Below are 55532 nucleotides of genomic sequence, written 5' to 3' on the forward strand. Positions count from 1 at the left end.
TTTCATAGATGCTGTGCATCCTGAACATCAGTCCCAAGCCGTATGTGGATGGATCAAAAAAGGCGTTCAAAAGACTTTGCAGACATCCGGGAAACAATTGCGATTGCATTTTGCTGGAGCTCTTTGCCTGACAGGAATGAAGATTTTTACAGAGGAATATAAGACAGTTGATGCCGATGCAATGCTCGATTTTTTCAAGAAGCTAGAAAAACAGACAGAGGCTCGAATTATTCATGTAATTTTGGATAATGCAAGATCAAACAAAAATAAGAAACTAGAAGAGTTTCTGATGTCTTCTAGGATTAAAGTGCACTATCTCCCTCCTTATTCGCCGAATTTGAATCCTATTGAACGCTTGTGGAAGATCTTAAAGGAAAAGAAGGTATACAATCGATATTACGAAACGTCGGTGACTTTTTTTCAGGCAATTAGAGGATTCTTCTTAGAAGAGATACCGAAAATAACAGATATTTTGAAATGTAGGATAAACGACAAGTTTCAAGTCGTTGACTTAAATCCCATTAAGCTAGCCGTTTGAATCGGCACTAGTATATACTCGTTTACATTCAAATTAAGAGGTTGAATATATAAATGTTTTTATAAAAAGAATAACCTCTTCTTGCAAGATAGAGCAGCTTTTTCAAAAAAAACCAGTTATGTAATTCTTAATTTGAAATCAAACTAGTATAGTTCATTTTCTCTACTTTTTTAGGAATAACTGGGAAAATAGCAAAGTCCCATTATTTGGCCTTAAAAAACTTTATCTCTAAAGTAGAAGTTTTTATAAACCCTGGATAGGATTTAATAAACTAAATAAAGAAGCCTAAAGCATACGATGCAAAAATGATCAAATTTCTACGACTAAAATCTTAAGTCGAGCAATTTAGTGTTGAACTTCTCTACAGCTCTAGCTTCCTCTACAAAAAAACTATGTTTTTTATTTTCTGCTTCTATTCTTGGAAAGATATTTTTTTGAACTGTCCTTGAAAAACACATAAAAGTACTATTTAGATGAAAAGAACTAAATTTTCCACATAAATATATGCGTAACTTTGCACTTGCTAAACAGATCGTACAAACTCTTGTAAAAGCGGGATTTACCACCTATTTTGCAGGGGGATGGGTACGAGATTACTTGATGAACCACCCCTCTGATGATATAGATATCGCAACTCAGGCTCCAGTAGACGTCATTCAAAGACTTTTTCCTAAAACGATCCCAGTTGGACTAACTTTTGGCATTGTGATTGTAGTTGTTGAAGGACATCAATTTGAAGTAGCTACTTTTCGCAAAGAAAAAGATTATGTAGATGGAAGACGTCCTACTCATATCGAATCTGCCACCCCAGAACAAGACGCACTCCGTCGGGATTTTACTATTAACGGCTTGTTTTGGGACCCTCTTACAAAAACGTTATACGATTACGTAGAAGGCCAAAAAGATCTCAGATCAGGAATCATTCGCGCTATTGGAGATCCGCATGCTCGTTTTTTAGAAGATCGATTGCGTATGATACGAGCTGTGCGCTACTCTACTCGCTTTAATTTCTCTATTGAGGTAGAAACTTATCAAGCCATTCTCACTCATGCAAAGAGCTTATTTCCTTCTGTTGCTATTGAACGTGTATGGCAAGAGTTTCATAAAATGGCGCAATTTGGCAAATTAGATACCAGTTTTTTAGAACTATATAGACTGGGTTTATTAACGACCATTTTTCCGGAATTTCAGGGTCTCAACATACAAGAGCTAGAAAAAAAAGTAGAACCCTTTAAAAGATTTTCTAAAAAAACCCCTGTCATTGCTTATGTATTAGAGCTATTTCCCGATCGATCTTTAGAAGAGCTCCTATCTATTTGCGAATATCTCAAATTATCTCGCATAGAAAAAAATTTCACTCTGTTTTTTCACCATGCAAAAAAACTGTTATCTATGCCTAAAGACTGGCTTGATAAATTAGAGCTTGTTGAATGGGCGCATTTTTACGCAGATCCTCAATCCTACGTTTGTCTGCAGATTTTTGGAAATGGTTTACCCAGTAAAGACAGAAACGAGTTTTTCGACTTTCATCAGAAGAAACAACACCTATTGAAAAAAGCTATTGAAAGAATCCAAAAAAAACAACCCCTTGTTACCTCCAGCTCTCTTAAAGCAGCAGGGATAGTCCCGGGTAAGCAGATGGGTCTTTTACTACAAGAGGCTGAAAATATTTCTATTAACCAAGAAATTGAAGATCCTCAAGAGATTATTTCGCAGCTGAAAAAAATGCCCATTTGGAATCATTCATGAATCTTTTTTATCTTCTTATCGCCTTTTTGCTCTTTGTTAATCAAGAATTAACATCTACTCCATTCTTTGCACTCAAAAATCTTATACTTTCTTTAGAGCCTGTTTAAAATCTTTTCAAAAGTAGAGCAATAAAAGCAAGAACCAGCATATTCAGGCTTGTATGTAGTTTTCTTTCGCAATTTTTCCATAGCCTGCGACATTATTTCTATCCACGCAAAAGAACGCTCTACAACCCATCTTTTGGGAATAACTGTAAAAGTATGAAGTGTATTTCTTTTGGCTATTTCTAATATACATCCTAATATCTCCTGCACACTCTTTGCAAATTTTTCTCCAGAATATTCTCCAATGGTTTTTATGTAGTGAAAATGCTTCTATACACCCATTTCTGTCAGTAGTCTTTTCAAGTTTGAAGTGCACAGAAGAATTAAAAAAAGAATAGGCAGGCGATGAAAGAATCTCTATTGTGATTTTTAACAATCAAACACAAGGAGAGACCTTGCCTAAAGGCTACCATCACCTAACCTATGACCAAAGATGTCAGATTTATATTTTAAAAGCTAGAGGAGATACATCTAGCTCAATAGCAAACATTCTAAAAGTTCATCATAGCACTATTAGTAGGGAACTTAAGAGAAATAAAGGGCAACGAGGATACCGTCATCAGCAAGCTCAAGAAAAAGCATTTCTTAGAAAAAATTCTCAGCCCAATAAAAAAATGACTCCTCAAATAGTTACCCGTATTGAAGAAAAAATCAAGTTGCAATGGAGCCCTATACAAATATCCGGATGGCTTAAAAGACATGGTAAAGAACATGTTAGTCATGAGACCATCTATAATCATATCTGGAAAGATAAACGACAGGGAGGACAGCTTTATAGAGAGCTCCGTCATCGAGGGAAAAAATATAACAAGCAGAGAAAGGGAGCTTCTGGAAGAGGGAACATGCCTGGTCGTATAGATATTAAGCAACGGCCTTGTATTGTAGAAAAAAAGACTCGTTTAGGAGACTGGGAACTAGATACAGTCATAGGGGCAGGACATAAAGGCGTAATTGTATCAATGGTAGAAAGAACTTCCAAGCTAACTAAGCTCGCCAAAGTTTCTCATAAAACTGCAGAGGAAGTAAGTCAAGCGTTAATTGAACAACTTAAACCTATCAAAGATTTTGTACACACATTAACAGCAGACAACGGAAAAGAATTTGCCTATCACCAAATGGTTAGTTTCGAGCTAGAGACAGACTTCTACTTTGCAACGCCCTACCATTCTTGGGAAAGAGGCTTAAATGAGCATACAAACGGACTAGTTAGGCAATATTTTCCTAAAACACAAAGCTTTTTAGATACGACTTCCAAGGATATAGAAAGGGTGGAAACTTTACTAAATAACAGACCTAGAAAGGCTCTCAACTTCGAAACTCCACTAGAAGTGTTTACGAGATTATCTACAAACATGCTATGCTCGGGTGCACAATAGATGTTTTTTCAAGTATTTATATGTTCTTTTTTGTGCACTTCAAGGTTGAAAGGGCCGTTTTAATATATAAACATTTTTATACAAAAGATAACATCTCCTTGCAAGATAGAGCGGTTTTTTCAAAAAAACCTAGTTATGCAATTCTTAATTTGAAATCAAACTAGTATATAGTGGTTCCGATTCAATCGTATAGAAAAATATTTTGTTTTGTGTTAAGCTATTGAGTATGAAAAAACTGATCCCTAGCCAGAGAGCTGACTTAGAACACAAGTTAAAGCATCCAAAAGACTATTCTGAACGGAATAGGCTTTGTGTAATTTTGGGCTATGATGAGGGTATCTCAACAAAAAATCTTGCTAAAACACTCCGGATAAGCCCTATCACTGTTCAGAAATACCTCAGAGAATATGATTCCGAAAATAAAACTGGAAGTAGCCCTCGAGGCGGTAGCAAATCAAAACTTTCACAAGACCAAAAAGAGTCTCTACTAAAACACCTACAGGAAAAGACCTATCTTAAAGTCAAAGGGATCATAGCTTATGTGCATGAGCAATATGGGATAAAATATTCCCGAAGTGGCATGACAGATTGGCTCATACAGCACGGATTTGTTTATAAACGTCCTAAAAAGATTCCTGGGAAATTAGATCCTGAAAAACAACGAATTTTCATAGAACAATATAGGGCTTTAAAGGAGACCTTAAACCCTGATGAAGAGATCTATTTCATAGATGCTGTGCATCCTGAACATCAGTCCCAAGCCGTATGTGGATGGATCAAAAAAGGCGTTCAAAAGACTTTGCAGACATCCGGGAAACAATTGCGATTGCATTTTGCTGGAGCTCTTTGCCTGACAGGAATGAAGATTTTTACAGAGGAATATAAGACAGTTGATGCCGATGCAATGCTCGATTTTTTCAAGAAGCTAGAAAAACAGACAGAGGCTCGAATTATTCATGTAATTTTGGATACGGAATAGGCTTTGTGTAATTTTGGGCTATGATGAGGGTATCTCAACAAAAAATCTTGCTAAAACACTCCGGATAAGCCCTATCACTGTTCAGAAATACCTCAGAGAATATGATTCCGAAAATAAAACTGGAAGTAGCCCTCGAGGCGGTAGCAAATCAAAACTTTCACAAGACCAAAAAGAGTCTCTACTAAAACACCTACAGGAAAAGACCTATCTTAAAGTCAAAGGGATCATAGCTTATGTGCATGAGCAATATGGGATAAAATATTCCCGAAGTGGCATGACAGATTGGCTCATACAGCACGGATTTGTTTATAAACGTCCTAAAAAGATTCCTGGGAAATTAGCTCCTGAAAAACAACGAATTTTCATAGAACAATATAGGGCTTTAAAGGAGACATTAAACCCTGATGAAGAGATCTATTTCATAGATGCTGTGCATCCTGAACATCAGTCCCAAGCCGTATGTGGATGGATCAAAAAAGGCGTTCAAAAGACTTTGCAGACATCCGGGAAACAATTGCGATTGCATTTTGCTGGAGCTCTTTGCCTGACAGGAATGAAGATTGTTACAGAGGAATATAAGACAGTTGATGCCGATGCAATGCTCGATTTTTTCAAGAAGCTAGAAAAACAGACAGAGGCTCGAATTATTCATGTAATTTTGGATAATGCAAGATCAAACAAAAATAAGAAACTAGAAGAGTTTCTGATGTCTTCTAGGATTAAAGTGCACTATCTCCCTCCTTATTCGCCGAATTTGAATCCTATTGAACGCTTGTGGAAGATCTTAAAGGAAAAGAAGGTATACAATCGATATTACGAAACGTCGGTGACTTTTTTTCAGGCAATTAGAGGATTCTTCTTAGAAGAGATACCGAAAATAACAGATATTTTGAAATGTAGGATAAACGACAAGTTTCAAGTCGTTGACTTAAATCCCATTAAGCTAGCCGTTTGAATCGGCACTAGTATATATAGTAGAAATAGCAAAAAGAAATGCACTTCATACTTTTACAGTCATTTCTAGAAGATGGATTGTAAAGCGTTCTTTTGCGTGGATAGAAAAATGTCGCAAGCTATGGAAAAATTGAGAAAGAAAACTACATACAAGCCTGAATATGGTGGTTCTCGCTTTTATTGATCTACTTTTGAAAAGATTTTAAACAGGCTCTTATAGATGCATTAGAAACACCTAATAGAGCGTCCCAAAAAAAAGTCAAAGATAAAAAGAGGATAAAAAATCGCAATAATAGAAAGAAGCATTTTTAATCCGGAAAAAAGAAAAAGCATACGATCAAAATAGTCGTAGATAAGAAAACGAAAAAAGTTGTCAGAATAAACTTTTGTAATGGCAAAAAACATGATGTTAGACTGTTTAAAGAGAGTAGGGTGCGGAGGACAAATCAACGTTGTGGTATGACCGACAGTGGTTATACAGGCATAAAAAAGATTCAAAAAAACTCAAGACTTCCAAAAAAATCCATTAATAAGAAGCCGTTAACAAAAGAAGAGAAAAAGCAGAATCAAGAGATTTCCTCTGAGCGAGTTGTTAATGAAAACGTGATTGGCAGTCTAAAAAGATGTAAAATTTTCAGTGGCAAATATAGGAACAGAAGAAAAAGGTTTGGTTTACGGTTCAATCTTATTGCTGGAATCTACAATTATGAAATTTTTATTTAACTAAGCAAGAGGTCTATTCCCCTTGTGTGCAATTAGAGAACTACCCAAAAAAGTATCATATTATTCAGGCTCTGCACATCTTTCATAACGTTCACTCAATAAAATGACAGGAATATCGGGCTGAAAATAGGTAGACCATAAGCTGAGATTTGAACTTGTACGAATGAGCAGATCACATTTTGAAAGTAGTAGGGAATCAACCAGAGCTTGTTTTCCCAATTTATAAGGAGGATGCCCAGAAAAGTGAACGCCTTCCGATCCAGTAGACCGATACACATTCCTTGCAATCACTTGAGAAGGAAACTCTCTTTCCATTGCTTCCACAAACTGTTTTTCATCACTTGCAACAAAAATTTGATAGGGTCTTTGAGAAGGAATTTGATCCTTTACCGCAGCAATCACAACACTATAGTCAATACGTGGCGCCTCAGAATGTTTATCAGTTCCTCGATAATGCACACCAATTGTATAGATTCCATGAAAATACGTTTCAACAAATTCGCAAACTTTTTTTTGAATATGGGGTTGAAGGTGAATATATTTTTTGACTAATGCTAGAGCTTCTTTGCGAGGTAAAGCACTTTTTGCACGAAATGCATCGCATCCCTCTTCCCAAGAGATGTGAAAGGGAGAAGCAGATTGCACACCAATAGAAATCGGTTCAAAAAAGTAGGCCCACCAATTCAGACCACGAGTCGGTTCGTAATAAAGACCATGTGGGCCAAAATCTACGACTAAACCTTGGTAATCAGGTAAATCACCCCTTTCGTAGAGATGGATCTGTCCTATAATTAAATTCGCAGCAGCAAACATCCCAATTGTTGGAAAATGCTCTGTATCAATTACACAAGACTTTGCTTGGATCTCTGAGATGTTGCAAAGGAAAAAGCATCTGCAAAAGAAAGACCAAAGATAAAGAGGAAAACGTACTTGAAAGGGAATGATCGCTTTACTTTTCTCTACCAAGCGTTTAAAAAAGAAAAACATTAGACCTCTTGCATAACCTGAATTTTAAAGATTCGAATTATAGATTCCTACTATAAGATATAAGTCTTAGAGCCTGTTTAAAATCTTCTCATTAAGGGGCCCTTTCAACCTTGAAGTGCACAAAAAAGAACATATAAATACTTGAAAAAACATCTATTGTGCACCCGAGCATAGCATGTTTGTAGATAATCTCGTAAACACTTCTAGTGGAGTTTCGAAGTTGAGAGCCTTTCTAGGTCTGTTATTTAGTAAAGTTTCCACCCTTTCTATATCCTTGGAAGTCGTATCTAAAAAGCTTTGTGTTTTAGGAAAATATTGCCTAACTAGTCCGTTTGTATGCTCATTTAAGCCTCTTTCCCAAGAATGGTAGGGCGTTGCAAAGTAGAAGTCTGTCTCTAGCTCGAAACTAACCATTTGGTGATAGGCAAATTCTTTTCCGTTGTCTGCTGTTAATGTGTGTACAAAATCTTTGATAGGTTTAAGTTGTTCAATTAACGCTTGACTTACTTCCTCTGCAGTTTTATGAGAAACTTTGGCGAGCTTAGTTAGCTTGGAAGTTCTTTCTACCATTGATACAATTACGCCTTTATGTCCTGCCCCTATGACTGTATCTAGTTCCCAGTCTCCTAAACGAGTCTTTTTTTCTACAATACAAGGCCGTTGCTTAATATCTATACGACCAGGCATGTTCCCTCTTCCAGAAGCTCCCTTTCTCTGCTTGTTATATTTTTTCCCTCGATGACGGAGCTCTCTATAAAGCTGTCCTCCCTGTCGTTTATCTTTCCAGATATGATTATAGATGGTCTCATGACTAACATGTTCTTTACCATGTCTTTTAAGCCATCCGGATATTTGTATAGGGCTCCATTGCAACTTGATTTTTTCTTCAATACGGGTAACTATTTGAGGAGTCATTTTTTTATTGGGCTGAGAATTTTTTCTAAGAAATGCTTTTTCTTGAGCTTGCTGATGACGGTATCCTCGTTGCCCTTTATTTCTCTTAAGTTCCCTACTAATAGTGCTATGATGAACTTTTAGAATGTTTGCTATTGAGCTAGATGTATCTCCTCTAGCTTTTAAAATATAAATCTGACATCTTTGGTCATAGGTTAGGTGATGGTAGCCTTTAGGCAAGGTCTCTCCTTGTGTTTGATTGTTAAAAATCACAATAGAGATTCTTTCATCGCCTGCCTATTCTTTTTTTAATTCTTCTGTGCACTTCAAACTTGAAAAGACTTGAATTTTTGTTTTAGATTCTTTAAATAATCGAAAGTCATGACGCTTACCATTAGTAAATGCAGTGCAAAATAACCTTCTGACTCTTTTTGTCTACTATCACTTGACTTTTTAACGTATGCCTTTCAATTATAGATAATCTTATGGGATCTTCCTCCAAACCTTTTTTTAAAAGATTCTGCTTCTTTTAAGATATCTACCATCTTTTCAAATGTGGCTCTTTTTACTCCTGTTAATCGACGAAACTCTTCGTTCTTAAAATCCTTTAAACAATCGTATTTCATGACAAATACTTTTTAAAAGTTTAATCATTTTATAGATTATCTACAAGTTATGCAAGAGATCTATTAATTCGACCAGAGGAGGAGCTATTTCATTTTTGCTATTTTCAATAGCGGTTTTCCCAGATATTTGAAATAGTTGTTTATAAAGATTTATACTTGTATTTATGTTATATTTTTTGTGATATTCCATCAAATAGGGTGAATAATCAGTTTTTTTATAACGCATAATTGTATGAGCAAGTTCTATAGGATTACCTATTGTAAACATTTGTAAGCAATTAGGAGCATATTTTGCTAATTCAAAAAAAGCTAAGTTTTGAGAAAAAATTGTATTGGAATTAGTTTCTAGAGATAGTGAAGCAATAGCTGAGCCCCCTTGATTCACTTCTAAATAGGGGAGTACATTAAAGTCACAGGCTAATAATGCTTTTAAAAAAGATTCGTCATTTAACATTCCGCAAAATTTTACTCTATCCTGAAAATCGTAATGCCTGATTAGGCTTATCAAGGAATGTACATATTCATTGATAGACTCACTATTTTTTATTGTATGGGGGTGCTGTCCTCCAAAAATAAGCACTTCATAATTAGAAGGTAAATAAGATAGAGCTTTTATAACTGTTTTATGTCCTTTGTATTTATTGAGAAACCCAAAGATACCTATATAGATCTTATCCTCATCAAGATTATGGGCTTGGCAAAAGCTCTTCTTTGTTACTGTTTTAGCTAAAGATTCAATATATTCTTGTGTATAAAAACATAAGGGATGATCAAAAATAGCATGATAATTATACTTAATAGCAATTAAGTTTCTATCTCTTTGAGTGTGAACAATAATGGGAATATTATTTTCTTTACATAGCTTAATGATCCGGTGATAAAGCGATGCATGATAGTTATTGGCTAGAACTTTTAAGTAATTAGAAAATAGTAATTTAATATTTCCTGAAAGAATGCATTTTCCTATAAAGGCAAGATTAGGTAATGTTTGGATTGCATCATAACGGTGCATGGTTATAACGATTCTTTTACAAGCTTTAGTAATTGCAATAAATCGCTTCCAGATCAATGCAGTACTGGAACCAAACAACCCCGCTTCAAATTGAATATTTACGTAGTCATAATTTTTGAGCTTTTCACACAGGATTTTTATATAAGCACTTGCGCCTTTAGGGTCTGCCTTTCTAAGAAGGTCTACGTTTAAAGAAATTACTGAAACATTAAAATGGTCGGAAAATGCTGCCACTAAAGCTTTTGTATAACTAGCATTTCCACATGTTTCATTATAGCTACTTATAATGCAAAGTTTTGATTTAGTATCTTCCATTTTAATAGCCTCTAATTGCATTTTTTTCATGCATTGATGTAAACCAGTCCAGGGTTTCTAATAGACCCTTTTCCATAGAATAAATAGGCTCATAGCCTAGAGTTTTTAAATAAGTTAGATCTATTTCGTAAAACTTTCTTCCATTAGGCATCGCAGCATCCCATATAACCTTATCTTGCATTTCAAAGTGGTTTGCTAATAAATCTACTACTTCTTTTATGGAAGCGCTTCTTCCAGAGGCTACGTTAATAGGCCCTGTATACCTATTCATGATTAAAATTAAAGCCCGTGCCATGTCTTTAGAATATAAGAAATCTCTCTCTGCTGAACCATCTCCCCAAATGGTTACTTGCTCATGGCTTTTTTTAGCTTCGTAAAACTTTCGTACTAATGAAGGAACTACATGGCCAAATTTGCTATCAAATTTATCATTTGGTCCAAAAAGATTTGTAGAGATAACATATGCAAAATCAAGCCCATAATTTTCTTGATAAGCTAACAAGTGCGCAAGCATTGTGCGTTTTGCATGACCATAGCTATTCTCGGATTGGTGAGGAGGTCCGTTCCAAATGTTGTTTTCTTTCAATGGAATCTCTGTTGGCTCTGGATAGGCAGCAATTGTTCCCATTGCAACAATTTTTCTCACACCAGAAAGTCTACTAGCTTCAATTACATGAGTGTTGAGCAAAACATTATCAAGAAAAATAGAGCCTTTTTTTTTCGCGTTCCCTCCAATACCGTAGACAGCCGCTGCTGTGTGAAAAACCACTTCAGGCTTAGTATTTTGGAAAAACAATTTTACTTCTTGGTAGTTTGTGAGATCGCATTGCTCTCTTGTTAAAGAGATAAGATTTGTATAACCCTGCTGATATAATTCTTCTATTAATGAGGTTCCTACAAGACCTTGCGCACCTGTTATTAATATTCTGCTATTTAACATGATTTACCTCTTCAAATGATATAATAGATCCTTTTTCGAGTCGGATGACCTTATTGCAAAATTCTTTAATCATTTGATGATCATGTGTAGAAAGCACTACGATATCTGTTTGGTGGATTAGGCTTGTAATGCGAGCTTTAGCTTTTTCTATGAATCGGGAATCTCCAACACTCACTACTTCGTCTATTAATAGAATGTCAGAACGAATGCTTGTGATAATACCAAAAGCTAAACGCACTAGCATTCCAGAAGAGTAGCTTTTAAGAGGTATATTTAAAAATTCTCCCAACTCTGAAAATTCTTCAATACTTGGTATGATATGTTCTATTTCTTGTTTAGAAAGACCTAGGAGAAGTCCGCGGATTATAATATTTTCATAGCCAGTAAGTCCTTGATCTATTCCTGTCATGATGTCAAAAAGACAGTTAGCCCTGCCCAAAATCCTTAGATGACCTTCTGTAGGTTCATAAATTTGTGCTAAAACTTTTAAGAGGGTTGTTTTCCCTGCTCCATTATGTCCGACTAAACCCAGACGATCTCCTGCTTTTAACTTTAAATCTATATTCTTTAATGCTTCGATTTTTACAATCCTTTCATTTTTATTAAGCCGTCCTCCTGTTGCTAAATTAATTATACTATTTTTTAAAGAACGAGAATTTGTTCCATAAACAGGATAGGTCAATGCTACTTTTTCTAATTCGATAGTAGTCATATTTAATCAACCCAAAATGATATACGAGATTTTACGCGTCCAAAAAGGTTTAGGCTAAATAATATACCAATGAGAGCTATGCTCACATTGATTAGCCAAACATGAACAGTGGAATTTATGCCTAAAAGAGGTTGGCGTATAAGCTCAATGAAATAAACAAACGGATTAAACTTTACTATGGAAGAATCTTGCCCTAGTAATTTAGGCATCCATGTAATAGGAGTAATAAAAAAAAGAATCTGTATACAACTATTAATGATTTGCGTCATATCTCGATAACGCGTACTGATTAAAGCTACGAGCAAGCATATCCAATACAGATTGATAGTTAGTAGGAGCATCCCAGGAATCACCCATAAAATATTCCATCCAGGGTTGATTTTAAAAAACCACATAACCAGACAATAAACGATTAAATTATGAGCTAAAATAATCAGATTTCTGCTTAAAAATTTCAAAACATATAAACTATATGGCAATTGCATTTGTTTAATGTATCCGCTATTGGATCTAAACAGGTCTGTTGATTCATTAATACTACTAGAAATAAAAGACCACAGTAAAAAACCTGTCGTGAAGAAAGGAATATAATCGGCTAAGCTTTGATTCAGCAATTGACTAAAAATTTTTCCCATAGCAACGATGAAGATTAACATGCTGATGCTAATCCACCAGGGCCCGAGAACAGAGCGTCGATAGCGCTGTTTGACTTCTAATAATCCCAAGTGAAGCCAGATGCTATATTGAAGACTAGCTTTTTTCAAGTCCAACATGGCTATATCTAAATACTTCATTTGCACCGCTCTTAAAACTTACAAATGTTTTTAAAAAAAAATTTACCAATTAGGTTGAATAATGGCGTTATAAGCTCTTTTATCTATATAAATTAAGTTATAATTTAGTAAAAGTCAATAGAGAAAGAGAAAATGTGTAGAATATAGTGGTTCCGATTCAATCGCATAGAAAAATATAGGATTAACGACAAGTTTCAAGTCGTTGACTTGAATCTCATTAAGCTAGCCGTTTGAATTGGCACGACTATATACGATTGAATCGGAACCACTATATATTTATTGCTAGTCTGTGGATCAACAGGAGTCATGACGATTAGTTACTTGAGAAGCGGTTCTTTTTGTATAAAATTTTGTGCACAACCATGGTTTTTTTGAATATCCCGCCATTTTTTAATCATTTCTGCAGCAATGGGAGCAGCTTCTTTACCACCGGATTTGCTAAATGGTAAGTACACTATAACGACAAGTTCTGCTCTATCTCTCATCTTTTGATGTTTTGGAAGAAAAGAGATACCTGCGAACCAACTATGGTCTACTTTAAAAGCAGAGGTTTCTGCATCAATGGTAGATTTATAAAGAATCTCTGCTGTGCCTGTTTTCCCAATAAGTTGCCCTCCTTGCAGCTCTAAGTAGGTTTTTTTCCATTCAGGATGGCGATTAAGGCAGCGAATGATAGAGGGCCTAGCGCTGCCTTTTTCTCCATTAACCACTTTATACATTCCTTCAAGAAGCATGTTCCGTACTGGGTCTGGTAAAGGGATTTGTTGTTTGGCACATGTACTATTCATCCAAATATGCGGCTTTTGTTCTTCTTTTAAACAAGAGGTGAATAAAGGAAAATGAATACCAATCAGTTTTAAATGTTCTTGTAAGGGAAATTGTTGGATAGAAAAAGGATCGCTATATTCACGTAAACGTTCTTGTCCCGCTATTAATTGCACGATTTTTGGTTTAATAACATAGCCTTTATTGGCGATTGTAGAAAGCATAACGGCTGTTTGCAGAGGAGTTACTGTTAAAGAGTGTTGCCCAATTGCAAAGGCATACAATCCTGTGCGATTGAATGAAAGATCATTGGGTAGCTGCCCAGCAAATTCTCCTGTTAGCTCAATCCCTGTCTTCTCTCCAAATAGAAAATTTTTTGAGGTCTGAATCAGAGTTTCTGGGTCTTGAATATGTTCGCTTGCTAGTAGAGAAAAATAAATGTTACTTGAGCTTTCAATCGCTCTTAATAAATCTGTTTTTCCTATATTGGGGTTACTACTGCGTGCAAGCCTACCTTGTTTATATAGGCGATTAATAGGCAAACCTTCTTGTGTGTAACCTAAGATTTGTTCATTACTATTGGGATTGGCGTGCCACTGAATTTGATCGGTTAAAGTAAGCGGATTTAGATCCTTGTCTTGTTCTAAACGCTCCATTAAAGTTTGATAGGCAACGAGTAGTTTGAACACCGAGCCAAGTGGAGTTGCTTGACGGTATGCATAAGATTTCCCATACCCATATCCATTAGCAGGATAAAAAGCTGCGGCTAAGTGTTTTTCTAGCTGTTGTTTATTACTTGTCCTAAGGCCTCTATAGCGCCCTAGTAGAGGGCGATTGAGCTCATTAAAACTACGCATTGTTTTTAAAAATTCAGATTGCAGAGTAAGCGGTAAAGAAGAAAGGGTTTTTTTGAACTCCTCTCTACATTTCTGAATAAGGAGGTTCTTTTCTCCCTCTTTGGTTGCGCGCTCTAAGTAGGGAATTAAATGAGCTTCTGTTGTTTCTATAGATTCAAGAAGAATACTTTGGAAAATGAAAAAACGGTTTTTTTTCCAAAAGGTAGTAAAGAGATTTTTTTCTGCTAGGTCTAAGTATTCGGTATAAGGTTTTGCCCACTTTTTTTGACTCCTTTCCTCTTGTCTTTTTTGTTTCAGAAAACTAGCAAAGTGTTGTTCACGCCAAACAGAAAAATCTAATTCGTGAAACCATTGTTTAGCTTGCGGTAACAAAAAACGTTGAATTTGAGAAGAGAGCTGGTTCAGCGTGTAATAATCGGATACTTTCAGATGGCCAATTGCTTGTAATAATTCAGGAGAAAAAGCTTCTTCATTGACCAATAGGCGACATAAATCTAAAAGGAGAAGTTTATCATCATTATGTTTTATCTCTACTAAAAAAGAGTCTAATGTTGTTTTTAGTTGTTGTAGAAGAAGGGTTTTTTGGATTTTTATTTTCGCATCAAGTGGAAACCTAGAAGCTCTATGAGGAATTGTGTTATATAATGTTGCAAGTAGATGGGGATAACTTGTTTGTTGCGATAATTCTAGTAGCTGTTTAGTTGTTTTTTGAAGGGTACATGCTGCATGTAAACTATCAACTTGATTAAAACAATTTTTAATTTCGCTTTTGGAATCTAGAATTGCATTTAAATAGTGATCAAGGCACAGGTGTAACTTCTCTTGATAAAACCGACTGGTGAGAGGGTCTATTCTTTCTCTTTCAAGATCTTGACAACCGTCCCATATATCGGCGATTAAACTTTCATTTTCCAACCATTTTAAAACAGCAGATGATCCGCTAACAAAGTCATTGGGATCAAACCTAGGATAAGAAGCAAAAGCCAAAAGCTCTCCTGTGTTTGGTTCGATAGCTACGATTGCTCCCCCTTTAATCCACGGTTGTTGCAGTGTGATTTCCTCTACTGAATCGCGCTCTTTTTCATAAATTGTTAATAAGCTTTCTGCAAATTGTTGTAGTTCTTGAGAAATTGTTAGTATAATTCTTTGTCCTGGGGTAGCTTCTCTACCATTAGGAAGAGAGCGTAATAGATTTCCTTTAGTGTCAACTTCATAGGTTTTTTCTCCAATATAACCCCTTAGTTCGGCGTCATACACAGCTTCTATTCCTGTTTTCCCTATCAAATCGTTAATCGTATACGCTTTTTCTTGAAGGATTTGCAATCGTTCTCGAACCTGCAAAGGATTAGTAAATCCTTTAGGAAGAATGCAAATTTCATCCGATTCTCTTAAAAAGAGATACTCTTTTAAATATTTTAATTCTTCCGCTATGTTATAATATTCTTTTTGGTTAATTGCGCTCATATAACCAATGACATCGCAGGCGGTTTTCCCGTGGGGGTAAAACCTTTTTGATCTTTTTTCTGCATAGATCCCAGCCCAGTCTTTTTCTAAAAGTTTAAGTCGGTAGTACGCTTGCTCTGAAATGTTTTTTTTAATAACGAATGGCGTATGTGGAAAAAGAGAAGCTTTGCCATGGATAATATCTTCAATTTGCAAGGCATCCATTTGCAGCTCTTTTGCCAAAAGTAAAGAAAGTTCTTTAATAAATAACAGACGTTTATATACACGAACTAGTTTACCTTCTTTGTTTTTCTCCCATTTAAGACGGGGAACTTGGCGAATATCGGCATAGCGAATAGAAGCGTCGTATTGGATTTTATTAGTTGCTAGGGGAATATTAAACCGATCTCGAATGGTAGCGCGTTCAACTCTTTCAATGACAAGTTTTTGTTTTGGTTTAAGCGCTTCTAGCTTTTTTTCCTCATGCTGAATAATAGCTAAGTACCAGACTCTAACGAAGATCAGAAATAAAGCTAAAATAATTATATTTAAAACGCGGTTTACTTTTTCCGGTATTGTATACATAAAATACTCTAGCTCTTGCTAGCTTGAATCATACTCAATCTTAAGACTTGTCGCAAAGAAAAGGATGCGTTTTTTTATGGTCTTCAACTTTTAGTTGAAAAAAAAAAGACTTCTGGGGAGAATTACAGTCGTAAACTTTAAGCGCCTGTAGTTCAATGGTAGAACAGTAGCCTTCCAAGCTACTTGTGTCAGTTCGATTCTGATCAGGCGCTTTCTTATTTTCAATTTAAATTTTAACCAAGACTGAAATTCTTTTAAAAGAATGCCGTCGTCACACAAGGGACAAAGCTTGGAACAGCAAGAACAATATAAAGAAGTTACTATTAAAACACTTCTAGAAAGTGGCGCTCATTTTGGGCACCAAAGACATCGTTGGAATCCGAAGATGAAGAGGTTTATCTTCGAAGAGAGAAATGGGATCTATATCATAGATCTTTCTAAAACACTGCAACAGATCCGCAATGCAATTCAAGTTGTCATGAATACGGTAAGCAAGCGCAAATCTATTTTGTTTGTAGGTACAAAAAAGCAAGCTAAAAACCTTATTCGTGAATGTGCAAAGCAGTGTGGAGAATTTTATGTTTGTGAGCGTTGGCTAGGCGGAACACTAACCAATTTAACAACTATCCGTCAATCTATTAAGAAACTAGAGCGCATTGAGAAGAAAATCGCGCTTAGTGCAGATGATCTGACCAAGAAAGAGCTTTCCTTATTAACAAAGGACCAGATTAAGCTGGATCGAAACTTCTCAGGAGTTCGCTCTATGAGAAAGCCTCCTGGATTATTAATCGTAGTAGATCCAAGTCGTGAGCATATTGCAGTAGCAGAGGCTAAAAAATTAGGCGTTCCGGTTATGGCCTTAGTGGATACAAACTGTAACCCAGATCCAATTGATTATATCATTGCTTGTAACGATGATGCTTTAAAGAGCATTAAACTCATTTTAGAAGCATTAACACAAGCTATTTTGCAACGCAAACAAGAATTAAAACTCACTACAGCTAAAGAAGATGTAGAAGAAGAAATTCCTTCTAAAGAAGAACAAGAAGGAGCTAAGTAATAACTATGAGTAAAATAGCTGCTGAATTAGTAAAACAATTGCGCGATCGTACAGGCGTAAGCATGAGCAAATGCAAGGAGGCGCTTGAGAGTGCCAATAGCGATATGGATAAAGCGATTGAATTCTTGCGTAAAGCAGGTATAGCTTCTGCTGTCAAGAAAGAAGGTCGCGATGCAAACGAGGGCTTAATTGAAGTTGATGAAGAAGAAAATGCGTTGGTTTTGGTTGAAGTAAATGCCGAAACGGATTTTGTTGCACAAAATGCCAAGTTTAAGCAATTCGTTCAAGAGTTAATACATCAAGCGATTCTAACAAAACCAGTTTCTGTAGCGGAGCTGATGCAGTTATCTTATGTGAAAGATCCTTCGCTTACTTTAGATCAATATAGATCTTTAATAGTGCAAAGCTTGGGGGAAAATATCCAAGTAAGGCGCCTATTAATTATACCCAAATCCTCAGATGTTTCTGTAGGATTCTATAGCCATATGAGAGGAAAGATTGTCTCCGTAGTTGTGCTTACAGGAGGAAAAGGGCACGAAATTTTAGCTCGTGATATTGCTATGCACGTAGCGGCGGAAGCTCCTGAATATTTATCTCCCGAAGAAGTTCCGGATAAAGTTAAAGCAAAAGAAAAAGAGATAGCGCGTAGTCAAGTGCAAAATAAACCTCCTCACATTATTGATAAAATTGTCGAAGGAAAATTGGAAGCATATTATATGGAAATGTGCTTAACTCGTCAAAAGTATGTTAAGGACAGCTCTATGACAATTGCTATGTTGCTCGATAAAGAGAGCAAAGAATTGAAGCACCCTATAGGGGTTCAATCATTTTATCGCTGGAAAGTAGGAAACTAAATGCATAGGCCCGCTTACAAAAGAGTTCTACTTAAATTATCAGGAGAAGCTCTGATGGGTGGGCAAACATTTGGTGTTGAACCGGCGGCATCTTCCCTGATTGCACAAATGATTAAACAAGCTTATGATCTCAAATTGCAATTGGGGATTGTAATTGGTGGAGGCAACATATTTCGAGGAGCCCAGGCTAAAGCTTTTAATTTTGAAAGAACTCCAGCTGACCACATTGGAATGTTATCCACTACAATCAATGGACTGGTTTTACAACAATCTTTAAAGAGCATTGGAATTGATACTCATGTTATGAGTGCTCTTAATACAGATGTTATCGTTGAAAAATATAACTGGAAACAAGCTTTGGCTTATTTAGAGAACAACATACCGGTAATTTTTGTTGGCGGAACAGGCAATCCTTATTTTACTACAGATTCTGCAGCTGCTTTGCGCGCTATTGAGATGAAGTCAGAGATTTTGCTTAAAGCAACAAAAGTTGATGGAATTTATGACTGCGATCCAAAAAAGAGCGCTAAAGCCAAAAAATTTAATCGATTAACCTATGCAGAAGTTTTGGTAAAAAACTTAAAAGTAATGGACTCTACAGCAATTGCGTTATGTGCTGAAAATAAAATTCCTATTTGCGTATTTGATTTATTTGACCCAACCGCCCTACTAAATATTGTGTGTGGCGAATCTTTAGGTACATTAGTAACAGGAGACAAGTCATGAGTATAGTTAAGCAGACTGAATCAAAAATGAAAACCTCATTAGAGCACTTCAAAGATGACTTAAAAAGTCTGCGTTCTAATCGTGCAAATCCTGCTATGCTAGATAGTGTTTTTGTGGAAGCCTATGGCTCAAAAATGCGCATCAAAGAGTTAGCTTCTATCACAACTTCAGAAAGCAGACAAATCTTGATTTCTCCTTTTGATCCACAGATTCTGCAATCGATTGCAAAAGCGATTGAAAAAGATCATTCCTTGAATTTAAGACCTGTCATAGAAGGAGAGCAGATTCGAATAAACATTCCTCCTATGGATGGATCAATGCGTGAAAAACTTGCTAAGCAGGTTGATACAAAAACCGAGGAACAGAAAATTACTATTCGTGGTTTTAGACAAAGCGGTAATGAATCTATTCGTAAGCAAAAAGTAGAAGGATTAATTACCGAAGATCAAATGAAAAAAGATGAGAAAGAAATACAAAAACTGACCGATACTTTCTGCAAAGATATCGAAAGCATTGCTAAAGCTAAAAAGCAAGAATTGATGACAGTTTAGTGTTGCAAGAAATAAATGCGGTTAGTAAAATGACTGCTTTTCTAGGGCCCCATCGTCTAGCCCGGTCTAGGACATCAGGTTTTCATCCTGGTAACAGGGGTTCGAATCCCCTTGGGGTCAACACGTTATTTGAGACTTTAGCTCAGTTGGTAGAGCATCTCACTTTTAATGAGAGGGTCGATGGTTCGAGTCCATCAAGTCTCAATTCCTTAACTAGTTATCCTGTTCAACCAAGAACTCCAAAACGCAAGATTGGGAACATGTTTACTATCTGCAAATGCAAGAATAAAAACGGTACAGTGTATGCTGTGTTATTATTGGCATCAAAAGCTATCATACAGTCTGCAATCACTTCGAGCGTGAGCAAGAAGCTGACGGCTGGGCAAAAGAAACAGAACACCGCATCAAGCTTAGTCAATGCTGATCTCCTCCAGCGCATGGAGATCGACGACGCTCTTTCTATGCTGCTGCGCTATTCTAATCTCGATGCCAAGAACAGTAAAAAATATAGTAGTGCCAATTCAAACGGCTAGCTTAATAGGGTTCAAGTCAACGACTTGAAACTTGTCGTTAATCCTATATTTTTCTATACGATTGAATCGGAACCAATATATACCGATCTTATTGCTGAGAGAATTGCAAAATGAAAGACAGTGAAGAAAGGGCATGTTTACTAATAGAAGAATTTTATAAAAATATCGATGAAGTTTTTCTCGGATATTTTGTCTCTTTAATAGCCCCAGAAACATGGCGCTCAAAGTTAGACCAAGAAGCTAAGGAATATAAGCACCTATGGATAGCTGAGATAGGTTTGAATGACGAAGAAGCAGAAGAAGCGGCCCATATATTGAGCGATGGTGAGTTTCACATATATAGTGATTCCGATTCAATCGTATATAGTAGTGCCAGTTCAAAAGGCTAGCTTAATAAGTTTAAAATCAATGACTTGAAACTTATTATTAATCCTATATTTTTCTATGTGATTGAATCGAAACCACTATATACAACGACCTCAAAGATGCAGAAAATACTTAGTCCAGGCATTTCAAGCAAAGAACGCAATTAAGATCATATATGACAGTTGGGAGAATACATATCGCCCCCAACTGAATGAGCTACTTGGCAAAAAAATCAAAGGGAATATTTGGGGCGATCTGCGTTATTTGCGCAATTCAATAGTTCATCGAGATTCGCGAGCGATCAAGGATATAAAAAAGGCGGAGCTCATTACAAATTTTGCGCCTGACCAAAAAATCACTTTGACACACGAGATCATGGCTAAAATTTGGCATGAGATTGAAAATTGGTATACAGAATTTCAGCTAAAATATCGAACAGATCTCAAGAGAGGGAGTATAATATGCAGAATCGACATCCCCGGTGGGAGAGTCAGAACCTTCGGTTTATCTGATCTAAAACATGCTATCCGAGTGTTCGGTATCAGGTGCTCAAAAAAGAATTAGGTTTAGCCATCTCAGAGAAATGATCTTGTCACCTTTTTTTAGACAGCAAGAACACGAATACTTTGCTGATTCATCCATCTTGTTTCAAATTCTTGAGGAGGCATATACCCTAAAGTAGAATGAGACCTCTTTTTGTTGTAAAACACTTCTATATTCAAATAAGCTATCCATAGCTTCTTCTTTTGTTTTAAATTTACAAAAGTTAGCATGCTCTGTTTTTAAGCTGTGAAAAAAGCTTTCTACAACAGTATTATCGTAACAGTTTCCTTTACCACTCATACTTAAAATAATTTCATGTTAATCGGTTTTTCTCTTGAAATCTTCACTTATATATTGAGAACCACGATCAGAATGGTGAATCAAGCCAAAATAAAGGTGGCAGTAGATACTAGCTATCAAGGCTTGCAAAAGGTGCATACTCAAACGATGTTACCCAAAAAGAAAGGTAAAAAACAGCCTCTGACAAAGGAAGATAAAAATGGGAATACGGCTCTGGCTAAAGAACGTGTTCTTGTAGAGAACGTGATAGGAATGTTAAAGCGGTTCAAAATAATTTCAGACAGCTATCGGAATAGGAAAAAAAGATTTAGATTACGCTTCAGTCTTTTGGCAGGATTGTACAACTATGAATTTAAAATTTAGGTTTCAGAAGAACTCTAATGACATCATACTCTGGGGCAGTGGCATATTTTGGTACATTAGCGATACACTGATTTTCAATTTTTTCCGTTTTTAACACGCAAAAACCGGTAGTATTCTTCATCGAATTTTCCTATATTAATACCCATAAAGGTTGACTGTAGCCAGTTAAAGGGAATATCGTCCTCATTTTTAATAAGAGGGTCATTGGTTCAAATCCAACAAATCTCAACGGTTCTTTTTAAGGCAACTTCTAGCATATTTATTCAAAACATAATAAACTTAAGCTTTGATTTCTTAAGGAAAATAGATATGTATATTTCCGCTTTTCCACCTGAGAACTTTCTTCCCAGTGTTCAAGTAGTTGCTTGTTTTTGCTGTTGGCAAGAACGCTTTCTTTTTCTTTTGCGTCAGCCAGATAAGTTACAAGGGAGTACTTGGTGTTTACCTGGAGGTAAGGTAGAACAAGAAGAAACCCTGCAAAAAGCCATTTATCGAGAAGTATATGAAGAAGTAGGAATTACGCTTATCCAAGAACATAGTTTTTTTTGGAAAAGCTTATTTGTGTGTGTGCCTCATATGGAATATACACTGCATCTTTTTCACGCAGATCTTAATCAAAAAAATTTTTGTATTAACTTAAACCTAACCGAGCATAGTAAATATCGTTGGTTATCTTTAGAGCAAGCTAAGAAGCTTCCTTTAATTGAAACGGGTCAAGAACTTATAGCAATCTTTGAAAAAGATTTTAAAAGAAGCTGCTAATTTCCGTAGAAAATAGTGTTTTTTATGTTTAAATTCTTTTGTATTTTTCTAATTAATGGATCTATTGTTTTTTCTTGCTTACAAGAAGAATCTCCAGATGCTTCGCTGATTACAGAATATGTCGAAGACATTATGATATCTATTGATAAAACCGTAGAAGAAATCATAGCTATCCCTTCTTATCAACAGACGTTTGAAAACACCATAAAACCGTGTGTTGTTTTAACCGAAGATCTATTTCATGCCTTTATGTTGCTTTATACGTTAAGAGAGGAAAGGACTCTACAAACAGTAGTCGATTGGGAATTAAAAAAATTAAATAGTTTTCTTAAGACAGAAGTTTTTGATAATCCTAAATTTCAGCAGTCTTTACTTATCTATCTAGCAACTATGTTAGATGAGAATGGGACTCTAAATGCTTATAAAAGATGCTTAATCTAACTTAGCAACAAGATTAAAAAATTATATGTTTAAACTAAATTTTTTTATATATCTATTGTTAGAGACTGAAAAATAAAATATTTTTTAAGGAAGTTGTTTTGATGGTAAAACGAATTTTGACTATTTTAATTTTTTTTTCAATAAGTTGTTATGCAGATTTCTCTTATGATTTAGCAATTCTAACTATACCAAAATCTGGTACCCATCTTTTAGAAAAATCACTTGGTTTAATCACTAGACAAGAATTTAAGCTTGGTCAAACTGTATTAATAAATGGAAAACTCGTGCTTTTTAATCATTTGTGGCCAGAAATGAATTCAGTAATATACAACCAGAACAAATTTAAAGTTATTTTATTTCGAGATCCAAGAGATGCACTCATCTCACAGATGTTTTGGATGGAAAAACAAAAAACATGGCCAGGCGCAACTAAAAATCAAATAGATGCATTTCTTTCTATGCCAGAGTATGAGAAGATCAATTTTCTCATAGATATACCAGTAGGGATGTTTTATTATTTTAATCTTTGCTCTGAATTGCTTGATGATTCTCAAGTTATAGCTTTTCGTTTTGAGGATTTAGTTGGTCCAGAGGGTGGTGGTTGTCGATTACGGCAAGAAGAAACTTTGAAAAAGCTGGCTTTAATCCTTGGACAGGCAATAACCACAAACGAAATTACAGAAATTGCATTACAGCTATTTGGTAATACAAAAACCTTTCGAAAAGGGCAAATTGACATTTGGAAACAGTATTTTAGCGATGAACATAAAAGTCTATTTAAAAAAAAGATGGGAGAGTATCTCATTAAGCTAGGATATGAAAAAGATAATCAATGGTAGATTCTATTTAGATCTCTGTAAAGTAGGGAATTTATCGAATATCTTCCATTTTTCATTCCACTCTTGCCATTTAGTAAAAATAGGTTGAATGCAACCTTTCCATAGCCCTCCTGCGACACAACACTTGATTGCCTTGTTTGTTAGTCGATTTACCAATGCATTTAAAACAAACCGAGCAGCGGGGTGAGACTTATCAATAAGAATTCTGGCGTATTTAGCTGTGTTATTTGCTCTTTCTATACAGGCTTCTACAGAAATGCGTTCTGGTTCGGGAGTATCGGAAACCAAAAGCCTTTTTAATGCATAAGAACAAAGCTTTACTGAATAATGCTTTTCTGAGCACCCTGTGCATTTATGGGCATCTAAGAACTCCTCTATAGAATTTACAACTGCATTAAAATTTTCTAATTGATCGATATTTGCATAAACAATAGCTAATCCAAAAAGAGAGCGAAAGTGTAGATTGATATTATCTTCTGCATTTTGTGAAAGTTGATAACCTACTTCTAAATCATTTAATGCAAGATCATAATTTTGGCATAGTAGATAACTTTCTGCACGATTAATGTAGCAATCTGCTGAGCCAAGATCGGCAATTTGTGCTGTTTCAAAATCAAGGACCTCTTGGACCGAATTAAAATCAGCGAGAGTTTGAGCATAGATCAGCTGCCATAAAACTGACAAAAGAAAGATCAAGATAAATTTTGGTGTTTTCATAAAACGAGCTTCTTTTTATTAGAAGAGTGAATTTTTCCTTGTAGGGTAACGCTATAAAATTTTTTAGATCAATAGATTTCTTGCATAACCCCTTATTTTAAAGCTTTCATTTATAGATTCCTATCTTAACAAAAGCATTTCCAGCTATATCGCTTAAACAATCATATCTCATGGATTAAAATACTTTAAAATTTTAGATTGCTTATTGGTTATGCAAGAGATCTAATATCTAAAGAGTCAAAAGGCGTTTAAAATCAGTGCTTATATATTATTCATTTTATTTTTAAAAAATAAAATGAATAATATAACTCGAGAATACACAGGAGTTGTTTATGTCCAAAAAGAAAATATATTGGATTTGGAAGATTTTAAGTTTTGCTTTTTTTTGTTATTTACTTTCTGTTCATGGGCAGGTAGATGATAAAATGCTCGAAATAGCAACCTTTGCTGGAGGTTGTTTTTGGTGCGTGCAACATGATTTTAGTCAAATTGATGGGGTAATATCTACAACGGTGGGCTATACAGGTGGGCATAAATTAGATCCTACCTATAAAGAAGTCTCTTCTGGGACCACAGGTCATCTAGAAGCTGTACAAGTGGTTTATAATCCACAAAGAATCAGCTATGAGAAACTTTTAGATGACTATTGGAAAATGATTGATCCTACAAGAAATAATGGACAGTTTTGTGATTCTGGACCTCAATATAGACCTGTTATTTTTTATCATAATTTAAGCCAAAAACAGGCTGCTGAAAGATCAAAGCAAGCGCTTGTTCAGTCAAAAAGATTTCCTCAGGTTTTGGTACAAATTTTGCCAGAAACCACTTTTTATGCAGCAGAGGAGTATCATCAAAATTATTTTAAAACACATTTTATACGCTATAAATTTTACTATTATAGATGCGGAAGAGATAAACGACTTAAAGATCTTTGGAATTCGGCTTGAATTTCACTTCGATAAGGCTACCTGTAATACAGGATTTAAGGCAGTTAAGAATGGCTTCTGCTACTTCTTCTGTAGAAAGTAGGATAGAAGGATCTTCTCTGGGGAATTCTCGATGGCGCATAGCTGTAGCGGTTCTTTGTGGGGCAATCGCATTGATATAAAGATGAGAGTATTCTTCTGCTAGTCCTTGTGTAAAGTTCACAATGGCAGCTTTGCAACTGGCATAAATGGTATAGTTTTTTCTGCCACGAGAATAGCTGGAAGAGGCCATATTGAGAATATGACCTTGCGGTTTTATTTGAGCATATTTGCAACAGAAGAGTACACTGGTTAAATTAGCTGCGACGATCTCTTGAATTTCTTGTTCTGAAAGTCGTATAAAAGGTTTTTTTATAAAAAATCCAATACTATTAATTAATCCATCTACTGAACCAAAATCATTAAAAATATCTGTAAATACTTTTTCTACATCACTAGGGCAACATAAATTAGCAGGATAGCTTTTAGAAGATCGAGATACATCGATTGCTTTCGCACCCTCTTTTTCTAAGCTTTTAATAATTGCCTGTCCGATCCCTCCAGATCCTCCCGTAATAATATAACGTTTATTTTTTAGTGTTTTTAGGCTAGACTTTGTATCAGAATATTGTAGACGAAAAATTTGCTCTGCTAAAAATAAGTCTAACTCTGTTGTGATTTTAATATTGTACTCACTTCCTTCTGTAATGAATACTTGATGATCTTTAGCAAGCACAAGAGAGCAATCATCAGAACTGTTTTTTTGGATAGCATTTAAGTGAGCTTCTAAAATAAGAGCATAGGAAAAACTCTGTGGGGTTTGTCCTCGTAGGTATTGACTACGAGGAGGGATTGCATGAATTTGCTTTAAATCCATTGTATGAACAAGAGTGTCACTACAGGTAATGCAAGTATCAACAGCTTTATGCAGGCTAGCAAGAGAAATATTTTTTTGTAAAATTTCTTTGCTGACAAAAGGCCTGACTGCATCGTGAATCACAACAATTTCCGTATGAGAAGGACAAGCTAATAATCCTTTCAAAGAAGATGCCTGGCGGTTTGATCCTCCTGCAATCACATAAACCTGATCATTAAAAGAAGTCTCTTTTTGGATTTGTTTGATATATTCAGGTGCACAAACCAGAATAATACGGGAAAAAAGTTGCGTATTTAAGAATTTATCTAAGGTGTGGTGATAGATCTTTTTTCCAGATAAGCGATGAAATTGTTTCGGGATTTGGCTGCCAAATCTAGTTCCAGATCCAGCCATGAGAAGAATTGCTACAATCATGGTTTTAAATGCTTAAAGCTATTCCTTGCAGCTGTTTATGTAAGAACTCTGCGCGTTTTCTAGCGCTTTCTTGAGGATCTGAAAGGGCTGTATTACAAATATAAGTCAGATGAGCGCGTCTACATGTAAATAATAGATTATTAATGGTTTTTTCAGAAACTCCTTTAACCCAGTTGAGTTCTAAACCAAGCTTAATTAAGCTTAAAGCATTTAGCGCTTCTTTTTCTTGTATTTGGTAAGAGTGTAAAAGAAGGCCATAAGCACGACTTATCTGATCTTTAATTTCTGAGTTGCCTTTTTCTTTTAAATGGGTGCGTAATGTCTTTTCTAAAGCCATAAAATTCATAATTGTCGTATGTAAGGAATAGAGAATTGTTTCCTCATTTATACCTAATGTATAGACATTGCTTAAAATAATAAGATCGCCGATTAACTCTTCTAATGTACCTGACATGCCTATAGCATATATATTTTCTTGTTGGCTTTTAGTTAGTAGTTCTTGTAGCTGTCCACAGTGAATAATAGCGGGTAGATGTAAATAAGCATGTACTCTAAGAGCTGTTCCTGAATGTTGAGGATAAGAAGTTAAAAAACCAAATTTATGGGAGAAAGAGAAATCAAGAGTTTTATTTAAATCCGTTTCTATTTGATTGAGCCGATTCCAGGTTGTTTCCCATTCTCCTTGATAATCAACACAACAGATATGTAAATGATCCTCTTTATTAATTTGCACAAAGAATAACCCATTCTCATCAAGAACAAATCCTTGATGAGAATGGGTATTAGCCAGATTTTCTAAAAATAAAAAATGTTCAAATAAAAATTCCTTGTCAAGAGCAGAAAGTTGGGTATTTTTTAATGCAATGGATTTAGGCAAACAAGAAGATAGACCATTACATAAGATGCTATAAACCCTTTCAAATTCATCATCGAGCATTTTTGCAGGGAAATGATAGCTAGCTAGATTACGACTTAAGGAAAAACAAGTAGCAGGCCAGATGGCATTTGTTTGATTTTCCCAAGGGGTATGAGAAAAAAGAGTATTTGGTAAGTTAGATTTTTCCATCAGAGTTGTTTTTTCCAATTAGGGTATTAATTTGATCGCGAAGCCAGGCTGCTTGTTCATAATTTTCTTTTTTCAAAGCATCGTTTAATGCTTCGTTTAAAGCAACAAGGCGGTTAGAAGAGGGGATTTTAGCTGATTTGTTAGGAGACTTCCCTAAGTGCAAAGTTTGATTTTTACAGTTTTTGGTTACTTTTAGCATTTGTAAAGGGATTTTTCCCATAGAAGTTAATTCTGTAACTAAGATATCTGCAAAAATTGCATAACATTCGCTACATCCTAGAGGGTTTCCCATTTTAATAGACTCTAAAGTGGTGCGGCAGCTCCCACAACACATTCCAGTTTCTGCATGGCTTTCATGAAAGGCTGCCTTGTTGGAATAACCATGTAATTTTTGTTCTAAAATAGGACAAGTAGCACACATCTCATTACACGTAACCGAAGTATCAAGTATTTCTTTATAGGTTACAGCAATAGGTTTTTTACAGTGAATACATTCAATAGGTCTTTCAGCCATCTAAGTTAAATTCCTTTTTTTTAGATTCTAGGTAAGATAGGTAAAGCTAGTCAACTATTGTTTTTACTGTAGATCCTTGCGGTGTTATAAGTACTAAAAAGAAAGCAACAACCATTAAAGAACTCATAATATATAGGGTAGAAATAATGGGTTGCATGGAAACCGTTTTAGAAATCAACCCAGCCCAAGTAGGACCTAAATTTGCAATACACCAGGCAGAGCCCATTAATAGAGCAGAAATAGTGCTTGGATGTTCAGATAAACATTGATTTGCCCATGATACAACTAAAGGATTCATTGTTCCAATCATTCCACCTAAGCAAGTGAGAAATATCACTGTTTTCCAAGAGGGAATAGAAGACTGCAGCAAGAAACTGTAAAACAAAAATAGCGCACTTATGATTACGGTTAGTAGTACGTATTTGCAATTATACCTATCGCATAGATAACCCGTAATAATCATACAAACAGCTCCCCCTAATATAAAACAAAAATGAGCCCCTCCTTGGCATAGCCAAATATGACATTCTTTTGTTTGCATAAGATCAGGAAGCAAAAAGATAAAAGCTGCTGATAGTGTTACATTAGCAATTTGGATTAAATATAAAGGCAGTAATAGCCTCTTGTGTTGTAAGAAGAGCTGGAGGGCTTGTTTAATAGAAAAAGGAGTTGTTTCTATTTTTGCATCTAAGGGATAGAAAAGTAAGAGAATCAATAAGATCAGAACAGGGATGTAAAAAATCAGAGCATGACCATTAAAAAATGCAATCGTTTTTATAAAGGTAAGTTGAGAAATAGCAAGACCAATTGCTCCTGAAGAAGAGAATAAAAGAATATAACGTCCTTTATGATTCTCTGATAATTTGCTTGCAAAACCAACTGCAGCAGGATGAAAGGAAGAAGAACCAAGCATCATCAAAAGAAGTAGACAAAAAGAAAAAAATAGATGGTCGGTAAATGTCATCCATAGAATAGATGAAGCAAGTCCAAGCCCTAACATCATGATTACCTTGCGATGTCCTCGATCGGATGTATAGCCAAAACCCAGTTGTAGAGATTCTCCCATAAATCCACTTATGCCTGCAAGAATACCTGCTTTAGTCAAATCAATATGGAATAGCGTTTTATAGATAGGCCAAATGCCCGTAAAGAAATCAAGAATTAAATGGCTACACCATAAGAGGCATAAGCTTCTGCACAAAGTAGGTTTGAAACAGTAATTCATAAGCTCAAAAAAGCCTTGTTTTTTGCAGCATAAAACAGGATTGTAATATTTCTCTATAGCTAATTCATAATAGACAAAAAATAACTGAATCTATAGGTTTTATTTAAAGATAAGAATTAATAAATCAAAAAATGAGGATTGTCATGAAAAAGCAGAAAGTTTTTATTTTAATAGCTAGTTTAGTGATATCTTATTCTTCGCTTGAAGCTGCTTTTCAGCAAGAGACGCTTATTGCGAAACTAGGTGCTAAAGGCCAAAGTATCCACATACAAGAACTAGCAAACAAACAAGAAGCAGAAAGACAAAAACAATCCAACGCTGAAAGAGCAGAAAAACAAAGAATCGCTAAGCAAGAAGAGCATAAGACAGATCGATTAAAAAAGCAGGAAATAGAAGAGCAAAGAAAGTTGATCCAAAAGCTAGAAGTGGATGAGGATCATTTTATGACTGATTCCATTCCTGTTTCCGAGGAAAGATAATGATTCATAAAAAAACCTAAGGACGATTATGAAAAAACAAATGTTATTTCTTTTATCAATTAGCGTAATGGCCGTTTATTCTCCTTTATATGCTGAGTCATCTCTTGTGGAAAAAGCAATTGAAGTGCCTGATTTATCTATTGATGAAAAAGTATTTGTTGCAAAATTAAGCGATGAAAATCGTAGGATATTTATTCATCTAGAAAAAAAGCAGAGAGAATCTATCATTACTGCAGTAAAGAATGGATTGGATCCTGACAAAGCTGTTCAGCATTTGATAGAACCAATGAGTATCGAAAATTGTGCGGTAGATATGAAATTGAGTAAATAAATCCCAAAATAGCCTGGTTTAAAATCCAGGCTGTATTGCAAAAGGATAGCTGAAGAATAGAAAATGAAATATACTAAAGCCAAAATGACAGAAAATACTCGCTTCAATTGCTTGAGTCCAACGATAAATTACTCCGTAGAAAAGACTTGCACAGAAAGTAAGCACTATTGCAACGAAGTTGGGAGACCACCCAATGTGTAGAAGAGCAAATAAAATAGAGGTAATGATAATGCTACAGCCTGTGCCTAATGGTTTTGATCCAAATGCTTGATCTAATTCTTGTTGAAAAAACCCACGAAAAAATGCCTCTTCTGGAATAGAGACAAAAGTCAAGTTCTGAATAACCCAAATCAAAAAAACAGATGGTATTTTAGGATCAAAGGTAATAGCTTTTAAATAATAAGAAATAGCAGTTAAAATTAAGATCATTAGTGTTAATAACGGTGCAGCTTTTTTTATCAATCCCCAAAGATTTTTTTTAGATTCGATTAAAGGCAATAGGTAAACGAGCACAAAAAGACCAATAAAGGGCTTATCAAAATTTAGCCATAAGGTTAATGGATAAGAGCTGTTGCTAATCGTCAAATCAGAAACAATTTTCCAATTAGCAAAACCTGGTAAGAAATGCATAAATAAAGAGATAGAAATAAAAACAGCAGTACCAAACAGTAAAAAGCGAATGGAAGGATTCGTGGTTTTTTTCAAAGCGTATTGGCAAATACCTAATAAAATAATAGGAATTAAAGATGCAGTTGTTGCTATATGTGTATATAAAGCTAAAAAATAAGCAATGAATAAAAAAATAGCCCAAAGCCACTTCTTACAAACCCATAAACTCATTAAGCTTACACCTAGAGTAAAAAAACATAAGGTGAAAAGTGGGTTCTCTTTAAATATCTCGTAACTAAAAGAACTTATTTGCATAACTCTCCTTGATCTTCCTCGGCCCTTTCAACCTTGAAGTGCACAAAAAAGAACATATAAATACTTGAAAAAACATCTATTGTGCACCCGAGCATAGCATGTTTGTAGATAATCTCGTAAACACTTCTAGTGGAGTTTCGAAGTTGAGAGCCTTTCTAGGTCTGTTATTTAGTAAAGTTTCCACCCTTTCTATATCCTTGGAAGTCGTATCTAAAAAGCTTTGTGTTTTAGGAAAATATTGCCTAACTAGTCCGTTTGTATGCTCATTTAAGCCTCTTTCCCAAGAATGGTAGGGCGTTGCAAAGTAGAAGTCTGTCTCTAGCTCGAAACTAACCATTTGGTGATAGGCAAATTCTTTTCCGTTGTCTGCTGTTAATGTGTGTACAAAATCTTTGATAGGTTTAAGTTGTTCAATTAACGCTTGACTTACTTCCTCTGCAGTTTTATGAGAAACTTTGGCGAGCTTAGTTAGCTTGGAAGTTCTTTCTACCATTGATACAATTACGCCTTTATGTCCTGCCCCTATGACTGTATCTAGTTCCCAGTCTCCTAAACGAGTCTTTTTTTCTACAATACAAGGCCGTTGCTTAATATCTATACGACCAGGCATGTTCCCTCTTCCAGAAGCTCCCTTTCTCTGCTTGTTATATTTTTTCCCTCGATGACGGAGCTCTCTATAAAGCTGTCCTCCCTGTCGTTTATCTTTCCAGATATGATTATAGATGGTCTCATGACTAACATGTTCTTTACCATGTCTTTTAAGCCATCCGGATATTTGTATAGGGCTCCATTGCAACTTGATTTTTTCTTCAATACGGGTAACTATTTGAGGAGTCATTTTTTTATTGGGCTGAGAATTTTTTCTAAGAAATGCTTTTTCTTGAGCTTGCTGATGACGGTATCCTCGTTGCCCTTTATTTCTCTTAAGTTCCCTACTAATAGTGCTATGATGAACTTTTAGAATGTTTGCTATTGAGCTAGATGTATCTCCTCTAGCTTTTAAAATATAAATCTGACATCTTTGGTCATAGGTTAGGTGATGGTAGCCTTTAGGCAAGGTCTCTCCTTGTGTTTGATTGTTAAAAATCACAATAGAGATTCTTTCATCGCCTGCCTATTCTTTTTTTAATTCTTCTGTGCACTTCAAACTTGAAAAGACTCTCTTTTCAAAACCCATCAGTTCCAGATTATAAATTCCAGTGATTAGATTAAACCGAAACCTTTTTCACTTGGGTTTCGAGTAGCTAAAATTTTCATTGGTTACGCGTTCTCTTGCAAGCTATTTAGTTATGCTTTTCTAGGATATGCATCATCTATTAGGTTTTGAGATTACATGGAAAGTTGTAAACTTGAAAAAGTGATATACATGCCATAATTGCACACAAAAAAGGGATTGCTCCTTAAACGGAGTAGATTAAACTCTCCAATGAAAAGAACTTTTATCTGTGTGTTGAATGAACAAGGGAAAATGATCCATGAAGGTTCAGAAAAAACAGATCCTGATTTACTAGCAGATTATATTTTCCAAAAGAGATTTTCAAGAAATCGTTTTAAGAGGTTTAATATAACATCTTCTTGCAAGATAGAGCAGGTTTTTCAGAAAAACCTAGTAACGTATTTTCACACAGGTTGTAGTTACGGTCTGAGTGAAAGCGCATGTTATCGAGCCTGCAGATAGCTAGAAGACACATGGATTAAAAGCAAGAAGTTTTCACAGCCTGGGAAAAAAGCTCTTCTTAAGAGAGACATGGAATACGAAGTAATTCTTACAGTATCCTCGTTGTCCTTTATTTCTCTTAAGTTCCCTACTAATAGTGCTATGATGAACTTTTAGAATGGTTGCTATTGAGCTAGATGTATCTTCTCTAGCTTGTAAAATATAAATCTGACATCTTTGGTCATAGGTTAGGTGATGGTAGCCTTTAGGCAAGGTCTCTTTTTGTGTTTGATTAGATCTCTTGCATAACCAATAAGCAATCTAAAATTTTAAAGTATTTTAATCCAGGAGATATGATTGTTTGAGCGATATAGCTGGAAATGCTTTTGTTAAGATTAGGAATCTATAAATGAAAGCTTTAAAATAAGGGGTTATGCAAGAAATCTATTGTTAAAAATCACAATAGAGATTCTTTCATCTCCTGCCTATTCTTTTTTTTAATTCTTCTGTGCATTTCAAACTTGAAAAGACTTGGCAAAAAACATGATGTTAGACTGTTTAAAGAGAGTAGGGTACGGAGGACAGATCAACGTTGTGGTATGACCGACAGTGGTTATACAGGCATAAAAAAGATTCAAAAAAACTCAAGACTTCCAAAAAAATCCAGTAAGAAGAAGCCGTTAACAAAAGAAGAGAAAAAGCAGAATCAAGAGATTTCCTCTGAGCGAGTTGTTAATGAAAACGTGATTGGCAGTCTAAAAAGATGTAAAATTTTAAGTGGCAAATATAGGAACAGAAGAAAAAGGTTTGGTTTACGGTTTAATCTTATTGCTGGAATCTACAATTATGAAATTTTTATTTAACTACGCAAAAGGTCTTTTTTAAAAAGTGAAACTATTATTAAAAACAAAATCTAGTAAAATCAGCTGGTTTTAGAGGATTTATATGTTGCGTAAAAAATCAGGTGAGATCGAATGGCTAGAATTTGAACTTTTACAAGAGGTTCCCCATCTTAAATCGGGAGTTTTTTTAAGACATGGAGGAATCAGCCAAGGTCCTTTTACATCGCTTAATTTGGGAGCAAATACGGGCGAACATGTAACTTATCATCGCAAGCAAGTGCAGCAGCTATTTAATTTTAAAGAAATAGTGACGGGGAACCAAGTGCATGGAGTTCATGCTGAATGGATACAATCATTTAAGCAGGATGTAGGAAATTGTGATATTTTACTAACCGATTTGTCTGAGATCGGCTTATTAATTACTCACGCAGATTGTCAGGCTGCAATTTTTTATGATCCCTTACGAAAGGCAATAGCCAATACACATGCAGGTTGGAGAGGAAATGTGGCTAATGTATATCGTGAAACAGTAAGAGCTATGCATAAAGCCTTTGGTTCTAATCCCGCTGATTTACTGGTTTGCATTTCGCCAAGCCTTGGCCCAAAACACGCAGAGTTTAAAAACTATAAGAAGGAATTTACCCCTGATTTCTGGAAATACCAAGTAACACCGTTTCATTTTGATTTATGGGCTATTGCTAAAGATCAATTAGAGGAAGCAGGGGTGTTACTTTCTCATATTGAGATTGCAAGCATGTGTACATATTGCAACGCAGAGGATTTTTATTCCTATCGCCGAGATCAAATAACAGGAAGAAATGGGACAATCATTGGCTTTACTGAGAAGGCATTTGATTAAAAAATAGAACGGCTTCTTTAGCAAGGCTTTCTTGGATTTTTTTGCGATCTACTCCTTGAGGGTCTTCATAGAATTTAGGATGTAAAAACCGCTTACCAACACTTGTGGCTCTATTGAGAAAAGTATAGTGATTAGCATTTCCTTTAAGAATTTTGAGCGACACGCGGTTCATGATTTTAGCAAACCACTTTGCATTCTGTTCTAGAGGTGCAATTTCATCTTGTTTTGATGCTACGATATAAAATGGAGGTTGAATCTTTTTTAAACTTTGCTCTGTAAACATCCATCCTAAAGCAGGGGCCATTACAAAAAAAGCAGAGATGCGTTGATCATGGAAAGATTGGAATACTTGCTTAAAATCCGTTTCCTTTAGCTTATCTAGGTAAACAGTTTTACCTAATTGTTGGTTACAGATTTGTTGAAATGTGCTTTGCTCAATTTCCTTTACACAAGCTCCAGCTATCCATAAACCTGTGGTTGCACCTAATGAATACCCACTAAATCCAATCCGATTTTGGTTAACACGATCTTGAAATAAACTATTATGTAAAATTTGATCGATAACAAAAGAGACATCTTTAGGCCTTTCCCAAGTTTTAATATAGAACTCTGGAATTTTATTATTCCAAGTATTGCCATAGTGATCCATAGAAGCTACGATATACCCATTAGCAGCTAATACTTCAGCAAGCCATGCAATATTAAAACGATCTCCACCATGGCCATGCGAGAGAACAACCAGAGGATAGGTTTGTTTTTGATTACTTAACACAGCATCTCTTGCTTCTCCACAACGCACCCACATACCTAAAGGATTGATAGATGGTGTTTCTGGATCAATAGGATACCATATTTCTGTAACAACAGGGCGTTTGCGCTCTACATCGTAAAAATGCAGGGTAGTAATCCCTGTTTTTTGAGGATGAAGGATAACCTTAGTAAAATATTGACTTAAGTATATTTTTTGACTTAAAGGCCATAGCACAAGCAGAAAAGCTGCTAGATAAAGAATCCAGTTAGTTTTCTTTTTACGCATTTTCAAGTTAAAACCTGTTTTTTTAGGTAGTATCTATTTTTTTTGATAAGAAATTTTTTACTAAAAAGGAAGCTCTTTTTTTATTCTTACGAAAGCATACCGCATAGGAAATAATCGTGGCATAAAATTCTTTGCTGAGCTGATTTCTTTTATTTTTAAAACATCAAGGATGTTATTTGGAAATATTTCTTTCAGCTTCTGTTAATATTCCTATTGCTTTGAGATTTTTAGCTTCATTAGCGTTCAAAGAGAAGTTTTACCTTTGCGATAATTAACTTTTGCTTATACTCCGACCTTAACTCCAGCATCGAGTAAAGCATTTAAGATGTTTAGAGCCTGTTTAAAATCTTCTCATTAAGGTATAATGATAGTTTTCATAAAACCTTTGGAGGTAGTTATGACCCGCTCTTATCCAAGCGATCTTTCTCGTAAACAATTTAGCAAAATCCATGGCCCTTTCAACCTTGAAGTGCACAAAAAAGAACATATAAATACTTGAAAAAACATCTATTGTGCACCCGAGCATAGCATGTTTGTAGATAATCTCGTAAACACTTCTAGTGGAGTTTCGAAGTTGAGAGCCTTTCTAGGTCTGTTATTTAGTAAAGTTTCCACCCTTTCTATATCCTTGGAAGTCGTATCTAAAAAGCTTTGTGTTTTAGGAAAATATTGCCTAACTAGTCCGTTTGTATGCTCATTTAAGCCTCTTTCCCAAGAATGGTAGGGCGTTGCAAAGTAGAAGTCTGTCTCTAGCTCGAAACTAACCATTTGGTGATAGGCAAATTCTTTTCCGTTGTCTGCTGTTAATGTGTGTACAAAATCTTTGATAGGTTTAAGTTGTTCAATTAACGCTTGACTTACTTCCTCTGCAGTTTTATGAGAAACTTTGGCGAGCTTAGTTAGCTTGGAAGTTCTTTCTACCATTGATACAATTACGCCTTTATGTCCTGCCCCTATGACTGTATCTAGTTCCCAGTCTCCTAAACGAGTCTTTTTTTCTACAATACAAGGCCGTTGCTTAATATCTATACTAGTGCCGATTCAAACGGCTAGCTTAATGGGATTTAAGTCAACGACTTGAAACTTGTCGTTTATCCTACATTTCAAAATATCTGTTATTTTCGGTATCTCTTCTAAGAAGAATCCTCTAATTGCCTGAAAAAAAGTCACCGACGTTTCGTAATATCGATTGTATACCGTCTTTTCCTTTAAGATCTTCCACAAGCGTTCAATAGGATTCAAATTCGGCGAATAAGGAGGGAGATAGTGCACTTTAATCCTAGAAGACATCAGAAAACTCTTCTAGTTTCTTCTTATTTTTGTTTGATCTTGCATTATCCAAATTACATGAATAATTCGAGCCTCTGTCTGTTTTTCTAGCTTCTTGAAAAAATCGAGCATTGCATCGGCATCAACTGTCTTATATTCCTCTGTAAAATCTTCATTCGTCAGGCAAAGAGCTCCAGCAAAATGCAATCGCAATTGTTTCCCGGATGTCTGCAAAGTCTTTTGAACGCCTTTTTTGATCCATCCACATACGGCTTGGGACTGATGTTCAGGATGCACAGCATCTATGAAATAGATCTCTTCATCAGGGTTTAAGGTCTCCTTTAAAGCCCTATATTGTTCTATGAAAATTCGTTGTTTTTCAGGAGCTAATTTCCCAGGAATCTTTTTAGGACGTTTATAAACAAATCCGTGCTGTATGAGCCAATCTGTCATGCCACTTCGGGAATATTTTATCCCATATTGCTCATGCACATAAGCTATGATCCCTTTGACTTTAAGATAGGTCTTTTCATGTAGGTGTTTTAGTAGAGACTCTTTTTGGTCTTGTGAAAGTTTTGATTTGCTACCGCCTCGAGGGCTACTTCCAGTTTTATTTTCGGAATCATATTCTCTGAGGTATTTCTGAACAGTGATAGGGCTTATCCGGAGTGTTTTAGCAAGATTTTTTGTTGAGATACCCTCATCATAGCCCAAAATTACACAAAGCCTATTCCGTTCAGAATAGTCTTTTGGATGCTTTAACTTGTGTTCTAAGTCAGCTCTCTGGCTAGGGATCAGTTTTTTCATACTCAATAGCTTAACACAAAACAAAATATTTTTCTATACGATTGAATCGGAACCACTATATACTAGTGCCGATTCAAACGGCTAGCTTAATGGGATTTAAGTCAACGACTTGAAACTTGTCGTTTATCCTACATTTCAAAATATCTGTTATTTTCGGTATCTCTTCTAAGAAGAATCCTCTAATTGCCTGAAAAAAAGTCACCGACGTTTCGTAATATCGATTGTATACCTTCTTTTCCTTTAAGATCTTCCACAAGCGTTCAATAGGATTCAAATTCGGCGAATAAGGAGGGAGATAGTGCACTTTAATCCTAGAAGACATCAGAAACTCTTCTAGTTTCTTATTTTTGTTTGATCTTGCATTATCCAAAATTACATGAATAATTCGAGCCTCTGTCTGTTTTTCTAGCTTCTTGAAAAAATCGAGCATTGCATCGGCATCAACTGTCTTATATTCCTCTGTAAAAATCTTCATTCCTGTCAGGCAAAGAGCTCCAGCAAAATGCAATCGCAATTGTTTCCCGGATGTCTGCAAAGTCTTTTGAACGCCTTTTTTGATCCATCCACATACGGCTTGGGACTGATGTTCAGGATGCACAGCATCTATGAAATAGATCTCTTCATCAGGGTTTAAGGTCTCCTTTAAAGCCCTATATTGTTCTATGAAAATTCGTTGTTTTTCAGGATCTAATTTCCCAGGAATCTTTTTAGGACGTTTATAAACAAATCCGTGCTGTATGAGCCAATCTGTCATGCCACTTCGGGAATATTTTATCCCATATTGCTCATGCACATAAGCTATGATCCCTTTGACTTTAAGATAGGTCTTTTCCTGTAGGTGTTTTAGTAGAGACTCTTTTTGGTCTTGTGAAAGTTTTGATTTGCTACCGCCTCGAGGGCTACTTCCAGTTTTATTTTCGGAATCATATTCTCTGAGGTATTTCTGAACAGTGATAGGGCTTATCCGGAGTGTTTTAGCAAGATTTTTTGTTGAGATACCCTCATCATAGCCCAAAATTACACAAAGCCTATTCCGTTCAGAATAGTCTTTTGGATGCTTTAACTTGTGTTCTAAGTCAGCTCTCTGGCTAGGGATCAGTTTTTTCATACTCAATAGCTTAACACAAAACAAAATATTTTTCTATACGATTGAATCGGAACCACTATATACGACCAGGCATGTTCCCTCTTCCAGAAGCTCCCTTTCTCTGCTTGTTATATTTTTTCCCTCGATGACGGAGCTCTCTATAAAGCTGTCCTCCCTGTCGTTTATCTTTCCAGATATGATTATAGATGGTCTCATGACTAACATGTTCTTTACCATGTCTTTTAAGCCATCCGGATATTTGTATAGGGCTCCATTGCAACTTGATTTTTTCTTCAATACGGGTAACTATTTGAGGAGTCATTTTTTTATTGGGCTGAGAATTTTTTCTAAGAAATGCTTTTTCTTGAGCTTGCTGATGACGGTATCCTCGTTGCCCTTTATTTCTCTTAAGTTCCCTACTAATAGTGCTATGATGAACTTTTAGAATGTTTGCTATTGAGCTAGATGTATCTCCTCTAGCTTTTAAAATATAAATCTGACATCTTTGGTCATAGGTTAGGTGATGGTAGCCTTTAGGCAAGGTCTCTCCTTGTGTTTGATTGTTAAAAATCACAATAGAGATTCTTTCATCGCCTGCCTATTCTTTTTTTAATTCTTCTGTGCACTTCAAACTTGAAAAGACTAGATTTAAAAGAAGCTAAAGACTCTGTCTTAAAAAAACAACAAAACGAAAACGAGTGTTTGGAGTTTCTTATTAATCATCCTAAGTGGAATGAAGCTCTTTCTGCTAATTACCGAGAAGAATATCAAGCTATCTTGGATGGAAGAGAAGAAGCTGCTGAACAAGAAGTTCCAGATAGTGTATGAAAGCGATTCATCGTAAAAATAGACCACACCTATTCCTTCCATGACTTGGAAAATCCATCTTAAAGTAGGGTTTGTCTCTTCCTTTAAGCTAGCCGTTTGAATTGGCACTACTATATACACCCATTTCTGTCAGTGATATTAGCTGTGGTAATGTGAATCGCATGAGGAAGCCCTTGGGTATCGACTGCTATATGTCTTTTTATTCCTGATATTTTTTTCCCTGCATCATATCCTTTCTTTTCCGCTGTATCAGTATTTTTAACACTTTGAGCATCAATAATTACAAAGCTTGTTTTCTCTTTCCGACCACTGCTTTTTCTGACCTCGCCAACCAATTTTTTTTAAAACTATTTCAAGAATACTCTTAGAATTTTTATCATCATTGTTTACGAGAAATATCGCTTGGATAAGAGCGGGTCATAACTACCTCCAAAGGTTTTATGAAAACTATCATTATACCTTAATGAGAAGATTTTAAACAGGCTCTAAGATCTTAAAAAACGCCTTTTATTTTGCAAGCAAAATATCGGCTCGGAGAGCTTATGAAGAATTAAGAGAATTTATATTCCCCTTGTGTGCAATTAGAGAACCATAGGATAAGAAATAAACTTCTTCTTAAGGGGTTTTTCACTTTTTGTTTCAGGCAGACGACTTATCCCGTGCCTTTGTAAGCATCGATGAAGGGTAGATCTTGTAAGGTTAAGGAATAGTGGACTGTAGAGTATACAAACAATCATCCAAGGAAAGAAGGGTATGCTTGCTAAAAGCAATAATTATAGCCTCTTCTTCATTGCTTAGGATAGTGGAATGAATCTTTTTAGGCCCCATAGGAGCATCGTGCTGAAACCCTCTCTTCCTCACTTAAGAACAGTTTTAGGGTTGAAACTCAACTCATCGCTGTGCTAGATGCTTTGCATCCTGAAAGGTTTGCCATGGTGTCTTCCCATAACAATATTTCCCAGAATGGACTCGCTCTTCATTGTACTCTTTTACCCATTTATCCATATCCATTTGCAGTTCTTCTAGAACAAGATAGCCAGGGTGTTGTGTTTCTATCTCTCCATGCGCTTCTTTTTCTTCTTTAGCTTTTTCAAGCGCTCTTAATTGATCTTCTGTAAAGATCAAGTGATCTTGAGCTGCTTTTGCTTCTAACGCCTTTAGTCTCTTCTTACATGTTTCTAGATCATGCCTTAGCCATATCGATCTCACTCCTCCTGGAGAAATGAGAACCCCTTTCTTTTTCATCTCATTGGAAACTCAGAGCTGTCCATATGCAGGTTTTTCTATAGCAAATGCAACTACGCTAGTTTCTATTTTTTCTTCCACTCTATTTTTAGGGCAGGGTTTCCTTCTAGAGATTTCTTGTAATGCGGCTTCTCCGCCTTTTTCATAAAGCTCTTTGTATGTATAAAAGCTTTCTCTTGAATATCCCATGTGCTTACATGCTTGAGATACATTTCCTAGCGTTTTTGCTAATTTTAAAAGGCCTAGTTTATTTTTTATCACTTTTCTCTCTATTGCTATATTCATAAATTACCACTTTGCTATTTGCTCATGCAACTACGGCATCACGCCGCAGTTGCATAAGCTGTTTTTCTTTGCTATTTACCAATAAGTGTCAATTTAAGTCTTGTCTATTACATTTGCGATTTAATCTTATCGCAGGGATTCACAATTTAGAGTTGCTTTGAGGAATTTCGAAAGAAGTCTAATACATAGGGTTTTATGCCAACTAAATAGCTTGATTTTTTTTAAAAATCTTTATTTTTATTCTTAAAAAAATTACATATAAATTAAAGGAAGGTATAAATGAAAAAAATATTGGTTCAAATTATAATTTTACTAAATACTTTTATTTATGCTACTGAAACAAGAGATGTACCGGTTTTGATTTTAGGAGGAGGACCGGCTGGTTTAACAGCTGCTATTTATTGTGGACGCTCTGGGATTAAACCGGTTGTCATTACAGGAGATAGCATAGGGGGTATGATTACGCAATCCCCTAGAGTAGAAAACTGGCCAGGCAGGGATGTGATTTCAGGAATTGAACTAGGTAAAGACCTTGAAAATCAGGCGCGTCTAAATGGAGCCGAGCTGCTTAGAGAGGAAGTAATTGATGTAGTACTTTCGCACGATCTTTTTCAAAAAGCCCATCAAATAACAACTCGTTCTTTAATTACTCAGGAGGAAGTGATATACTATACGTCTATTTTGGTAGTCGCTTTAGGAGCAACCCCTAATAAATTGCACGTTCCTGGAGAACAGAGCTATTGGTCTAAGGGAGTATATAGTTGTGCAGTATGTGATGGGGGATTTTACAAGGACAAAACCGTAGCAGTGGTAGGAGGGGGGGATGGAGCTTTAACAGAAGCACAGTATCTTGCTAACCTTGCTAAAAAAGTTTATATCATAGTACGCGGAAGAGTTTTTCGTACTGTAGAAAAACAAAGAGAGAAACAAGTTGTGTCTCTGCCAAATATAGAAGTTCTCTATCAAACTATAGTAAAAGAGATAAAAGGGGAAAAAGATCGGGTAAGCTATCTTATTTTATCCAATCAAAAACACAAAAAAAGTTATCATCTGCCAGTAGATGCTTTATTTTTAGCTATTGGATCTGTGCCAAACACAGAGTTATTTGCCAGTCAATTAGAGCTAGATTCAGGATATATTCGGTTGAAGGAACACCAAAAAACCTCTATTAAGGGAGTATATGCTGCAGGAGAGGTAGCAGATCCTGAATTTAAACAGGCAGTTTGCGCAGCAGCAGATGGCGCTAAAGCAGCTATGCAATTACAAAAAGAGATCAATAAACCATGTAAGCCTTGCGAGCTTCTGCAAAATAGATTAAAAAAGGAAATATAAATGAAAAATATTCTCATTCTTTTAAGTGGTTTATTTATGGTTTGCTCTTTGCCGGTTTATTCTGCAAATAAGCAATCGCTTAAAACAGGAAATACTCCTTTAGAAGTCTCTTCTTTAAAGGAAATCTATGAGCTTTTAGAAAATCGAAAAATAGTTTTCATCGACTTTTATAAAGATTCTTGCCCTCCTTGCGAGCAGTTCAAACCCTTATATGAAAGTTGGGCTCGTCTATTTAATAAGCAAATTATCTTTATAAAAATCAACGCAAGTAATCCAAAGACAGATAACTTATGTAAAAAGTTTGAAATAACTAGCTTGCCTACTTTGATTGTTTTAGATGATCAAGGAGAGGAAATTGCTAAGCATATAGGGATGGAGGAAATAAAGAAGATGAATATAAAAAATTTTTTAGCTTATGTAGAAGATTAAGGATTCAAATAAGTCAATAGGCGGTTCTTCCAGCCAGGTAGCCAGCGCGATTCATCCCTAGGTGCATTTGCTACCCGGTTTTCAAGCAATAAATTAGCAGCTTTCACAAAATCTTGGACGGGGTTAGTTGGTTGATTTGACATATTTTGTATCACTTGTTTTAACCCCCATCCTTGATTTGCATATTGCTCTTTGAGAGTAGTTCCCTCTCCTTTGAAATTAATATAATCTATAATGGCGTATTTTCCATTAGAGGTTTGGGCAAGCAGACGTATTTTTTTGATAAAAGATGTTTTTTCTTTAAGAGGAAGAGAAAAAAGAATATTTGCAATGGCCTTTTGAGACCGCTGTGCAATAAAGAGCATTTGCAATTCAATGGTCTGAGTGAGTAGTTTTTTTAAGCTTTGCTTACGTGAATCTTTGGTTTGGTCAAATTCTTGTTTAGAGTACCAGGGACAATCTTTTTCTTTCTTGAGCCAAGAGGGGATGGAAACACGATGTTTTTGTAAGAATAGAAGAAAGTCAGGAAATGTATCTGCAAATTGCTTTTGCCTGTCTTTTGGATACCAAATAAAATGACCGATCCCTAAGGAGAGAAAATCTTCACCGGTATTCCAGCTTAGCAATTTGTGAGTAGTTGCGCCACATTCATTCTGCCAAATTTTTTTACCAATAAAATGTGCTTCCTTTTTGGAAAGACTAAAATAGCAAGCGTGGGAAATGTTTATTTTGCCCTGACAATTAGTTATCAACAATAGAAGAAGCAGTAATCTTAAAAGCATAAAATTTATTTGTAAATGTTAAGAGAAATAATACCACTTGCAAATGCAGGTGTATTGCGGCCTGCTATAGTAAACCAACAACCAGCGATCATTCCTACGTTATGATTGAAATTATACTCAATTGCAGGCGCAATGCTTATTTGCTCTTTTGAAGTAGCATCTATTAAATGAGGGATACCATTCAAATGACCTCTATCTTCTTTAAAACGTGTTTTATTAATATGTGTATATTCTAAATCACAAGCTAAAACAAAGCGTTGAGTAAAAGACCATTCTAGCCCCAATAGAGAAATAAAAAATTGTCCGGGAAATACTTTGCCTTTTGTATGAGGTCCTCCTCCATAGGAATTTAATCCTTTTACATGAACTGGATTAGGAAGATGATAGCTTAAATTAAGACGAGTTGCTAGAAAGTGAGAGCAGCCCATTTGAAATGTTCGTCCAATAACTAAACCAATTCCTGGAAAGTAACCTCCCAATCCTCCTGCGTCTAAGCCTTGTTTATCCAAGCTCAGGTGTTGATATTTTCCTGTAGGCAAGGCGGCAAGCAATCTTAGTTTAACCGCAGGCCCAGTGGGATTCGCTTTGTATAATTGAAAGCCAAGGGATATGGGAATATCTCCAAATGCCCGTGCATGAATATCTTTCTTATGCTTATACAATACTAAGGGATTGAACTGAAAATCACAAATCTTTGACAACCCGAATTGGGCATCTAATACGAAGGAACCAATAAATAAGTGGGGCATAGAGTGGTTTTTCCAATAAGCATTGTAATATCCATAGGTATTTGTGAGGAACAAATAGGATTGTATGTTGTAGTTACCTTTAGGAACAACATTTGCAGTTGGTGTAAGCAAAGGCCCTGTGAACCAGGGCTTAGCGATATGATGCATATGAGGAGAGTTTGCAAATCCCGTTAGAGAAGAACATAAAATAACAACTGGAATTAGAGTTTTTTTTAAAAAGACCATGTTTTAGCTGTTTAATTCCTTATTATTTAGAATGGGTTTGATCAATAGGTATAAGTAGATTTTTTTATATCTCATCCGTATATTTTTATATAAGTACTTGAAAAAGTCAGGTTAATTAAGGTAAAAAATGATAGCATTGCTTTGTACATACACTAATCCAATATGAAAATAGAAACTTTAACTCTACCGGGTATCAGCTTAATTAAGCCACAGAGATTTTTTGATCAAAGGGGTTTTTTTTCGGAAATGTTCCATAAGCAACGCTATATAGAAAAAGGAATTCATTGTGAATTTGTCCAGGATAATCATTCTTTTTCTCAACGTGGAACTTTAAGAGGAATGCACTTTCAGAGAGCGCCAGGTCAAGCAAAACTGATTTGGGTAATGCAAGGGGTTATTTTTGATGTAGTGGTGGACATTTGTCCGACGCGTTCTACTTTTGGTAAATGGCTAGGAATTTATTTGGATGCGGAAAAAGGAGAACAGTTATTTATTCCTACAGGATATGCGCATGGATTTTGTGTAATGAGTGAAACTGCTCATGTTTGCTATAAGGTGAGTAGTTGTTTCGATCCATTAGAGGAAAAGGGATTTCGTTACGATGATCCTGATATAGGAATTAACTGGCCTCTTTCTTCAGTAATCCTTTCTGAAAAAGATCGCAATCAACCATTTTTACGGCAAATAACATGAAGATTTGGATTTTAGGTGGCAAAGGGATGTTGGCTAGTGTATGCGCAAAAATATGTGCACAGAGAAATTTGCAGTTTATTGTTGATGATAGATCTTTAGCCGATATCACAGATTATAATCGTTTACTACAAAGAGCTAGATGGATACAACCAACACATGTGATTAATTGCGCCGCGTATACCCATGTAGATCGAGCAGAAAAAAATCCTGAGTTAGCTTTTTTGGTAAATGCAACAGGGGCTTCTTTTGTAGCAAAAGTAGCAAAGCTAGTGGGTGCGCACTTAATGCATATTTCCACCGATTATGTATTTTCAGGAGATCAGCAAACTCCTTATTGCGAAGAGGATACACCTTGTCCTATAAATGTGTATGGCGCAAGCAAACTAGAAGGAGAAAATCTAGTATTAGATATTCATCCTAATGCGTGTATTCTTCGCACTTCTTGGGTTTTTGGTGCAGGAGGAAAAAGTTTCATCAGTTCTTTATTATCCCTATTGCAAAACCAAGAAGAGATTCATGTAGTCCAAGACCAATGGGGGTGTCTTACTTATTGTTATGATTTAGCTTCTGTTATTTTGAATCTTATACAAGAAAAAGGAATTTATCATTTTGTGAATCGAGGTGTTTGTTCTCGTTTTGATGTTGCAAAAAAGCTTTTTGAGGAGTTGCAAGATCGCATCTTTTGTAAGAAAATTATTCCTACTTCAGCTATTAAATATGTAAATATGGCGAAACGCCCCAGGTTTAATGTATTAGGGACACAGAAAATTTCTAAAAAGCTAAACAACTCTCCCAGACATTGGAAAAAGGCATTAGGAGAATTTTTCATAGATGCGATCACGGTTTAGATCTTTGTTAGTTACGGGTGGTGCCGGCTTTATTGGTTCTTGCTTTATTCGTTATGGATTAAACAAGGTTTATGGAGTTGAGAAAATAGTAAATCTCGATACCTTAACCTATGCTGGCAATATGCATAATTTAGAACCTGTTCAAAATGATATGCGTCATATATTTGTGCAAGCAAATATTTGTAATCAAAAAAGAGTAGCACAGCTCTTAAAAGAACATCAGATTGAAGCAATTGTGCATTTTGCTGCAGAAAGCCACGTCGATAGAAGTATTTTAGGGCCAAAGAAGTTTTTAGAGACTAATGTAGGAGGAACTCTTGCACTACTAGATCTTGTACGCTTATCTCCTCAAATTCACTTTCATCATGTGTCTACCGATGAAGTATATGGGTCTTTGACTCATCAAGACACTCCTTTTAAGGAGACATCCCTTTATAAACCTAATTCTCCTTATGCAGCTTCCAAAGCAGCAGCAGATCACTTTGTGCGTGCATATGCCCATACGTATAAACTTTCAACTACTATTTCCCATTGCTCCAATAATTATGGACCTTGTCAACATCCAGAGAAGTTTATTCCAAAAATGATTGCAGGCTGTTTGCATAAATCCTTTCTGCCTATATATGGAGAAGGAATGAACATTCGCGATTGGTTATTTGTTGAAGATCACGTTAAGGCTATTTGGACAATTTTAGAGCAAGGAGTTGTAGGAGAGTCTTATGCTATAGGAGGAGGATGCGAGAAAACAAATATCGATGTACTTCATTCTATCATTGATACTTTTTCTGCCTTAAAAAATGAAGATTCGACCCAGTTAAAGCTTCTCATCAAAAAAGTAGCTGATAGACCAGGACATGATTTGCGTTATTCTATTGATGCTACTAAGCTTAAAAAAAATCTTGGCTGGGTACCTGTATATGGTTTTGAATCCTCTTTGAAAAGGACCATCTGCTGGTATTTAGAATACCCAAAGAGGTTAGAATGTTAAAGATTATTTGCGTAATACCTGCTAGGTTATATTCCACGCGGTTTCCTAAGAAAATCCTCGCCTTATTACATGATAAACCTTTAATCCAATGGGTATGGGAAAAAGCATGTTCTATCTCTTGTTTTGATCAAGTGGTGATTGCTGTAGATGCAGAAGAGACAAGAGAGGTTGTCCAATGCTTCGGCGCTAATTATATCATGACATCTCAAGAATGCCCAACAGGAACAGATCGGTTGATCGAAGTTATGCAAAAATGTTCTATGCGAGCAGATATATGGGTTAATTGGCAAGCAGATGAGCCATTTATCAGTGAGCAAATGATCAAAGATCTTTTGCAGGCAACTTCCGATAGCGATATATGGACTTTGAAAAAAAGAATTATTAATCCTTCCGATATTTTATCCCCTCATATTACAAAAGTTATCTGTAATCATGAAGGACATGCACTTTATTTTTCTCGTAGTGCTATCCCTCATTATCGCGATCAAAATCCATTACAATTGTATTATCAGCATATTGGGCTTTATGCTTTTTCTCAAACAGCTCTAGAGAAGATCTCTCAATTAGATTCTTGTGACATTGAAGAAGCAGAAAAATTAGAACAGTTGCGCTTTTTGTTTCATAATCTACGCATTCGTGTAAATGAAACTTTAGAGAGCTCTTTAGGGATCGATCTTCCCGAACATCTTGCTAAAGCGGAAAAGTATTTAGGATTGCTATCTTCTTGACATGTTTTTTAGCATCGAGTAACTTCCGATATATCTAAAAGATACAAGGTATTAAAGATGAAGGTCTTTTTATTGCTTCTTTTTTTGATAACCGATTTAAGAGCAACAACCCCTCCATGGGGGGCTAATAGACATTCCTTGCTTGTTGAACACGCTCGAAAACTAGCAAAAGATCTCAAGAAATATCCTTCTTTTTCCTTTCCTACACCAGTAGAAGAAGTATTTCAGCTATTTCCTAATCAGCGTATTCCTATATTTGCCTATGGAAGTTTATTATATCCTAAGTCTGCTCTCAAAACAATTTCCCAAACAACAATTGACACACATCGCCTGGTAATAGCTTACGGGTTTCAACGTGCATTTAACTATAAAGCATCCCTTTCAAAAAAATTATCGCGCCAAACTGATGTAGCGATGTTAAATCTATTCACAACTAATCCTTTTGATACGGTAAATGGAGTTTTAATGTGGGTGACTCATGATGAATTCAAAAAACTTGTTCAAAGAGAAGAGGGTTATCATTTAAGACCTGTTATTGTGAGTGATTGGGAGCAGGGTTTAAAACCTGAGATTTCTCAACCCAATTTTTGGCTCGCTTATGTGTTTATGGTGCCTTCTGATTCTTCTTATTCTCATCATAAAATCAATCCTTATCCTCCTTATGCAAATGAAGCTTTATTAGGAGCGGAAAGATATGGGGGCATCTTTTTCACCTTCTGGCTAAAAACTACTTTTTTAGCTGATCTAACCACACCTTTTTCTGCTTGGATAGAGAACCCACAGATCGATTGCAATCAAGAAACGCTTTGCAACTAATTCAATAGTTTTAACTGTTCGTTTTGCATAGTTATAATTAGATGGATTAGATTTAGATGGATTAGTAATATAGTTATTTAAATCGACATTGATAAAACAGCTTGATCTAAGGCTTCGGATAAATTAGCTACAGTAGGTAAAAGTTCTCGGATTTTCGTTTTCATATTGGCCCAATATTTTTCGATAGGATTTAAGTCCGGTGAATAAGGCGGGAGAAAGAGCATTTCGTATCCACTTTCCTCTATCAATGTTCTAGTTGTCTTTGATTTATGAAAGCTCGCGTTATCGAGAATCAAAACTTGGCCATGAGTCAAATTTGGAATCAATTCCTGTTTTAGCCATACATTAAATAGATCCGTATTGCAAGTTCCTTCAAAACACATCGGTGCCAGCAATTTCTTCCCTTGTAGTGCCGAAATTACACTCTGTCTACCAAATCGTTTTCCTGAAATTCCTCCAAATATTTGTTTTCCCCTCGCGCTCCTCGCATATTGCCTATGCACATATTGACTGATTCCGCTCTGATCCAAATAGACCCTTTTTTCAGGAGAAATTGCTTCTATCTTTTTTAGATATTCCGCTCTTGCTTCCGCATTCCTTTCCTTATAAAACGCAATCTTTTTTTTCTTGTGATCTTGAGTCTTTTCAAAGCGTAAAAGATTGCTTGCAAAGTCAAACCAAAATGCTTTGCAATCTCTGATAAAAAATGATCGGGGTTTTTTTCTACATAAGCGATTAATCTCTGATCATCAATTTTCTTATAAGTGCTTTTCTTTTTTAGAGGTTCTACGTTTCCTCTTTGTTTCTTACGCTTTACCCATCGGTAGACAGTTGCAATCCCAACTTGAAATAGCTGGCTGGCCTTCATTTTGTCGTTATTTTCTTCTAGGTATTGAAGCACTCGTTTTCTTAGATCCATTGAATAAGGTTTAGGCATTTCTCTACCTCCATATATTTTGTTGGAGAAAAATATACAACTTTATCAATAATATTTTAAATAACTATAACTGATCTAATAGATGTGGAAAATTTTTTTAAATGGGTTGCAGATTCTGCTTTGTATACGAAAGACAAGTTATTGAAAAATAATGACTACATATGGGTTACATGCGTCCGCGAAACAATTACTGAAGCAAGAAGACTAATAGAAAAAACAGAGGAAGAAATCGTTTGGGAGAACCGAGAAAAAGGATACAAAACCTCAGGCTTTAAGTCTTTGTATGGAGGAATTGAGCAAAGATGGCTGTTGGTGTTTTCAGAACAAGCATATTTGTGAGAGAAGAAAACTTTAGAGAAGAAGCTAAAGCAAGTTCTGTGGCATTTTGAAAATCAGGAATTTCATTGTGAGGAAGGAGCTGTTAAAGCTTTTGAAGTGGTTAGGAAGAGGCACAAATTGCATGTGATTGAGGCATAAATAGTGTCTATTAGTAAGTAGCTAGGTCGAGGCAAAGTATTGTAGAAAAAAGGACTCGTTTAGGAGACTGGGAACTAGATACAGTCATAGGGGCAGGACATAAAGGCGTAATTGTATCAATGGTAGAAAGAACTTCCAAGCTAAATTAAGCTCGCCAAAGTTTCTCATAAAACTGCAGAGGAAGTAAGTCAAGCGTTAATTGAACAACTTAAACCTATCGAAGATTTTGTATACACATTAACAGCAGATAACGGAAAAGAATTTGCCTATCACCAAATGGTTAGTTTCGAGCTAGAGACAGACTTCTACTTTGCAACGCCCTACCATTCTTGGGAAAGAGGCTTAAATGAGCATACAAACGGACTAGTTAGGCAATATTTTCCTAAAACACAAAGCTTTTTAGATACGACTTCCAAGGATATGGAAAGGGTGGAAACTTATACTAAATAACAGACCTAGAAAGGCTCTCAACTTCGAAACTCCACTAGAAGTGTTTAGGAGATTATCTACAAACATGCTATGCTCGGGTGCACAATAGATGTTTTTTCAAGTATTTATATGTTCTTTTTTGTGTACTTCGAGGTTGAAAGGGCCAATCTTAAAAAGGTCGAAGACTTTTCACTCTAATTTCGTTTGAAAATAGAATGAAATTATTTAAGTTTTCAATCTGACTTTATAAGCGTATGTTATTGCATATTAAATAGGTGTGTTTCTTTTTTTAATTAAAGTGTCTATTTGCGAATAGAAATTTTGAGGCTTTTGATTGAGAAAATCTATAGCATTCAGATAGTATAGAAGGAATTTTATAGGAAATATATGTCGACCCAGCAACTTATGGAAGAGCGCTCAGAATATAAATTTGGTTTTACAACCTCAATTGAAACAGAAAGTTTTTCAAAAGGACTATCAGAGGATACGGTTCGCGCTATTTCAGCAAAAAAAGAAGAACCCGCTTTTTTACTAGAATTTCGTTTACAAGCGTTTGCCAAATGGAAGCAAATGAAAGAACCAAAGTGGGGAAATTTACGTTATACACCGATTGATTATCAAGATATTTCTTATTATTCTGCGCCTAAAAAAAAGCAATCTTTAAATGGTTTAGATGAAGTAGATCCTGAAATTTTAAAAACATTTGCAAAGTTAGGTATTCCTTTAGATGAGCAGAAAAGACTAGCTAATGTGGCTGTAGATGTTGTCTTTGATTCTGTTTCTTTGGGGACTACTTTTCATAAAGCTTTAGTAGAATCAGGTGTGATCTTATGTTCGATTTCAGAAGCGATAAAACTTTATCCAGAATTGGTAGAAAGGTATCTGGGAAGTGTTGTTCCGATTGGAGATAACTTTTTTGCAGCGCTTAATTCAGCTGTGTTCTCAGACGGCTCTTTTGTGTACGTTCCTAAAGGTGTGCGCTCTCCTATTGAATTATCTACCTATTTTCGCATAAATGACCGAGAAAGCGGACAGTTTGAAAGAACGTTAATTCTTGCTGAAGAAAGTTCTTACGTAAGTTACTTAGAGGGATGTACAGCCCCTGCTTTTAATAAAAATCAATTACATGCAGCAGTCGTTGAATTGGTTGCCATGGATTATGCGGAAATTAAATATTCTACAGTGCAGAATTGGTACTCAGGAGATCCTAAGACAGGGCTTGGAGGGATCTATAACTTTGTTACTAAAAGAGGGCGGTGTCAAGGGGTCAACTCAAAAATTTGTTGGACACAGGTAGAAGCTGGCGCTGCAATTACATGGAAATATCCAAGCTGTATTCTACAAGGAGATAACTCAGTTGGAGAATTTTATTCGGTAGCTCTGACCAATGGCATGATGCAAGCAGATACCGGTACGAAAATGATTCATCTAGGTAAAAACACACGATCTACAATCATATCTAAAGGAATTTCAGCGGATAAATCCCATAATACATACCGCGGTCTTGTTAAAATTGCTCCTCGTGCGGAAGGAGCTCGTAATTATACGCAATGTGATTCAATGTTAATTGGCAATCAATGTTCTGCTAATACCTTTCCTTATATCGAAATAGCTAATGAAACAGCCCAATTAGAACACGAGGCTTCTACTTCAAAAATGAATGAGGAGCAACTATTTTATTTAGAAACCAGGGGGATTTCTCGAGAAGATGCGATTAATTTAATCGTTAATGGATTTTGCAAAAAAGTCATTCAGGAATTACCTCTAGAGTTTGCTGTTGAAGCACAAAAATTATTAACTTTAAAATTAGAGAATTCTGTTGGATAGCATGTTAGAAATTAAACAATTACAAGCAGCCGTTGCAGGAAAAACTATCTTAAAAGGACTGAATTTACAGATAAACCCTGGAGAAATTCATGCAGTTATGGGGCCAAATGGCGCTGGCAAGTCTACTTTAGCAAAAATTTTAGCAGGAGACCCCTCTTATGATATCACTGCAGGAGATCTCATTTTCGAAGGGAAGAGTTTATTGGAATTAAGCGCGCATGAAAGAGCTCATTTAGGAATATTTCTAGGATTTCAATATCCTGTAGAGATTACAGGAGTTTCTAATTTTCAATTCCTACATGCAGCTTATAATGCAAAGCGCAAGGCACAGCTGCTAGAATCTCTATCTGAAGAGGCATTTAATGAAATTATGCAAGAAAAAATGCAGCTTGTGGAAGTGAAAAGCGAATTTAAATCGCGGAGCATTAACGAGGGATTTTCAGGTGGAGAAAAAAAGAAAAATGAGATCCTGCAGATGGCTGTTTTAGAACCAAAACTTGCTATTCTTGATGAAACCGATTCTGGGTTGGATATTGATGCTATGAAAGTGGTTGCCAAAGGCATTCAAAGCGCTTTAAAACCAGATTCAAGTTTACTGTTAATAACCCATTATCAACGCTTACTCGATTATATTAAACCTCATTTTGTTCATGTTGTTTTAGATGGGGTAATTGTAAAATCAGGCTCAGCTGTCCTTGCATTAGAACTGGAGAAAAAAGGATATGACTGGCTTAACTAAACAAGAGCAGCCTCTGCTTTTACAACATTTAGAAGCACAGTTTGAAAAACTTAAAACAGCAGATGCTCTCAGCTTTTACCGTCAGCTAGCATGGAAAAAATTTCAAGAACTAGGAATACCAAATCGTACTCAGGATGCGTTTAGATATGTTTCTTTATATGATTTATCTGCTGTAGCAATCGATCAGGCAAGCGATAGCCCTAAAGTAGATAAAGAGCAGTTTGAATCAGAGATTCTTCCGGAAAGCAAACACAGCTATCTTGTCTTTATTAACGGTTGTTTTGATTCTGAATTAAGCAATTTTTCAGCGCTGCCTCCTCAAATCAAGATTTTGTCTTTATCGGAAGCAATGCTTTCCCATAAAGCCTTTTTACAACATCATCTTCAACAGCAAATTCAAAGAGAACAAGATTCTTTTGCCGCTTTAAATTTAGCGCTGCACTCTAGTGGTTTATTTGTTTACATTCCTCCAAAAATTGTAGTAAACACACCTATTCAATGTTTACAAATTGTAACAGAAAAGTCTCTTTTTATAACGCCTCGTATGCAAATTGTAGCAGGAGCCCATACGCAGACAAAGTGGGTCTTTTCTTGTTTGGATCACAAAAGCAATACCTACTTAAGTTTGCCTCTATTAGATTTTGCATTGGAAGAGAAAGCAGAGGTTTTTGCGCATTCTGTAGAATATCATAGAGAGTATAGGTGGCAGTTTTCTTCTTTAAGAGCTATTTTAAAAAAAAATGCCTCTTTTCATGCAATGCATTTGAGCGCAGGCGGCAAAGTGTCTAGAATAAATGCGCATATTTACTTAAAAGAAAAAGAGAGTAAAACCCAGCTAAAGGGCCTTCTTAATCTCTGTGGAAAAGCTACTTCACATTGTCATTTAACCATTGAGCATAAAGCACCAGATACGAGTTCTTTGCAACACTTTAAGGGGATCTTAAATGATTTTAGCCGGTCGAGTTTTGAAGGGAAAATTAAAGTGGACTCTGAAGCACAAGGAACGCGGGCTTATCAATTAAATAACAACTTGCTTTTAAGTTGCGGAGCAATTGCTAATAGTAAACCTAATCTAGAGATTTTTGCAGATGATGTGAAAGCCTCTCATGGTGCTACAGTTTCTCAATTGAATAGAGATCAGCTCTTTTATTTAGAGACAAGAGGTTTGAGTCCTACAGAAGCTAAAGAGATGCTTCTTAGCGCTTATGTCCAAGAAATTATCCAAGAAATCCCTTACCGCTCTTTAATAGAGCAAATTTTGAGAGAAATGTTTTGAACCAGGAATTTAATGTTTGGAAAATACGTCAAGATTTTCCTATGCTAAGTCAGTTAATGTATGGCCGTCCTTTTATTTACTTAGACTCAGCAGCTACAACTCAGAAGCCGCAGATTGTAATTAATGCAATATCCGATTTTTATACAAACAGTTATGCAACGGTGAATCGTTCTGTTTATGATTTTGCAAGTAAAGCAAGTGCTTATTACAATATTGTTCGCCGAAAAATTAAACGTTTTTTTAATGCTGCTTTTGTTGAGGAGATTATATTTACAAAAAGCACAACGGAATCCATTAATCTTGTTGCCCACTGCTTGAGTAAACTCTGTTTACAACCAGGTGATGAAGTGCTTATTTCTGAAATGGAACATCATTCCAATATTATTCCTTGGTATATGTGCTGCAAAGAAAGAGGAGCTCAGCTTAAAGTAGTCCCTGTAAGTGAATCTGGAGAGTTAATTTTTGAAGAATTCCAAAAACTGCTTTCCAATAAGACCAAAATTGTAAGCATTGTACATATGTCAAATGTTTTAGGTACCGTTAATCCTATTGAAGAAATTGTTAGAGAAGCTCATGCAAAAGGTGCTAAAGTAGTTGTCGATGGAGCTCAAAGCGCACCTCACATGCTAATCGATGTGCAAAAGTTAGGGGTAGATTTCTATGCTTTTTCAGCACATAAAATGTATGGTCCAACAGGATTAGGGGTATTATACGGCAAGCGTTCTTTATTAGAAATGATGCCTCCCTATCAAGGGGGAGGAGATATGATTGATGAAGTAGCATTTGATAGAGTCACTTATCAAGAACCTCCTTTAAAATTTGAAGCGGGAACCCCCATGATTGCAGAAGTTGTAGGTTTAGGCGCAGCTATAGATTATATAGAATCGATAGATCAAAAACTAATTACTATATGGGAAAAAGATCTACTGGAATATGCAACACAGCAGCTCAATCGAATTAAAGGATTGAAAATTATTGGTATAGCTCAGCAAAAAGGGCCTATTGTAAGCTTTTCTATTGATGGATTTCATCCTCTTGATTTAGCCACATTGCTTGATTTAAGAGGGATTGCAATAAGAACAGGGCATTTGTGTGCCCAGCCTATCTTAAAGCGTTATCATTTAAGCTCTTTATTAAGA

The 55532-nt window shown here is 35.8% G+C and carries 60 protein-coding genes, 3 tRNA genes and 9 pseudogenes (2 of these 72 running past the window's edge); 40 read left to right on the forward strand and 32 right to left on the reverse strand.

The genetic code is table 11. The annotated features are described in order from the left end of the window. A protein-coding gene (locus RHABOEDO_RS01470; protein ID WP_220017632.1) for an IS630 family transposase crosses the window boundary here: on the forward strand, positions 1 to 538 show its 3' portion. 497 nt of this gene lie to the left of the window's left edge; the window shows 538 of its 1035 coding nt (coding positions 498-1035); its start codon lies beyond the left edge, outside the window; the stop codon is at positions 536 to 538. Positions 539 to 1042: 504 nt separating this feature from the next. Continuing rightward, positions 1043 to 2287, forward strand: coding sequence for a CCA tRNA nucleotidyltransferase (locus RHABOEDO_RS01475; protein ID WP_215217758.1), 1245 nt, complete (start codon positions 1043 to 1045; stop codon positions 2285 to 2287). 103 nt (positions 2288 to 2390) lie between these two features. Here RHABOEDO_RS01475 and RHABOEDO_RS01480 read toward each other — a convergent pair. Next, positions 2391 to 2628 (reverse strand): annotated as a pseudogene (locus RHABOEDO_RS01480) (transposase); the annotation flags it as partial. A gap of 125 nt (positions 2629 to 2753) precedes the next feature. Between RHABOEDO_RS01480 and RHABOEDO_RS01485 the strand changes: the two are divergent. From RHABOEDO_RS01485 to RHABOEDO_RS01500, 5 genes and pseudogenes are all read left to right on the forward strand, one after another. Next, positions 2754 to 3767: an IS30 family transposase gene (locus RHABOEDO_RS01485; RefSeq protein WP_215216525.1), complete on the forward strand. Its 1014-nt coding sequence runs from the start codon at positions 2754 to 2756 to the stop codon at positions 3765 to 3767. A 226-nt stretch (positions 3768 to 3993) separates the two neighbouring features. Further along, positions 3994 to 4746, forward strand: a complete 753-nt coding sequence (locus tag RHABOEDO_RS01490) for an IS630 family transposase (RefSeq protein ID WP_220017689.1) — start codon at positions 3994 to 3996, stop codon at positions 4744 to 4746. A 10-nt stretch (positions 4747 to 4756) separates the two neighbouring features. Next, the gene (locus RHABOEDO_RS01495) at positions 4757 to 5701 is read left to right on the forward strand and encodes an IS630 family transposase (protein WP_281069558.1); all 945 of its coding nucleotides are present in this window, start codon (positions 4757 to 4759) and stop codon (positions 5699 to 5701) included. Positions 5702 to 5720: 19 nt separating this feature from the next. Continuing rightward, positions 5721 to 5906: pseudogene (locus RHABOEDO_RS10655) on the forward strand (IS5/IS1182 family transposase); the annotation flags it as partial. A 106-nt stretch (positions 5907 to 6012) separates the two neighbouring features. Beyond that, positions 6013 to 6423: pseudogene (locus tag RHABOEDO_RS01500) on the forward strand (transposase family protein); the annotation flags it as partial. A gap of 60 nt (positions 6424 to 6483) precedes the next feature. Here RHABOEDO_RS01500 and RHABOEDO_RS01505 read toward each other — a convergent pair. The 9 genes and pseudogenes from RHABOEDO_RS01505 to RHABOEDO_RS01540 form a co-directional block, all read right to left on the reverse strand. Further along, positions 6484 to 7410 (reverse strand): nodulation protein NodZ, encoded by a 927-nt coding sequence (locus RHABOEDO_RS01505; RefSeq protein WP_215217778.1) that lies wholly within the window; start codon positions 7408 to 7410, stop codon positions 6484 to 6486. A 153-nt stretch (positions 7411 to 7563) separates the two neighbouring features. Then, positions 7564 to 8577, reverse strand: coding sequence for an IS30 family transposase (locus RHABOEDO_RS01510; protein ID WP_215216525.1), 1014 nt, complete (start codon positions 8575 to 8577; stop codon positions 7564 to 7566). Positions 8578 to 8649: 72 nt separating this feature from the next. Beyond that, a pseudogene (locus RHABOEDO_RS11660) lies at positions 8650 to 8773 on the reverse strand (IS5/IS1182 family transposase); the annotation flags it as partial. Then, positions 8772 to 8930, reverse strand: a complete 159-nt coding sequence (locus RHABOEDO_RS11665; RefSeq protein ID WP_434062191.1) for a hypothetical protein — start codon at positions 8928 to 8930, stop codon at positions 8772 to 8774. The pseudogene RHABOEDO_RS11660 and the gene RHABOEDO_RS11665, both read right to left, overlap by 2 nt. A 40-nt stretch (positions 8931 to 8970) precedes the next feature. Continuing rightward, a complete protein-coding gene (locus RHABOEDO_RS01520) occupies positions 8971 to 10278 on the reverse strand; it encodes a glycosyltransferase (RefSeq protein WP_220017691.1) in 1308 nt (435 codons plus the stop codon). Beyond that, positions 10259 to 11197, reverse strand: a complete 939-nt coding sequence (locus RHABOEDO_RS01525) for an NAD-dependent epimerase/dehydratase family protein (protein WP_215216692.1) — start codon at positions 11195 to 11197, stop codon at positions 10259 to 10261. The genes RHABOEDO_RS01520 and RHABOEDO_RS01525 overlap by 20 nt, the downstream gene beginning before the upstream one ends. Then, positions 11187 to 11909: an ABC transporter ATP-binding protein gene (locus RHABOEDO_RS01530; protein WP_215216691.1), complete on the reverse strand. Its 723-nt coding sequence runs from the start codon at positions 11907 to 11909 to the stop codon at positions 11187 to 11189. Before RHABOEDO_RS01530 ends, RHABOEDO_RS01525 begins: the two co-directional genes overlap by 11 nt. Before the next feature lie 2 nt (positions 11910 to 11911). Continuing rightward, entirely contained in the window at positions 11912 to 12703 is a 792-nt protein-coding gene (locus RHABOEDO_RS01535) for an ABC transporter permease (RefSeq protein WP_215216690.1), read from the reverse strand. 317 nt (positions 12704 to 13020) lie between these two features. Continuing rightward, on the reverse strand, positions 13021 to 16353 hold the full coding sequence (locus RHABOEDO_RS01540) for a penicillin-binding transpeptidase domain-containing protein (protein ID WP_215216689.1): 3333 nt from the start codon (positions 16351 to 16353) through the stop codon (positions 13021 to 13023). A 141-nt stretch (positions 16354 to 16494) separates the two neighbouring features. On the opposite strand from RHABOEDO_RS01540, the gene RHABOEDO_RS01545 reads away from it, so the two are divergent. The 9 genes from RHABOEDO_RS01545 (at position 16495) to RHABOEDO_RS01585 (ending at position 20466) form a co-directional block, all read left to right on the forward strand. Continuing rightward, a tRNA-Gly gene (locus tag RHABOEDO_RS01545) sits at positions 16495 to 16565 on the forward strand. A 77-nt stretch (positions 16566 to 16642) separates the two neighbouring features. Further along, positions 16643 to 17413, forward strand: a complete 771-nt coding sequence (rpsB, locus tag RHABOEDO_RS01550) for a 30S ribosomal protein S2 (protein WP_245397535.1) — start codon at positions 16643 to 16645, stop codon at positions 17411 to 17413. Positions 17414 to 17418: 5 nt separating this feature from the next. Further along, positions 17419 to 18267: a translation elongation factor Ts gene (tsf, locus tag RHABOEDO_RS01555; RefSeq protein ID WP_215216687.1), complete on the forward strand. Its 849-nt coding sequence runs from the start codon at positions 17419 to 17421 to the stop codon at positions 18265 to 18267. Next, positions 18268 to 18993: a UMP kinase gene (pyrH, locus tag RHABOEDO_RS01560; RefSeq protein WP_215216686.1), complete on the forward strand. Its 726-nt coding sequence runs from the start codon at positions 18268 to 18270 to the stop codon at positions 18991 to 18993. A 26-nt stretch (positions 18994 to 19019) separates the two neighbouring features. Beyond that, positions 19020 to 19544 (forward strand): ribosome recycling factor, encoded by a 525-nt coding sequence (gene frr / locus RHABOEDO_RS01565; RefSeq protein ID WP_245397537.1) that lies wholly within the window; start codon positions 19020 to 19022, stop codon positions 19542 to 19544. A 45-nt stretch (positions 19545 to 19589) separates the two neighbouring features. Further along, a tRNA-Glu gene (locus tag RHABOEDO_RS01570) sits at positions 19590 to 19664 on the forward strand. Positions 19665 to 19675: 11 nt separating this feature from the next. Further along, a tRNA-Lys gene (locus RHABOEDO_RS01575) sits at positions 19676 to 19748 on the forward strand. A 113-nt stretch (positions 19749 to 19861) separates the two neighbouring features. Further along, on the forward strand, positions 19862 to 20077 hold the full coding sequence (locus tag RHABOEDO_RS01580) for a hypothetical protein (protein WP_220017692.1): 216 nt from the start codon (positions 19862 to 19864) through the stop codon (positions 20075 to 20077). Positions 20078 to 20187: 110 nt separating this feature from the next. Beyond that, entirely contained in the window at positions 20188 to 20466 is a 279-nt protein-coding gene (locus RHABOEDO_RS01585) for a hypothetical protein (protein ID WP_215216683.1), read from the forward strand. Between the two features lie 579 nt (positions 20467 to 21045). Here RHABOEDO_RS01585 and RHABOEDO_RS11670 read toward each other — a convergent pair. Next, positions 21046 to 21373, reverse strand: a pseudogene (locus RHABOEDO_RS11670) (IS3 family transposase); the annotation flags it as partial. Between the two features lie 3 nt (positions 21374 to 21376). On the opposite strand from RHABOEDO_RS11670, the pseudogene RHABOEDO_RS01595 reads away from it, so the two are divergent. From RHABOEDO_RS01595 to RHABOEDO_RS01610, 4 genes and pseudogenes are all read left to right on the forward strand, one after another. Continuing rightward, positions 21377 to 21649 (forward strand): annotated as a pseudogene (locus tag RHABOEDO_RS01595) (transposase family protein); the annotation flags it as partial. A 309-nt stretch (positions 21650 to 21958) separates the two neighbouring features. Next, positions 21959 to 22411, forward strand: a complete 453-nt coding sequence (locus tag RHABOEDO_RS01600) for an NUDIX hydrolase (RefSeq protein ID WP_215216680.1) — start codon at positions 21959 to 21961, stop codon at positions 22409 to 22411. A gap of 24 nt (positions 22412 to 22435) precedes the next feature. Next, a complete protein-coding gene (locus RHABOEDO_RS01605; RefSeq protein ID WP_215216679.1) occupies positions 22436 to 22852 on the forward strand; it encodes a hypothetical protein in 417 nt (138 codons plus the stop codon). 101 nt (positions 22853 to 22953) lie between these two features. After that, positions 22954 to 23691, forward strand: a complete 738-nt coding sequence (locus RHABOEDO_RS01610) for a sulfotransferase family protein (protein ID WP_220017693.1) — start codon at positions 22954 to 22956, stop codon at positions 23689 to 23691. Between the two features lie 3 nt (positions 23692 to 23694). Here the strand turns inward: RHABOEDO_RS01610 and RHABOEDO_RS01615 are convergent, their stop codons facing one another. Beyond that, positions 23695 to 24375, reverse strand: coding sequence for a tetratricopeptide repeat protein (locus tag RHABOEDO_RS01615; protein WP_220017694.1), 681 nt, complete (start codon positions 24373 to 24375; stop codon positions 23695 to 23697). Positions 24376 to 24740: 365 nt separating this feature from the next. Here RHABOEDO_RS01615 and msrA point away from each other — a divergent pair, with 365 nt between their 5' ends. Beyond that, positions 24741 to 25355, forward strand: a complete 615-nt coding sequence (gene msrA / locus RHABOEDO_RS01620; protein WP_245397538.1) for a peptide-methionine (S)-S-oxide reductase MsrA — start codon at positions 24741 to 24743, stop codon at positions 25353 to 25355. Here msrA and RHABOEDO_RS01625 read toward each other — a convergent pair. Genes RHABOEDO_RS01625 through RHABOEDO_RS01640 form a run of 4 tightly spaced genes read right to left on the reverse strand, consistent with a single transcriptional unit; the run spans position 25330 to position 29469 of the window. Further along, the gene (locus RHABOEDO_RS01625) at positions 25330 to 26664 is read right to left on the reverse strand and encodes a bifunctional cytidylyltransferase/SDR family oxidoreductase (protein WP_215216676.1); all 1335 of its coding nucleotides are present in this window, start codon (positions 26662 to 26664) and stop codon (positions 25330 to 25332) included. The two genes, msrA and RHABOEDO_RS01625, sit on opposite strands and share 26 nt — an antisense overlap. A gap of 4 nt (positions 26665 to 26668) precedes the next feature. Continuing rightward, entirely contained in the window at positions 26669 to 27730 is a 1062-nt protein-coding gene (locus tag RHABOEDO_RS01630) for a protein arginine kinase (protein WP_215216675.1), read from the reverse strand. Then, positions 27717 to 28244 carry a UvrB/UvrC motif-containing protein gene (locus RHABOEDO_RS01635; RefSeq protein ID WP_215216674.1) on the reverse strand — a complete coding sequence of 176 codons (528 nt, stop codon included), beginning with the start codon at positions 28242 to 28244 and terminating at the stop codon, positions 27717 to 27719. Before RHABOEDO_RS01635 ends, RHABOEDO_RS01630 begins: the two co-directional genes overlap by 14 nt. A 46-nt stretch (positions 28245 to 28290) precedes the next feature. Next, on the reverse strand, positions 28291 to 29469 hold the full coding sequence (locus RHABOEDO_RS01640) for an MFS transporter (protein WP_215216673.1): 1179 nt from the start codon (positions 29467 to 29469) through the stop codon (positions 28291 to 28293). Between the two features lie 143 nt (positions 29470 to 29612). On the opposite strand from RHABOEDO_RS01640, the gene RHABOEDO_RS01645 reads away from it, so the two are divergent. After that, the gene (locus RHABOEDO_RS01645) at positions 29613 to 29948 is read left to right on the forward strand and encodes a hypothetical protein (protein ID WP_215216672.1); all 336 of its coding nucleotides are present in this window, start codon (positions 29613 to 29615) and stop codon (positions 29946 to 29948) included. A 28-nt stretch (positions 29949 to 29976) separates the two neighbouring features. Continuing rightward, positions 29977 to 30279, forward strand: coding sequence for a hypothetical protein (locus tag RHABOEDO_RS01650; protein WP_215216671.1), 303 nt, complete (start codon positions 29977 to 29979; stop codon positions 30277 to 30279). An 18-nt stretch (positions 30280 to 30297) separates the two neighbouring features. Here the strand turns inward: RHABOEDO_RS01650 and RHABOEDO_RS01655 are convergent, their stop codons facing one another. The 3 genes from RHABOEDO_RS01655 to RHABOEDO_RS01665 form a co-directional block, all read right to left on the reverse strand. Beyond that, positions 30298 to 30984 carry a CPBP family intramembrane glutamic endopeptidase gene (locus tag RHABOEDO_RS01655; RefSeq protein ID WP_220017695.1) on the reverse strand — a complete coding sequence of 229 codons (687 nt, stop codon included), beginning with the start codon at positions 30982 to 30984 and terminating at the stop codon, positions 30298 to 30300. Between the two features lie 295 nt (positions 30985 to 31279). Continuing rightward, positions 31280 to 32293 (reverse strand): IS30 family transposase, encoded by a 1014-nt coding sequence (locus RHABOEDO_RS01660; RefSeq protein WP_215216525.1) that lies wholly within the window; start codon positions 32291 to 32293, stop codon positions 31280 to 31282. Positions 32294 to 32914: 621 nt separating this feature from the next. After that, entirely contained in the window at positions 32915 to 33133 is a 219-nt protein-coding gene (locus tag RHABOEDO_RS01665) for a helix-turn-helix domain-containing protein (protein ID WP_215217637.1), read from the reverse strand. A 203-nt stretch (positions 33134 to 33336) separates the two neighbouring features. Between RHABOEDO_RS01665 and RHABOEDO_RS01670 the strand changes: the two genes are divergently transcribed. Both RHABOEDO_RS01670 and pgeF read left to right on the forward strand, forming a co-directional pair. Beyond that, entirely contained in the window at positions 33337 to 33723 is a 387-nt protein-coding gene (locus RHABOEDO_RS01670) for a transposase family protein (protein WP_256439930.1), read from the forward strand. Positions 33724 to 33805: 82 nt separating this feature from the next. Further along, a complete protein-coding gene (gene pgeF, locus RHABOEDO_RS01675; protein ID WP_215217606.1) occupies positions 33806 to 34561 on the forward strand; it encodes a peptidoglycan editing factor PgeF in 756 nt (251 codons plus the stop codon). Here the strand turns inward: pgeF and RHABOEDO_RS01680 are convergent. Beyond that, the gene (locus RHABOEDO_RS01680) at positions 34539 to 35597 is read right to left on the reverse strand and encodes an alpha/beta hydrolase family protein (RefSeq protein ID WP_215217605.1); all 1059 of its coding nucleotides are present in this window, start codon (positions 35595 to 35597) and stop codon (positions 34539 to 34541) included. The two genes, pgeF and RHABOEDO_RS01680, sit on opposite strands and share 23 nt — an antisense overlap. A 364-nt stretch (positions 35598 to 35961) precedes the next feature. Here RHABOEDO_RS01680 and RHABOEDO_RS11075 point away from each other — a divergent pair, with 364 nt between their 5' ends. Next, the gene (locus RHABOEDO_RS11075) at positions 35962 to 36096 is read left to right on the forward strand and encodes a hypothetical protein (protein WP_256439928.1); all 135 of its coding nucleotides are present in this window, start codon (positions 35962 to 35964) and stop codon (positions 36094 to 36096) included. Between the two features lie 8 nt (positions 36097 to 36104). Here RHABOEDO_RS11075 and RHABOEDO_RS01685 read toward each other — a convergent pair whose 3' ends face one another. From RHABOEDO_RS01685 to RHABOEDO_RS01705, 5 genes are all read right to left on the reverse strand, one after another. Then, positions 36105 to 36638: an IS30 family transposase gene (locus tag RHABOEDO_RS01685; protein WP_220017857.1), complete on the reverse strand. Its 534-nt coding sequence runs from the start codon at positions 36636 to 36638 to the stop codon at positions 36105 to 36107. Then, positions 36639 to 36887: a transposase gene (locus RHABOEDO_RS01690; protein ID WP_220017696.1), complete on the reverse strand. Its 249-nt coding sequence runs from the start codon at positions 36885 to 36887 to the stop codon at positions 36639 to 36641. Between the two features lie 12 nt (positions 36888 to 36899). Then, a complete protein-coding gene (locus RHABOEDO_RS01695) occupies positions 36900 to 37673 on the reverse strand; it encodes an IS630 family transposase (RefSeq protein WP_220017697.1) in 774 nt (257 codons plus the stop codon). A gap of 73 nt (positions 37674 to 37746) precedes the next feature. Next, on the reverse strand, positions 37747 to 38781 hold the full coding sequence (locus RHABOEDO_RS01700) for an IS630 family transposase (protein WP_215216421.1): 1035 nt from the start codon (positions 38779 to 38781) through the stop codon (positions 37747 to 37749). Between the two features lie 55 nt (positions 38782 to 38836). Continuing rightward, positions 38837 to 39334 (reverse strand): IS30 family transposase, encoded by a 498-nt coding sequence (locus RHABOEDO_RS01705; protein ID WP_220017503.1) that lies wholly within the window; start codon positions 39332 to 39334, stop codon positions 38837 to 38839. 59 nt (positions 39335 to 39393) lie between these two features. Here RHABOEDO_RS01705 and RHABOEDO_RS01710 point away from each other — a divergent pair, with 59 nt between their 5' ends. After that, complete coding sequence (locus RHABOEDO_RS01710; RefSeq protein WP_215217784.1) at positions 39394 to 39588, forward strand: hypothetical protein; 195 nt, start codon at positions 39394 to 39396, stop codon at positions 39586 to 39588. Positions 39589 to 39701: 113 nt separating this feature from the next. Here RHABOEDO_RS01710 and RHABOEDO_RS01715 read toward each other — a convergent pair. The 3 pseudogenes from RHABOEDO_RS01715 to RHABOEDO_RS01725 all read right to left on the reverse strand — a co-directional run. Continuing rightward, positions 39702 to 39929: pseudogene (locus RHABOEDO_RS01715) on the reverse strand (transposase); the annotation flags it as partial. Positions 39930 to 40178: 249 nt separating this feature from the next. Further along, positions 40179 to 40469: pseudogene (locus RHABOEDO_RS01720) on the reverse strand (IS481 family transposase); the annotation flags it as partial. A 148-nt stretch (positions 40470 to 40617) separates the two neighbouring features. Further along, positions 40618 to 41118 (reverse strand): annotated as a pseudogene (locus tag RHABOEDO_RS01725) (helix-turn-helix domain-containing protein); the annotation flags it as partial. Between the two features lie 279 nt (positions 41119 to 41397). Between RHABOEDO_RS01725 and RHABOEDO_RS01730 the strand changes: the two are divergent. Both RHABOEDO_RS01730 and RHABOEDO_RS01735 read left to right on the forward strand, forming a co-directional pair. Beyond that, on the forward strand, positions 41398 to 42450 hold the full coding sequence (locus RHABOEDO_RS01730; protein WP_215217337.1) for an NAD(P)/FAD-dependent oxidoreductase: 1053 nt from the start codon (positions 41398 to 41400) through the stop codon (positions 42448 to 42450). After that, positions 42451 to 42879, forward strand: a complete 429-nt coding sequence (locus tag RHABOEDO_RS01735) for a thioredoxin family protein (protein ID WP_215217338.1) — start codon at positions 42451 to 42453, stop codon at positions 42877 to 42879. On the opposite strand, the gene RHABOEDO_RS01740 is transcribed toward RHABOEDO_RS01735, so the two are convergent. Further along, entirely contained in the window at positions 42876 to 43661 is a 786-nt protein-coding gene (locus RHABOEDO_RS01740; RefSeq protein ID WP_215217339.1) for a hypothetical protein, read from the reverse strand. The two genes, RHABOEDO_RS01735 and RHABOEDO_RS01740, sit on opposite strands and share 4 nt — an antisense overlap. A 5-nt stretch (positions 43662 to 43666) precedes the next feature. Next, the gene (locus RHABOEDO_RS01745) at positions 43667 to 44635 is read right to left on the reverse strand and encodes a hypothetical protein (RefSeq protein ID WP_215217340.1); all 969 of its coding nucleotides are present in this window, start codon (positions 44633 to 44635) and stop codon (positions 43667 to 43669) included. A 162-nt stretch (positions 44636 to 44797) separates the two neighbouring features. Here RHABOEDO_RS01745 and rfbC point away from each other — a divergent pair, with 162 nt between their 5' ends. Genes rfbC through RHABOEDO_RS01770 form a run of 5 tightly spaced genes read left to right on the forward strand, consistent with a single transcriptional unit; the run spans position 44798 to position 48708 of the window. Then, on the forward strand, positions 44798 to 45328 hold the full coding sequence (gene rfbC / locus RHABOEDO_RS01750; protein ID WP_215217341.1) for a dTDP-4-dehydrorhamnose 3,5-epimerase: 531 nt from the start codon (positions 44798 to 44800) through the stop codon (positions 45326 to 45328). Further along, complete coding sequence (gene rfbD / locus RHABOEDO_RS01755) at positions 45325 to 46176, forward strand: dTDP-4-dehydrorhamnose reductase (protein WP_215217342.1); 852 nt, start codon at positions 45325 to 45327, stop codon at positions 46174 to 46176. The genes rfbC and rfbD overlap by 4 nt, the downstream gene beginning before the upstream one ends. Positions 46177 to 46180: 4 nt before the next feature. Further along, positions 46181 to 47164, forward strand: a complete 984-nt coding sequence (rfbB, locus tag RHABOEDO_RS01760; RefSeq protein ID WP_245397539.1) for a dTDP-glucose 4,6-dehydratase — start codon at positions 46181 to 46183, stop codon at positions 47162 to 47164. Continuing rightward, positions 47158 to 47892: a 3-deoxy-manno-octulosonate cytidylyltransferase gene (gene kdsB, locus RHABOEDO_RS01765; protein ID WP_215217344.1), complete on the forward strand. Its 735-nt coding sequence runs from the start codon at positions 47158 to 47160 to the stop codon at positions 47890 to 47892. Before rfbB ends, kdsB begins: the two co-directional genes overlap by 7 nt. Before the next feature lie 57 nt (positions 47893 to 47949). Next, entirely contained in the window at positions 47950 to 48708 is a 759-nt protein-coding gene (locus RHABOEDO_RS01770; RefSeq protein WP_215217345.1) for a hypothetical protein, read from the forward strand. Positions 48709 to 48785: 77 nt separating this feature from the next. On the opposite strand, the gene RHABOEDO_RS01775 is transcribed toward RHABOEDO_RS01770, so the two are convergent. Next, entirely contained in the window at positions 48786 to 49325 is a 540-nt protein-coding gene (locus RHABOEDO_RS01775) for an IS630 family transposase (RefSeq protein WP_320412789.1), read from the reverse strand. Further along, the gene (locus RHABOEDO_RS01780) at positions 49277 to 49645 is read right to left on the reverse strand and encodes an IS630 transposase-related protein (RefSeq protein ID WP_215216866.1); all 369 of its coding nucleotides are present in this window, start codon (positions 49643 to 49645) and stop codon (positions 49277 to 49279) included. Before RHABOEDO_RS01780 ends, RHABOEDO_RS01775 begins: the two co-directional genes overlap by 49 nt. A gap of 84 nt (positions 49646 to 49729) precedes the next feature. On the opposite strand from RHABOEDO_RS01780, the gene RHABOEDO_RS01785 reads away from it, so the two are divergent. From RHABOEDO_RS01785 to RHABOEDO_RS01810, 6 genes are all read left to right on the forward strand, one after another. Further along, on the forward strand, positions 49730 to 49984 hold the full coding sequence (locus tag RHABOEDO_RS01785) for a hypothetical protein (RefSeq protein ID WP_215216983.1): 255 nt from the start codon (positions 49730 to 49732) through the stop codon (positions 49982 to 49984). Positions 49985 to 50320: 336 nt separating this feature from the next. Beyond that, positions 50321 to 50572 carry an IS30 family transposase gene (locus RHABOEDO_RS01790; protein ID WP_245397583.1) on the forward strand — a complete coding sequence of 84 codons (252 nt, stop codon included), beginning with the start codon at positions 50321 to 50323 and terminating at the stop codon, positions 50570 to 50572. A 366-nt stretch (positions 50573 to 50938) separates the two neighbouring features. Further along, positions 50939 to 52378: a Fe-S cluster assembly protein SufB gene (sufB, locus tag RHABOEDO_RS01795; RefSeq protein WP_215217535.1), complete on the forward strand. Its 1440-nt coding sequence runs from the start codon at positions 50939 to 50941 to the stop codon at positions 52376 to 52378. Between the two features lies 1 nt (position 52379). Next, positions 52380 to 53117, forward strand: a complete 738-nt coding sequence (gene sufC / locus RHABOEDO_RS01800; protein ID WP_215217534.1) for a Fe-S cluster assembly ATPase SufC — start codon at positions 52380 to 52382, stop codon at positions 53115 to 53117. Then, positions 53101 to 54393 (forward strand): Fe-S cluster assembly protein SufD, encoded by a 1293-nt coding sequence (gene sufD / locus RHABOEDO_RS01805; RefSeq protein WP_215217533.1) that lies wholly within the window; start codon positions 53101 to 53103, stop codon positions 54391 to 54393. Before sufC ends, sufD begins: the two co-directional genes overlap by 17 nt. After that, positions 54390 to 55532, forward strand: the 5' portion of a protein-coding gene (locus RHABOEDO_RS01810; RefSeq protein ID WP_245397540.1) for an aminotransferase class V-fold PLP-dependent enzyme. 99 nt of this gene lie beyond the right edge of the window; 1143 of the gene's 1242 nt are visible here — the first part of the coding sequence; it begins with the start codon at positions 54390 to 54392; its stop codon lies off the right edge, out of view. Before sufD ends, RHABOEDO_RS01810 begins: the two co-directional genes overlap by 4 nt.

The organism is Candidatus Rhabdochlamydia oedothoracis, from assembly GCF_019453995.1.
GTDB classification, from domain to species: domain Bacteria; phylum Chlamydiota; class Chlamydiia; order Chlamydiales; family Rhabdochlamydiaceae; genus Rhabdochlamydia; species Rhabdochlamydia oedothoracis.

What these genes read in the sequence shown, in the direction of transcription:
- RHABOEDO_RS01475 (WP_215217758.1), top strand. Translation starts at nt 1,043, where the DNA reads ATGCGTAACTTTGCACTTGCTAAACAGATCGTACAAACTCTTGTAAAA.
- RHABOEDO_RS01490 (WP_220017689.1), top strand. Translation starts at nt 3,994, where the DNA reads ATGAAAAAACTGATCCCTAGCCAGAGAGCTGACTTAGAACACAAGTTA.
- RHABOEDO_RS01505 (WP_215217778.1), bottom strand. Translation starts at nt 7,410, where the DNA reads ATGTTTTTCTTTTTTAAACGCTTGGTAGAGAAAAGTAAAGCGATCATT.
- RHABOEDO_RS11665 (WP_434062191.1), bottom strand. Translation starts at nt 8,930, where the DNA reads ATGAAATACGATTGTTTAAAGGATTTTAAGAACGAAGAGTTTCGTCGA.
- RHABOEDO_RS01520 (WP_220017691.1), bottom strand. Translation starts at nt 10,278, where the DNA reads ATGCAATTAGAGGCTATTAAAATGGAAGATACTAAATCAAAACTTTGC.
- RHABOEDO_RS01525 (WP_215216692.1), bottom strand. Translation starts at nt 11,197, where the DNA reads ATGTTAAATAGCAGAATATTAATAACAGGTGCGCAAGGTCTTGTAGGA.
- RHABOEDO_RS01530 (WP_215216691.1), bottom strand. Translation starts at nt 11,909, where the DNA reads ATGACTACTATCGAATTAGAAAAAGTAGCATTGACCTATCCTGTTTAT.
- RHABOEDO_RS01535 (WP_215216690.1), bottom strand. Translation starts at nt 12,703, where the DNA reads ATGAAGTATTTAGATATAGCCATGTTGGACTTGAAAAAAGCTAGTCTT.
- RHABOEDO_RS01540 (WP_215216689.1), bottom strand. Translation starts at nt 16,353, where the DNA reads ATGTATACAATACCGGAAAAAGTAAACCGCGTTTTAAATATAATTATT.
- tsf (WP_215216687.1), top strand. Translation starts at nt 17,419, where the DNA reads ATGAGTAAAATAGCTGCTGAATTAGTAAAACAATTGCGCGATCGTACA.
- pyrH (WP_215216686.1), top strand. Translation starts at nt 18,268, where the DNA reads ATGCATAGGCCCGCTTACAAAAGAGTTCTACTTAAATTATCAGGAGAA.
- frr (WP_245397537.1), top strand. Translation starts at nt 19,020, where the DNA reads ATGAAAACCTCATTAGAGCACTTCAAAGATGACTTAAAAAGTCTGCGT.
- RHABOEDO_RS01585 (WP_215216683.1), top strand. Translation starts at nt 20,188, where the DNA reads ATGAAAGACAGTGAAGAAAGGGCATGTTTACTAATAGAAGAATTTTAT.
- RHABOEDO_RS01600 (WP_215216680.1), top strand. Translation starts at nt 21,959, where the DNA reads ATGTATATTTCCGCTTTTCCACCTGAGAACTTTCTTCCCAGTGTTCAA.
- RHABOEDO_RS01605 (WP_215216679.1), top strand. Translation starts at nt 22,436, where the DNA reads ATGTTTAAATTCTTTTGTATTTTTCTAATTAATGGATCTATTGTTTTT.
- RHABOEDO_RS01610 (WP_220017693.1), top strand. Translation starts at nt 22,954, where the DNA reads ATGGTAAAACGAATTTTGACTATTTTAATTTTTTTTTCAATAAGTTGT.
- msrA (WP_245397538.1), top strand. Translation starts at nt 24,741, where the DNA reads ATGTCCAAAAAGAAAATATATTGGATTTGGAAGATTTTAAGTTTTGCT.
- RHABOEDO_RS01625 (WP_215216676.1), bottom strand. Translation starts at nt 26,664, where the DNA reads ATGATTGTAGCAATTCTTCTCATGGCTGGATCTGGAACTAGATTTGGC.
- RHABOEDO_RS01630 (WP_215216675.1), bottom strand. Translation starts at nt 27,730, where the DNA reads ATGGAAAAATCTAACTTACCAAATACTCTTTTTTCTCATACCCCTTGG.
- RHABOEDO_RS01635 (WP_215216674.1), bottom strand. Translation starts at nt 28,244, where the DNA reads ATGGCTGAAAGACCTATTGAATGTATTCACTGTAAAAAACCTATTGCT.
- RHABOEDO_RS01640 (WP_215216673.1), bottom strand. Translation starts at nt 29,469, where the DNA reads ATGAATTACTGTTTCAAACCTACTTTGTGCAGAAGCTTATGCCTCTTA.
- RHABOEDO_RS01645 (WP_215216672.1), top strand. Translation starts at nt 29,613, where the DNA reads ATGAAAAAGCAGAAAGTTTTTATTTTAATAGCTAGTTTAGTGATATCT.
- RHABOEDO_RS01650 (WP_215216671.1), top strand. Translation starts at nt 29,977, where the DNA reads ATGAAAAAACAAATGTTATTTCTTTTATCAATTAGCGTAATGGCCGTT.
- pgeF (WP_215217606.1), top strand. Translation starts at nt 33,806, where the DNA reads ATGTTGCGTAAAAAATCAGGTGAGATCGAATGGCTAGAATTTGAACTT.
- RHABOEDO_RS01680 (WP_215217605.1), bottom strand. Translation starts at nt 35,597, where the DNA reads ATGCGTAAAAAGAAAACTAACTGGATTCTTTATCTAGCAGCTTTTCTG.
- RHABOEDO_RS11075 (WP_256439928.1), top strand. Translation starts at nt 35,962, where the DNA reads ATGATAGTTTTCATAAAACCTTTGGAGGTAGTTATGACCCGCTCTTAT.
- RHABOEDO_RS01690 (WP_220017696.1), bottom strand. Translation starts at nt 36,887, where the DNA reads ATGTCTTCTAGGATTAAAGTGCACTATCTCCCTCCTTATTCGCCGAAT.
- RHABOEDO_RS01695 (WP_220017697.1), bottom strand. Translation starts at nt 37,673, where the DNA reads ATGAAAAAACTGATCCCTAGCCAGAGAGCTGACTTAGAACACAAGTTA.
- RHABOEDO_RS01700 (WP_215216421.1), bottom strand. Translation starts at nt 38,781, where the DNA reads ATGAAAAAACTGATCCCTAGCCAGAGAGCTGACTTAGAACACAAGTTA.
- RHABOEDO_RS01730 (WP_215217337.1), top strand. Translation starts at nt 41,398, where the DNA reads ATGAAAAAAATATTGGTTCAAATTATAATTTTACTAAATACTTTTATT.
- RHABOEDO_RS01735 (WP_215217338.1), top strand. Translation starts at nt 42,451, where the DNA reads ATGAAAAATATTCTCATTCTTTTAAGTGGTTTATTTATGGTTTGCTCT.
- RHABOEDO_RS01740 (WP_215217339.1), bottom strand. Translation starts at nt 43,661, where the DNA reads ATGCTTTTAAGATTACTGCTTCTTCTATTGTTGATAACTAATTGTCAG.
- RHABOEDO_RS01745 (WP_215217340.1), bottom strand. Translation starts at nt 44,635, where the DNA reads ATGGTCTTTTTAAAAAAAACTCTAATTCCAGTTGTTATTTTATGTTCT.
- rfbC (WP_215217341.1), top strand. Translation starts at nt 44,798, where the DNA reads ATGAAAATAGAAACTTTAACTCTACCGGGTATCAGCTTAATTAAGCCA.
- rfbD (WP_215217342.1), top strand. Translation starts at nt 45,325, where the DNA reads ATGAAGATTTGGATTTTAGGTGGCAAAGGGATGTTGGCTAGTGTATGC.
- kdsB (WP_215217344.1), top strand. Translation starts at nt 47,158, where the DNA reads ATGTTAAAGATTATTTGCGTAATACCTGCTAGGTTATATTCCACGCGG.
- RHABOEDO_RS01770 (WP_215217345.1), top strand. Translation starts at nt 47,950, where the DNA reads ATGAAGGTCTTTTTATTGCTTCTTTTTTTGATAACCGATTTAAGAGCA.
- RHABOEDO_RS01780 (WP_215216866.1), bottom strand. Translation starts at nt 49,645, where the DNA reads ATGCCTAAACCTTATTCAATGGATCTAAGAAAACGAGTGCTTCAATAC.
- sufB (WP_215217535.1), top strand. Translation starts at nt 50,939, where the DNA reads ATGTCGACCCAGCAACTTATGGAAGAGCGCTCAGAATATAAATTTGGT.
- sufC (WP_215217534.1), top strand. Translation starts at nt 52,380, where the DNA reads ATGTTAGAAATTAAACAATTACAAGCAGCCGTTGCAGGAAAAACTATC.
- sufD (WP_215217533.1), top strand. Translation starts at nt 53,101, where the DNA reads ATGACTGGCTTAACTAAACAAGAGCAGCCTCTGCTTTTACAACATTTA.